We start from the raw sequence: 56,079 nt of genomic DNA, 5'->3' as shown, positions 1-56,079 counted from the left end.
CAAACTTCAGGATTATCGTGACGAGCGCGCCCAATATGACGGCATTGCCTCGATCGAGATGTTCGAGGCGGTGGGCGAAAAATACTGGCCAACCTATTTTGGCACCCTGCGCGACTGTTTGAAACCGGGGGGCAATGCGACGCTGCAAATCATCACGCTGCAAGATCGTCGGTTTGAGGTTTACCGTTCTTCCGTTGATTTCATTCAAAAATACATCTTTCCGGGCGGCATGTTGCCCAGTCCCACGGTGCTGCGCCAACAGATCGCCAAATCCGGGCTTGAGTTTGTGAAATCCAAGGAATTTGGCGAAAGCTACAGCGTCACATTGCGGCGCTGGCATGAGGTGTTTAACGCCAAATGGGATCAGATCGAAGCGCTGGGGTTTGATGATCGGTTCCGTCGGATGTGGAATTTTTATCTCGCCTCTTGCGCTGCGACCTTTCACAGTGGAAATTGCGACGTAACGCAGATTACGATGACCAAGCCCTCGTGACCTCCTTGCGCTCACAATTCCAAAGCAGGTGCCTATGCCCACAGCCGCAAAACTTGTTTCTTCGATCTGGTTTGCCCTTTTGGCATGGTTCGCGGCGGAATTGGTCAAAAACCATCTCCCCGATGGCACACAGGTGGGATTCATGTCCTATATCAGTGGCGGATTTGGGCTTTTGACCGGCTGGATATTTATGGGCAAACGGGCGGGCGACACGATGCGCGCGGCCTATGGCTATGGTCTGTCCTCGTCGATCATCCTGGCGTTTTGGAGCGTGTTCTATTTCGCTTTTGAAACCATGATACACCGCTCGATGTCGCATCGCTATCACGGTCCGGGGGATGCGCTGGTGTCAATGGTCGGCTTGATGGGCGAATATGGGCTCTATCTGATCAAACCGGATGTGTTGACCATTCTCATTGTTGGCGGTTTTTTTGGCGGTTGGATCACGGAAAAGGCGGTGCGAAAATGGGCGTGACCGATCCCCTCATGGACCCGATGCCGCCGCAGTATAACGCCCTTTCAGATCGCTACAGCCCAGAGCAAATCACCTATCTGTATGAGGTGATCCATGGCGAGGAGACCTATCTCACCGAGGCATTTTTGCGCGCAGCCGCCGAGGAGGTGGTGCTGTATATCGGGCAAAAACCGGCGGGTGAGCTGCGCGCGCTGCGTATGATGATCCTGATCCGGGCTTGGGCGCGCTTAAGGGCCCGCCGTGGCACACGACCCCGTGCCAGTGATCGCTGCGACATGACGCGCCATGATGTCACCGAAACCAACCGCCAGATCCCTTACACCTCCTTTTTTGCCGTGGATGAAACCCATCTGACCCACACACGGTTTGACGGGGGTACCTCCGGCGAAATGCGTCGTGCGGCGTTTTTGATGGCGGATGCGGTGACGGTTTTGCCCTATGATCCGCTACGAGACCGGGTTTTGGTGATCGAGCAATTCCGTTTTGGTCCCTATGCGCGCGGCGATGCGCGGCCATGGATGTTGGAACCCATTGCGGGGCGGGTGGATGCGGGAGAGACAGCGGAAAACACCGCCCGGCGCGAGGCCGAGGAAGAGGCCAGCATCACCGTCAAGGCGCTGCATAAAGTCGCCGAATATTACCCCTCAAGCGGCGCGATGACCGAATATGTGCTGTCCTATATCGGCATTGCCGATCTGCCCGATGATGTGACCGGAGTCGGTGGGCTTGAGAGCGAACATGAAGACATTGCCTCCACCCTGATCAGCTTTGATCGGTTGATGCAGATGTGCGATGCGGGTCAATTGGACGTGGGTCCGCTCTATCTGTCGGCGCTGTGGTTGGCCCGGCACCGCGATCGTCTGCGCGCCGAGGCCGGGGTTTAAAGTCCAAGCCTCACTTGGATTTCGGTTGCATCCAGAGCCAAATCAACGCCCCACCCGCCAAGGTCAGCAGCGGGATCATCGCAAGGTTGACGGCGGTCCAGCCGTCCTGCGCCGAGCCGCCGGAACAGTTCATCAACCCACCTGAGGCCAAGGAGGCCATGGTCACGCCGCCAAAGACCAAAAGGTCGTTGAGGCCCTGAATCCGGCCACGTTCAGAGGGCTCATGCGACGAGGACAGCATCGCCGTGGCACCGATGAAGCCAAAGTTCCAACCGATCCCCAAAAGCACCAAAGCGACAAAGAAATTCTCGATATCGACGCCCATCATGCCGACAATTCCGGCGGCTCCGAGGATCACAAGCCCGGTGGCCATGATCCGTTCGACGCCGAATTTCGAGATCAGAAACCCGGTGAAAAACGATGGCAAGAACATCGCCACAACATGGGCAGAGACAATATCGGCGGCGGTGTTTTGTTCAAAGCCACAGCCGACCACGGCCAGAGGTGTGGAGGTCATCACCAGGTTCATCAGGGCGTAGGACACCATGGCGACGATGATCGCCACCAAGACCCGAGGTTCGCGCAACAGTTCGCGCCGGGAGCGGCCAACGACATGACCATGGGTGGAGACGGGCGGTTTCGGGATGCGCAGGAACAGGAACAAGACGGAGCCGATGACGTTGATCGCGATCACCGCCAGATAGGTGCCAAGGAAGGGCACGACCATCGCCTGAGAGGTGAGTTTGACCAATTGCGGGCCAATGAGGGCCGAGGCCAATCCGCCGGCGAGCACATAGGAAATGGCTTTCGGTTTGAACGCGTCATCGGCGGTGTCGGTGGCGGCAAAGCGAAAAAAGCCTTGGGACGATTGATAGACCCCGGTGAACAGGCCGCCAACCACAAACAGCCAAAAGTTTTGCTGCAACAGCGCCACGGCGCCAATGGAGGCGCCAATCGCGCCGGAACCGGTGCCGATCCAAAACCCCGCACGGCGGCCATAGCGCTGCATGGCCGCTGACAAAGGCGTCGCCGCCAACATCGAACCCAAGACAATCGCGGAGATCGGTAAAGTGGCAAAGCACAGGTTTTTGGCCAAAGATTGCCCGGCCAGCCCGCCAATGATGAAGATCATCGACATCTGCGCGCCCAAAAACGCCTGTGCCATCACAAGGATGTACACGTTGCGACGGGCGCGGGCGGGATCGGAGGTCATGACGTGTTCTGGCATGGCGTGCTCGGGCATGGGGAACTCTTGCGGATCTGTGAATATGTCGGACCGGGTGTAACGGGCGCAGGCCCGGTTGGAAAGCCGCGTCTTTCAAGGGGTCGCTTTGCGATTTTTGCCTAAGCCCTGCGTGGGCTTGGTTCAGGCGTCACCGATCAGGCGCGATCAATCAGATGCAAGAAGGACCCGGCCACCGAACCGTTGATTAAACCTTGTGGCCCAAGATCGGTGTTTTCGGCGTCCCGCACTTCAAAAAGCGGCTGACCCGTGGCTTTGATCGTGCTGGCGTAGTGAAATTCATGCGCGGTCCACCCCCCCGGGAACGGCCCGGATGCGGCCACCGCGTGACGATAGCCCAAATGCAATTTTCGCGCGGCAAAGGAGGTCTCAAGCGCCAAAAGCCCGGCCATTTTATGCCGCACCCCGTCTGCGTCGATCAAGCCGTCCCCCAAAACCATATAGCCACCGCATTCTCCGTACACCTGACGCCGTGCCGCCGCTTCGCGCAGGCCTTGCAGGAACACATGCGAGGCGGCGAGGCGTCCGGCGTGCAACTCCGGGTAGCCGCCGGGCAAATACACCAGATCGCAGGGCGGCGGGGCCTCGTTGGCCAGTGGCGAAAAGAAACGAATTTCTGCGCCTTGGTCACGCCAATCGGTCAAAAGATGCGGGTAGGCAAAGGCAAAGGCTTGGTCTTGCGCCACCGCGACGCTTTGGGCGGGGGGCGGTATGCGTGGGCTGTGCTCCGCGCCTGTGATCGGAGCTGCCAATTCCAGGATCGCCTCCACATCCAAAGCCGCCTCAACCGCATCGGCGGCGGCATTCAAAAAGGCCTCCAAATCCGGGCGTTCCCCGGCCTGAACCAGACCAAGGTGGCGATCCGGGTGGGTCAAGCCCGAGGATCGGGGCAGGGCGCCGAACACCGGGAGGCCAGAGGGGGTCAAGGCGCGCAGCAGCATGGTTTTATGGCGCTCGGACCCGACCTTGTTGAGGATCACGCCCGCCACATGCACGCTTGGATCATGCGCCACGAACCCGGCCACGAGAGGTGCGATAGACCCGGCCATGCGCGACGCATCGACCACCAAGATCACCGGGATGTTGAACAGCCGGGCCAGATCGGCGCATGCGCCTTTGCCCTCGGGCGGCGCCCCATCGAACAGGCCCATTGCGCCTTCGATGATCAGGGTGTCACCGTCTCTTTCTCCACCCGCCAAGGCGCGCAACCGATCCGGTCCCATCGCCCAAGCGTCCAAATTCGGACAAGGTGCGCCACAGGCGGCCTCATGAAACCGCGGATCAATGTAATCGGGGCCAGATTTCGCACCACGCACATTCACGCCGCGCCGTTTGAGGGCGCGCAAAAGGCCAAGGGTCAGCGTGGTTTTGCCAGAACCGGAACTGGGCGCGGCGATCAACAGCCCGCGCGTCATCACCGGTCCTCGGCGGGTTTGCCACGACCCAGCGGATCAAGATTGCGCGGGGTCTCACCACGGGCCAAGGCTTGCCAATCAAGCACCTGACGCATCAACACCGAGCGCCCGATACAGATGATCGCGGGCGGTTCCATGTGGTTGGCGGCAATGTCGTCGACCATCGCGCCCAAAGTGGTTTCCAACACCTGTTGATTGGGCGTTGTGGCTTGGGACACCACGGCGACAGGTTCGTCCTTTGGGCGGCCCGCGTCCAACAGACCCTTTTGGATCGTGGGCGCGTGTTTCATTCCCATATAGATCACCAACACGCCCGACGCACGGTTCAAAGCGTCCCAATCCAGCGTGTCCGGGGTTTCACCGCGCTGATCATGGCCGGTGACAAAGGTCACCGATTGATTGACGTCGCGATGCGTCACAGGAATGCCGGCATAGGCCAACCCCCCGATCCCCGCCGAAATCCCCGGCACGATGCGCACATTGACGCCATGCTGGATGAGGGTCTGGGCCTCTTCGCCGCCGCGGCCAAAGACAAAAGGATCGCCGCCTTTGAGGCGCAACACCCGTTTGCCCGCGTGCGCCAAATCAACCAGTTGCAACGAAATATCGGCCTGTTTTGCCGACGGTTTGCCGCCGCGTTTTCCGGCGTAAATCTGTTCGGCCTCAGGGCGCGCCCACTCAAGGATCAAGGGCGACACCAGCGCGTCATAGACGATCGCATCCGCCTGTCTGAGCGCATGAATTGCATGCAAGGTCATCAGCCCCGGATCACCGGGACCGGCACCGCAAAGCCAAACCCATCCGGGTTCAAGGGTGGGCCATGTGCCACCGGGAAGCGTCAGCGTGGAGTCGGTCAAGATGGATTCGGTCATGATGGATTTATGACGGGTGAGAGGGGGTTTGACAAAGCGTTTCAACCCGTGGCTTGCGCGAAAAACACCGTGGTCAATCTGACGTGCCTCGCTTTATAGTCGCGGCAATGACGGATGTGACCAAACCTTTGCGCCGTGGCTGGACCACGGGGGCCTGTGCGACGGCGGCGACGCGTGCGGCGTTGATGGCGCTATGGGGGGAGGGATTCCCTGAGAAACTGCGGATCACCTTGCCCAAAGGCGAGCGACCGGAGTTTGCGCTCTCCTACCGCGCTGAAGGGCCGGATTGGGCCGAAGCCGGTATCATCAAGGACGCGGGCGATGACCCGGATGTCACGCACGGCGCGGAAATTCGCGCGCGCGTGTCGGTGTCAGGTGGCGGCGTGGTGTTCAAAGCGGGCGAGGGCGTCGGCATGGTGACCAAACCCGGTCTGCCGATCCCGCCCGGTGAACCCGCAATCAACCCGGTGCCGCGCCAGATGATGACGGATCAGGTCACGGAGATGGCCGCGCGACTGGGCCAATCTCCCGATGTTGAAATCACGATTGCGATCCCCGGTGGGGCAGAAATTGCGCAAAAAACATGGAACCCGCGGCTTGGCATCAAAGGCGGTTTGTCGGTCTTGGGCACCACAGGCATTGTGCGGCCGTTTTCCTGCGCGGCTTGGATTGCCTCGATCCATCGCGGCATTGATGTGGCGCGCGCCGAAGGGTTGACCCATGTGGCGGGTTGCACGGGCGCGACGTCCGAGCGGGTGGTGCGGGGGTTGTATGATTTGCCCGAAGGCGCGATGTTGGACATGGGCGATTTCGCCGGTGGGATGTTGAAATATCTGGCCAAACACCCGGTACCGCGTGTCACCATTGGTGGCGGCATTGGCAAAATCGCCAAGCTGGCGCAGGGCGAGATGGATTTACATTCCAAACGCGCGCAGGTGGATTTCGCCTTTTGGGCCAAAGAGATGAATGACCCGGAACTTGCGCAATCGAACACGGCATTGGAAATGTATGAGCGTAAAGGGGCTGACTTTGCCGTTGCTGTGGCGCAAAAGGCCTTGGCGGCGGTTGAGGCGCGGTTCGGCGGGCGTGGAACCACGTTTGACATCGTGGTGATCGACCGCACAGGCGAGATCATAGGACGGGCAGAATGATCCTTTTATTGGCGGGCACAACCGAGGCGCGCATTCTTGCGGGCTATATGGCCGAGGCGGGGATCAAAACCGTGGCCTCTTTGGCCGGGGCCACGCGCACACCTCTGGCGATGGCGGTGGAGACGCGGGTCGGCGGCTTTGGCGGGGACGCCGGGTTTGAGGCCTATTTGGACGCCACGGGCATCACCGCCGTGATTGACGCGACCCATCCATTCGCCGCCCAAATCACCGCCCGCACCGCGCGGATTTGCGCCGGGCGCGGCCTGCCGTATTTGCGCTATGAACGCCCGGGCTGGCGCTCACGTCCGGGGGATGCCTGGCATGAGGTGGCGGATTACGCGGGTTTGTCGACGATCATCCCGGTCGGCGCGCGGGTGTTTTTGGCAACAGGCCGGCAAAGCCTGACCCAGATGGCGCATTTGGCGGATCGGCAATTGATTTGCCGGGTGATCGACCCGCCAGAGGCACCGTTTCCCTATCCCAATGGGGAGTATGTCATTGGGCGCCCGCCGTTTTCCGAAGGCAAGGAATTGGAGACATTGCGCGCACTCAAACCCGATTGGATGGTGGTGAAAAATGCAGGCGGCGCGTCTGGACGCGCGAAATTGGACGCCGCGCGTCAGCTTGGGATTTCGGTGGCGATGATTGCGCGCCCTGCGGTGCCTGCGGGGATCGAGCGGCGCGAACAGATGCTTGATGCGTTGGAATGGGCGGCGGCACATGGGCGCACATAGGATCATCACCTGCGAGGCGGATGTCACCGAAGGCGCGGCGTGGCTGGCCGAGTATGATCCGCGCTTTGCCCATGCCTTGCACCTGACCGGGCCTTTGCCGCTCCGGCGCAATAAAGACGGGTTTGAACAGCTTTTCGCCGCGATTGTCAGCCAACAAATCTCTGTCGCCGCCGCCAATGGCATCTGGGCGCGGCTCAAAACCGCAAAGCTGACCGGGCCGCGTAAGATCATGTGGGCCAGCGAGGACGAATTGCGCGCCTGTGGCTTGTCACGACAAAAGGTGCGTTATGCCAAGGCGCTGGCCGAGGCACGGATTGATTTTCGCGCGCTCCGGGAGGCGCCGACGGATCAGGTGATTGCCACGCTGGTCGATGTGCCGGGCATTGGCGTGTGGACCGCTGAAATTTACGCAATGTTCTCATTGGGCCATGCCGATGTTTTTGCGCCGGGCGATTTGGCGCTGCAAGAGGCGGCGAAGATTCTGTTCGATTTGCCGGAGCGGCCAAAAGAGCGGGTCATGCGGCAGATGGCCGAAGACTGGACCCCGTGGCGCGCGGTTGCAGCGCGGCTGCTTTGGGCCTACTACCGGGTGCTGAAACAGCGCGAAGGCGTGCGGTGAGACGTGATTTGAGACAGGGGATGTGACGTGACCAATCTGACCAACCATATGAAAGACAGCCTGTCGGGCCGGGTGAATTCCATTGTCGTGTTCGTGCATGGCTACGGCGCGGATGGCAAAGACCTTTTGGGGCTGGCGGACCCTTTGGGCGAACATATGCCCGATACGGTGTTTTTCTCGCCCGACGCACCCGAGCGTTGCACCGGAAATCCGATGGGATTTCAATGGTTTCCGATTCCTTGGATTGATGGATCGTCCGAAGAGGAATCGCGCGACGGCATGATGCGCGCGGTCGATGAATTGAATGATTATCTCGACAATATCATGGTCGATTACGGCATCGAGGCCGATCAATTGGCGCTCGTCGGCTTTTCTCAGGGCACGATGATGTCGCTGCATATCGCGCCGCGCCGCGAGGATGCGATGGCCTGTGTTGTCGGCTTCTCTGGCCGCCTTTTGGAGCCGGAAATGCTTGGTGATGAGATGCGGGTGAAAATGCCGGTTTTGTTGCTGCATGGCGATGAGGACGATGTGGTGCCGCCGCAAGCCTTGCCTGAGGCGGGGCAGGCGTTGCAGGACGCGGGCTTTGAAACCTACGCCCATATCATGCGCGGCACGGGGCATGGGATTTCGCCGGATGGCCTGTCCGTGGCCTTGGCGTTTTTGCGTGAAAAACTGGGCTATGACGTGCCGACCAAGGGATAATTGCGGGATAAATCCGGCATTTACTTGTTTTGTCGGCGGAAATTAGCGCTCTTTTCATCTTTTTGCTCAAAGCTGGACCTGCATATAGGTCCAGCCCCTTGACCCCGGGCCTTTGAGTGTTACATTTCTATCATTAGCTAGGAGGGCTGAAAAATGGACCTGATCATGACCACCGCAATCGCCTTTGGTGCAACTGCTGTCATGGTGGCCTATGCCCTCATCTCGAAGTCTCAGCATCCGACTGAGCAACGTCTCCCTATCCGCATCCGCGTTGAGGACCGTCGCAAGCGTTAAGGCGCCCGCGACCGCCCACCCGACTGTCCGGCAGAGATTTGATCTGACGCTTGGCCCCGGTGTGACCGGGCTTGTCGGGCGCAATGGATCAGGGAAATCCACGCTTTTAAATTTCATCGCGGGCCGCCTTGGCGCGCCCTTGGTGGTGGGCACTTGTATCTGTTCCCATCCTGTACGGCTGTTGGATCAACAGGCCGCGCTTTCGATGCGTTTGATGGATCTCTTCGGGGTCACGGACCCGCTTTTGGACCTGTGGTGCGCGTTGCGCGGCGAGGCGACCAAGGCGGCATTCGAAACGATAGATTGGACACTCGAAGAGCGGTTTTTGGCGCAGCTTGATCGGTTCGGCCTGTCCGATGTGGACCTCAACCGCAGGCTCGGTACGCTGTCCGGCGGTCAACAGCTGCGCGCCCGTTTGGCGGCGCTGTTTTTTGATGCGCCGGAAATTGTTCTTCTCGATGAGCCGACCAATGCGTTGGACCGCGACGGGCAGGCGATGGTGGCGCAGGCGCTGCGAGATCACAGTCGCATCCATGGCGGCATCGCGTGTGTCGCCAGCCATGATCGCCACCTGTTGGATCAGATGGATCGAATCGTGTCGCTGGACCCGGACGGCGGGGTGACGGTGTTTGGTGGCGGCTGGACGGCGTTTGCGGCGGCGCGGGATGCGGATTTGGCGCGATTGGAGCAGGCGTCCACGCGCATGCAACGGCAGGAAAAACAGACCGAGGCAAAACGGCGGGAGTCTGCCGCGCGCCAAGACCGCCGGGCCCGGCAAGGGCGAAAGCTCAGAGACGGGTCACAGTCGAAACTGCTTTTGGATATGGCAAAAGAGAGCGCGCAAAGCAGTGCCTCGGCACGGATCACGGCGGAGGCGCGCAAAAAGGCGGCTCTTGAGGCCGAGCGAACAGAGATTGCCCAAAAGATCGAGGTGCGAACTCCGGTGCATATGGATTTCCCCGCGGTTCATGTGCCGCCGTCAAAGCAGATGTTGCAGCTTGATGAGGCTGTTTTTACTGTTGGAGATCAAAATATTGGACCAATTAGTTTAAGTTTGGTCGGCCCCGCACGGTTGCGCCTTTCCGGGCCGAACGGGGTGGGGAAATCGACGCTTTTGCGCGCGATTTCCGGGGAGATTGCGCCGATCTCGGGGCAGGTGAATCGCTTGGTGCCCTGTGCGATGCTGGACCAAAATGGCGGATTTTCCCATGACGCGGGGTCATTGATCGCGGCGGCGGAGCAGGCCTTTCCATCGGTTGCCGGGGCGCAATTGCGCGCGTGTCTGGCCCGCGCCGGGTTTCGCGGCGATGCGGCCCATGCGCCGGTGCAAGAGTTGTCGGGCGGCGAAAAAATGCGGGCGCGGATCGCGCTTTTGGCCGCGAGCCCGGAGGTGCCGCCGCTTTTACTGCTTGATGAGCCGACAAATCACCTTGATCTCGCGGCTCTTGAAGCGCTTGAATTGGGGCTGTCACAATGGCGCGGTGCGATGATTGTGGTGACCCATGATGACGTATTTGCCCAAAAAATGGCGTTTACCGACGTGATTTCGGGGCCTTTTGCCTAATCTGTGGGCCAGAGAGGCGCGCGCTCCGTCACAGAGGCGTCACGAACACGCGATAAAACGCAATGGAGCGGACCACATATATACAGGGGCTTGTCAGGTTTAAGCCGCGATATATAGTGGAGACATATGAGGGACGGGGTGTCCCGTCCTTGAACCCAGATGGTCGCAAGGCGGGATTGGTGCGTGAGGATGGACGGAGATTTCAGAACACATTTTGTGCGCGAACCGAATGCGGTAAAGGCCCATTCGGCCTTGGTGCTCAACGCGGATTATCGGCCCTTGTCCTATTACCCGCTGTCGCTTTGGCCATGGCAAGAGGCGGTGAAGGCGGTGTTTTTGGACCGGGTGGATATTGTCGCCGAGTATGACGACTATGTGCATAGCCCGAGTTGCAGGATCAAAATCCCGTCGGTCGTCGTCCTCAAAGATTATGTCAAACCTCAAAAGCGCGTGGCCTTCACGCGCTTTAATTTGTTTTTGCGCGATGAATTTTGTTGCCAATATTGCGGCTCGCGCGGCGATTTGACCTTTGACCATGTGATCCCGCGCGCCCGTGGTGGGATCACATCCTGGGAAAACGTGGTGGCGGCCTGTTCGCCGTGCAACCTGAAGAAAGGGTCGAAATCCCTGCGTCAGGTGGGCATGAGCTTGCGCAAACCGCCGCGCCCGCCGGTGTCTGAGGAGCTGCGCAATATGGGGCGGAAATTCCCGCCGAACCATTTGCATGAAAGCTGGATTGACTATCTCTACTGGGACAGCGAATTGGACGCCTGAGACTTTGGCGGCGACATTAAGCCGAACAGGACGCCCCACCCAGAACACAGAATTTCGCACAATGCGGATGATTGAGCGCCACCTCGCCAGAGGCCTCGCGCAAGGTCGCGCCCAGTTCAAATTCCGCCGCGTAGGGCAAGAGCGTACAGGCCACGACCGAAGGTGCTGCACCCTTGCGTTTGATCACCATCCGGCTTGAGGCGCACATCACATCGCGCGGCGATTTGTTGAGAATGCCCCAACAGGCGGTGGTGATTTCGGGCACCTCGACAGACATGTCCATTTCTGGGAAAATCACTGTCTTTCCGGGGTTATACGCGTCGATCTTATAGTCGTTTTCCGCAAAGATCCGCGCAAATCCGGTCCGCGCGTCCTGATCCGTTTCATGCCAAAGCGAGCGCGCCGCCACGGCCAAAGTCAGCCCCGCATCCCGCGCCCAATCCATGCCCGCCAAGGTCTTTTGAAAACTGCCCGCGCCGCGCATCTCATCGTGGTTGGCCTCGGACCAATGATCGAGCGACACCCGCAGCGTCAGCTTGCCGGGAAACGCGTCATTGAGCGCCACAAGCCCGGTTTTGACATGCGGGCGCTGCATCGGCTGCATGGCATTGGTCAGGATCAACACCTCATAGCCCCGGACAAGCGCCGCCCGCGCCATCGCAATCATATCCGGGTTCATAAACGGCTCGCCACCGGTAAAGGCAATCTCGCGCAGGCCCCACTTCAAACCGTCGAGCTCGTTCAAATAGCTCTCAACCTCCGCAACCGTCAGATAGGCCAGCGCATCATTGGTCGGCGAGCTGTCGATATAGCAATTGACGCAGGTGATGTTGCACAATGTACCCGTATTGAACCACAGGGTTTGCGGATCAGTAAGGGCGACGGTGGCCCGCGCGTCGCCTTTGGCGGTTCGTTTTGGGTCTTGGAATTTGCCAAGATTGGTGGCGGGCTGGGGCGTGTCCAAGTCTTTCATTATGTCTTTCATCACGTCTTTCATAAAAGTCTCTGCGGGCTTTCTGGTAAGGGCTCTGTGTTTTGAGATCAGAGTTTGATCAGGCTAAAGCCTCGGTGCCGTTGTGAAAAGAGCGCACAATCGGATGCACAGGGATGTGAATTGCCGCTTTGGAAAAACTCAGGCTTGAGAGAGGGCAAAGCGGTGCTAGACTCTGAGGTGCCATCGCGGTAAATGATCCGCGTTAGCGCTAACGCCTCATAAGCCCCAATGCTGCGGGCCGAAAGGAACAGACATATGGCTTCTCGCGTCATTCCGGTCGAGGATTTCGACCTCGTGATTTTTGGTGGTACGGGTGATTTGGCCCGGCGAAAAATTCTACCGGGGTTGTATCGCCGGTTTTGTTCTGGCCAGATGCCGGAAACCGCGCGGATCATTGGCGCCGCACGGTCCGAGCATGACACCGCAGAGTTTCGCCAGATTGTGCGCGACGCGATCCGCGAGTTTTCCAAAAAGAACGAGTGTGATGACGCGTTGATCGGTACGTTTTTAGAGCGGCTGCATTACGTTCAGGTCGACGCCAAAGGTGAGGATGGCTGGGGTGATCTGCGCGACTTGATGCGCAAGGATGTGGTGAAAGCCTATTATTTCTCGGTCGCGCCCAGCCTGTTTGGCGATCTGGCCGAGCGGCTGCAAGCCCATGGCATTGCCGACGAAGACGCCCGTATCGTGGTTGAAAAACCGTTTGGGCGTGATCTGGCCAGTGCCAAAAAGCTGAACCAGGACCTCGCCAAACATTTCGACGAAACACAGATTTACCGCATCGACCACTACCTTGGCAAAGAGACGGTGCAAAACCTGATGGCGGTGCGGTTCGGCAACATCCTGTTCGAGCCGCTGTGGAATTCGCAATATGTCGATCACATCCAAATCACCGTGGCCGAAACCGTCGGCGTGGGCGGGCGCGGTGAATATTACGACAAATCGGGCGCGATGCGCGACATGGTGCAAAACCACCTGATGCAGTTGTTGTGCCTGATCGCGATGGAGCCGCCGTCGCGGTTTGACCCGGATGCGGTGCGCGACGAAAAGCTCAAAGTCATTCGCGCGCTGGAGCCGATTGATCACCATCACATTGTGCGTGGTCAATATGATGCCACCGAAACCGAACCGTCCTACCGCGAAGACGCCGGTGATCCGCGGTCGCGCACCGAAAGTTTCATCGCGCTGCGCTGTATGATTTCCAACTGGCGGTGGGCGGGCACGCCGTTCTATCTGCGCACCGGCAAAAAGCTAAAAGCCCGCGCGTCGGAAATTGCCGTGGTGTTCAAAGACGCGCCGCATTCGATCTTTGGCGAAGAGGCCGGGCGGCACGCCAATGTGCTGTCCATTCGGTTGCAGCCCAATGAGGGCATGACGTTGAAAGTGACCATCAAGGAGCCGGGTCCGGGCGGGATGCGCCTGATTGATGTGCCGCTGGATATGAGTTTTGCCGATGCCTTGGGCGAGGAGGCGGATGACATTCCAGATGCCTATGAACGGCTGATCATGGATGTCATTCGCGGCAACCAAACCCTGTTCATGCGCGGCGATGAGGTCCAAGCCGCCTGGGCCTGGACCGATCCTTTGATCGAAAGCTGGGAAGCGCGTTCTGACGTTCCGAAACTTTATGACGCCTATTCCTCTGGCCCCGAGGACGCGGCGATGATGCTTCACCGGGAAGGGCGGCGCTGGCGGGAGATTAAGGAATGAGTTTTATCGAATACCCCGACCGCGAGGTGATGCAGCTTGATCTGGCCAATAAGATTGCCGGAGAATTGCGCAGCGCTTTGGACCATCAGGACCGGGTGAGTTTTTGCGTTTCTGGCGGCTCCACGCCGGGGCCGGTGTTTGACACGCTCTCGGACGTGAGCTTGGACTGGGACCGGGTGGACGTGTTGCTCAATGACGAACGTTGGGTGCCTGAGAGCTCTGAGCGCTCCAACACCGCCATGCTCAAACGTCGCCTTTTGGTGAACAAAGCGGCACATGCACGCCTGATCCCGCTCTATGCCGATGTGCCCACGCCTGAGGACGGTTTGGCCGGGTTGATGCCCGCGATCGAGGCGATTTTGCCGATCAATGTGCTGCTCTTGGGCATGGGCGACGATATGCACACCGCAAGCCTGTTTCCCGGTGCGGATCAATTGGGCCTGGCGCTCTCGGATGAAGCGCCAACGCTTTTGGCCATGCGCGCGCCCGGTGCGGCCGAACCCCGGATCACCCTGTCGGCGAACGCGCTCAAAACCGCGATTTCGACCCACATTCTGATCACCGGCGAAGGCAAGCGCAAAGCCTATGAGGCCGCCCGCGATCTGCCCGCACAGGATGCCCCCGTGTCGGTGTTTTTGCCACAAGCGCATGTTCATTGGGCGCCTTGATCATTCCGGGGGCCTTGGGCGCAAAAGAGACGCCTGAACGCGCCGATTTCAAGACGCCTTTAGCAAGATTGAAACAAATCCAGTATAAGCGAGGTGACGCAAGGGTTTGACGATCCGGTCAAATCGGTGCCCGCCCAAAGGAGACCAAATGTCCGTTGATTTTGCAGCACTCAAAGCGCTCCATGCCACTGCGGGAGACCGTCACATCCTTGAGCTTTTTCAACAGGATGAGGACAGGGCTTCGCGGTTTTCGGCCATAGCGGATGGTCTTTTGTTTGATTATTCCAAAACCAATATGGATGACTCTGCGCTTGCGGCTTTGATGGCGCTTTTGGAGGTTGCAGGCGTCGCAGAGAAACGCGAAGCGATGTTCTCGGGTCAAAAGATCAACGACACCGAAGGCCGCGCCGTCTTGCACACAGCCTTGCGCAATCTCGATGGCGGCGAGGTCTTGGTTGACGGCAAGGATGTGATCGCGGGCGTGCGTCACACACTGGCGCGGATGGATGATTTTGCCGACCGGGTGCGGCGTGGGTCGATCTCCGCCTATTCCGGTGCGCCGTTTGAGGATGTGGTCAATATCGGCATCGGCGGCTCGGACCTGGGTCCGGTGATGGCCTATGAGGCGCTCAAACCCTATGAGGATGGCCCGCGCTGTCATTTCGTGTCCAATGTCGATGGCGCCCATATCAACGACGTGCTCAAGGGGTTGAACCCGCAAACCACGCTGGTGATTGTCGCCTCGAAAACCTTCACCACGATCGAAACCATGACCAATGCCAAAGCGGCGCGCGATTGGTTGGTCAAAGCGGTCGGCGAAGAGGGGATTTCCAAACATTTTGCCGCCCTTTCCACCGCCAAAGACAAAACGGCCGCCTTTGGTATCGACCCGGATCTGGTCTTTGGTTTTGAGGATTGGGTCGGCGGGCGCTATTCGGTCTGGGGGCCGATTGGCCTGTCCTTGATGTTGGCGATTGGACCGCAAAAATTTGCCGAATTCCTGCGCGGTGCGCAGGCGATGGACACGCATTTCCGCACGGCCGAGTGGCAAGACAACCTTCCGGTGCTTTTGGCGCTGGTCGGGATTTGGCACAATCAGGTCTGTGGTTACGCCACCCGTGCGGTTTTGCCCTATGAGCAGCGTTTGGTGCGGCTTCCGGCCTATTTGCAACAGCTTGAGATGGAATCAAACGGCAAAGGCGTGGCGATGGATGGCACGGATTTGCCATTCAACAGCGGACCGGTTGTCTGGGGCGAACCCGGCACCAACGGGCAACATGCGTTTTACCAATTGATCCACCAAGGCACGCGGGTTGTGCCCTGTGAATTTTTGGTCGGGCGTTTTGGTCATGAGAAAGGGCTGGAGCATATGCACGAGCTCTTGGTGTCCAACTGTCTGGCGCAATCTGAGGCCTTGTTGCGCGGGCGCTCGCTGGATGAGGCGCGCGCGATCATGGCCGCCAAAGGGTTTGAGGGCGCGGAATTGGAACGGCAAGCCCGCCATCGCGTTTTCCCTGGCAATCGTCCGTCGACCACGCTGGCCTATGAAAAACTCACACCGTTCGTTTTGGGGCAAATCGTGGCGCTTTATGAGCATCGGGTGTTTGTCGAGGGCGTGATCCTTGGCATCAACTCGTTTGATCAATGGGGGGTTGAGCTGGGTAAGGAGCTGGCGCTGGCGTTGCAGCCGGTTTTGGCGGGCGAGGCGGATGGTGCGGGCAAAGATGGTTCGACGCTACAATTGGTGCAATATTTGCAGACCAAAACGGCCTGAACCCTCTAAAAATAAATGCAAAAAGGCGCCTAATGTAGCGCCTTTTCTGTGTGTTATGTGGTTATTTTAATGTGATGCCTCAACCAAACATCGCACCAAATTTCATCGCGGTTTTCGCATCCCCTGCAATCTTCAGCTTGCCAAACAGCGCCGCTTTCATCGGATTCAATGTTCCGGCGAGGATTTTCTCAAAACTCTCCTGATCGGCCATGATCGCGCAATCGGCGCGTGCGTCAGAGACCTCGACCCCTTGGCCAAAAATCACCAAATTGCCCACGTCCTTGATCCGCAGCGAGACGGATTTTTCAAAATTTTCACTCTCAAGCCGCTGCAACAACGCGGCCTTGGCGGTTTCTAAAAATGGATGTGTCATGTGGCGTCTCCCCTTTAAATCAATCCCTAGCGTGGACAGAGGCGATCGCCCAGAGAGACGCTGCGTCGAAACGCGATGTCTCCTGCAAAATTCGGGGATCAAATGGGACGTTTGGAGCGGGTAACGAGAATCGAACTCGTAACTAAAGCTTGGGAAGCTGCCGTGATACCTTTTCACCATACCCGCGCGCCGTGTGGGCCTAGGTAGTCAAACCGCGCGCGGCGGTCAAGTGGATTTGCACCAAACCGCGCGCAAGTTTTATCCTTTTACCGCCGCCGGCGTCGTCCTGTGCCGCCGCTTGAGCCGCTGTTAAACGACGGCTCGGGCAGGGACACCACGGCGCGCAGCCCGGTGAACGGATCGGTGGCGTGGGGGATGGCATTGGCGGCGACGAAATGTTCCTGAAACCGTGGTTCAATCGCGGTTTCGATCTTGGTGATCTCATGCACCAAGGCCTCCACCTCGCGGCGTGAGGCCACGTTCAAAAGCGCGATCTGTGCGCCCGTGCCCGCCGCATTGCCCGCACTTGTGACATGCTCCAACGGGCAATCCGGGATCATGCCCAAAACCATCGCGTGTTTTGGCGAAATATGTGCGCCAAAGGCCCCGGCCAAAACCACACGCTCCACTTTGTCCGAGCCAAATTCATCCATCAACAGCCGCGCCCCGGCGTAAAGCGCGGATTTGGCCAATTGGATGGCGCGAATGTCACCTTGAGTGACCGAAATCACCGGGCCGCCGTCTTCTGATCCGTCATGGATCAAATAGCTGTGGGTGCGGCCTTCGGGGCGCGCGCGCGCGGTGCCCGTGGCCTCGGCCGATCCGATCAAACCATTGGCATCGACGATCCCGGTCATGCGCATTTCCGCCACCGCCTCGATGATCCCCGATCCGCAAATGCCAGACACGCCAGTGACCGCCGTTTGTGTGGTAAACTCGGGATCATCGGACCACAGGTCACAGCCAATCACCTTAAAGCGCGGTTCTTTTGTGGTGGGGTCAATCTCCAACCGCTCAATGGCGCCGGGCGCGGCGCGTTGGCCGGATGAAATCTGTGCCCCTTCAAAGGCCGGTCCCGTCGGAGAAGAGCAAGCTAAGACACGGGTTTTATTTCCTAAAATGATCTCAGCATTGGTGCCCACGTCGACAATCAACGTCAGCGGATCACGTTTTTGCGGCGCTTCCGAGAGCGCCACGGCTGCGGCATCCGCGCCGACATGGCCCGCGATCAAGGGCAGGATATAGACTTGGGCTGCGGGGGCGAAGCTCAATCCCAACTCAGCGGCAGACAGGTCCATCGCGGAATTTGTCGCCAGCGCAAAGGGCGATTGCCCCAAAGGAGTCGGGTCCAACCCCAAAAGCAGGTGGTGCATCACCGGGTTCATCACGAACACCGCTTCAAAAATATCCGTGACCTCAATCCCGGCCTCACGCGCCAACTCCTGCGCCAGCGTGTTCATCGCTTCGCGCACCGCGGCCGTCATGTCGGCCGCCCCCGTGTCATTCATCATCGCATAGGAAACCCGCGACATCAGGTCTTCGCCAAAGCGGATTTGCGGGTTCATCACCCCGCCCGAGGCCTTGACCTCACCGGTGGTCAGATCGGTCAAATGCGCGGCGATGGTGGTGGACCCGAGATCGACCGCCAGACCGTACAGCGATGGCTCCGTAAAGCCCGGCCAGACGCCGACCAGTTTGATCACACCCGTGCGCGCCGTGTTGAGCGCCACGGTGATCTTGTAACCCCCTTTGATCAGAGCGGCTTGCATCGCGATCAGCATCGGGATCGGCAAGGTCTGGGGCAGGGTGACGGGATCAACCTGCCATTGCTCAAACAGTGCCGTTTTCAACCGTTCCCAATCGCCCGTGGGCGCGTGCATATCGGCCTCTTCGACCTCGACATAGACGGCGCGGGTGGCCGGGTCCATTTCGATCACGCGTGTGGTTGCGGCCTTGCGCACCACCTGTTTGTGGACCTGACTTTCCGGCGGCACATCCAACACCACATCGCCTTGGATACAGGCCTGACAGCCCAAACGCCGCCCGGGTTTCAGCCCGCGCACCCGGTCATAGCGCTCTTCGACGGTGTTGACATCACTCAGCGCGCCCGGGTCGGCATGGATGCCATGTTTCGCGTGTTCGCCAAAGGACGGCTGTACCTGACATTTCGAACAAATCCCGCGCCCGCCACAGACCGAATCCAGATCGACACCCAATTGCCGCGCGGCTTGCAACACCGTGGTGCCCGGCGCCACATGGCCGCGTTTGCCCGAGGGGGTGAAAATCACCAGAGGATCTGAGTTGCTCATTTCGAACCTTTCAAAGGATCATCGTCACGCCAAGCGCCGCTTTCTAAACCGTCCAAGGCCCAAGGTCCGATGGAAAGGCGGATGAGCCGCAGGGTCGGAAAGCCGACATGGGCCGTCATCCGCCGGACTTGGCGATTGCGGCCCTCGGATATGGTCAGTTCGAGCCAGGAGTCTGGCACGGATTTGCGGTAGCGCACCGGCGGGGTGCGCAGCCAAAGCCAATCGGGTGCATCGACGCGGCGGGCGCGGGCAGGGCGGGTCATGCCATCTTTGAGCATCACACCTTGGCGCAGCTCTTTCAAAGCGGCCTCGTCCAGATTGCCCTCAACCTGCGCCAGATAGGTCTTTTCCATCTTGTGACGCGGGTTGGAAATCCGCGCCTGTAGTGCTCCGTCATCGGTCAATAGCAAAAGCCCCTCACTGTCGCGATCAAGCCGCCCAGCGGGGTAGACTTTGGGCACAGGAACAAAGTCCGAGAGGGTGCGACGGGTTGTCCCTTCGGTGCCTTTGTCGGTGAACTGCGAGAGCACATCGAAGGGCTTGTTCAGGCAAATCAGCCGGGCCATGCGCGTACTCCTGTCTTTACTGTGATCCAAATACTCGATGGTTGACAGCGATTTACCGACGACGGCGCCCACCGCCGCGACGCCCACCACCAGAGCCTGCCGAGGCAGAGGCGGTTGCCGCTTCGGCAAAGGTCGCGCCTTCGGCCACGGCATCCATAATCCGGGCAAAGCTGATCCATTTGGTGCCGTCGGGGTCGTGGTTCATCAACAGGTTGGCGGCGCGGATCGCTTCCATTTCCTGAATGCGAACCGGGTTCATGATCGCGGAGGTCATGCCCGCGCCAATCGCCATCGGCAAAAACGCGGCGTTGATGCCGTGACGATGTGGCAGACCAAAGGAGACGTTCGATGCGCCGCAGGTGGTGTTGACGCCCAGCTCATCGCGCAGACGACGCACCAAGGTGAACACCTGCTGGCCCGCCGTGCGCATGGCACCGATGGGCATCACCAGCGGATCAACCACGATGTCATGGGCGGGAATGCCATAGTCGGCGGCGCGTTGGACGATGCGTTTGGCAACCTCAAAACGCACATCCGGGTCCTCGGAAATCCCGGTGTCATCATTGGCAATCGCCACGACCGGCACGTTGTATTTTTTCACCAGCGGTAGCACGCGCTCCATCCGTTCTTCTTCGCCGGTCACCGAGTTCAACAGCGGACGGCCCTCAGCGGCTTCAAGCCCCGCTTCCAAGGCATCCGGCACCGAGCTGTCAATGCACAAAGGCACATCGACGATGGCCTGAATGCGCGCAACGAGTTCGCGCATCAGCGGCGGCTCAACGAAATTATTGTCAGCATAGCGCGGGTCTTCGGCCATTTTGTTGGAAAACACGGCACCCGAATTGATGTCCAAAATGCTGGCACCACAGGCGACCTGTTCCAAAGCATCGCGTTCGACGGTGGAAAAATCGCCCAGCTCCAATTCCGCCGCAAGTTTTTTGCGGCCCGTCGGGTTGATGCGTTCGCCGATCACGCAAAACGGTTCGTCAAAGCCGATCACAACGGTTTTGGTTTTGCTCTCAATCACGGTGCGGGTCATGGTCTATCCTTTAGCGGCAGGCTCGCGCCCGTCATTGTCAATGAGGGCTTTGAGCCGCTCTTTATCATAGGCCGCATCCAATGCGGCGGCTTTTTCATCGGCGGCCTGTTGTGGCGCGCCCTCGCAACTCACGGTCTCGTCACGCCATTCGGCCATGTACGCATCGCCATCGGTCGCACCGATGCGCATCGCCACCCGGTCGATCGCCTGTTCGAACCGCTCGGGCAACACCGCGCGTGCCGCACGACGCCCGCGCCCAACACGGACCTGTGCGGGGATGTCGCGCCAATAGATGATGGTCATATCCGACATGAGAGACCCTTTGCGCCTTATAAACTCAGCATAAACTCTGCCAAACGCATAAAAGAAAGGACCGGGACACGAAAGGGTTGGATGGCGTAGGGCGTCTGAAAAATTCTCATCAAGATCATGAGGCGGGCGCGAGCCGCAGAGCCGCGATCACGATTTGCGCGGGGGGCAGGAGGCCCGTCACCGAAATCGTGAAGGCTTAGGGCCAGAAGGTGTCTTGCCCGATGTGCAAAAATCCGCTTATGGTAGGGGTAACTTGATATGGAGGGCGTGTGATATGACGCCCAAGCGTCCCACTGGTGCGGGCGCGTTCCCGAAAGCGGTCGAGACCCCCGCGCCTCTACTTGCCGACCCGGCGGAGCTTTATGCTGCGTTAGACCTCGGTACAAATTCGTGTCGCATGTTGATTGCCCAACCCAAGGGCAGTCAGTTTCATGTGGTCGACAGTTTCTCGAAATCGGTTCAACTCGGCTCCGGGTTGGAATCGTCTGGAGCTTTGTGTCGATCGTCGATTTCGCGCACGATTCAGGCCCTGCGGGTCTGTCGCAAGAAACTTGAGAAACATGATGTCAAACGGATGCGACTGGTCGCAACCGAAGCCTGTCGGCGGGCGAAAAACTCGCGCGATTTTTTGCGCCGGGTACAGCGCGAAACCGGTTTGCGGCTTGAGATCATCAAACCCGAGGAAGAGGCACGGCTGGCGGTGATTTCCTGCGCACCTCTGGTGTCGACCAAGACCGAACAGCTTTTGGTGGTGGATATCGGCGGCGGCTCGACCGAATTGGTCTGGATTGACCTCTCGACCGTGCCCCGCGCCGAACGTCCGCGCGCGATCATGCGGTTGCACACCGGGTTTAAAAACGCCGACAGCCCCTTTCCCCATGCCAAAGTTGTGGATTGGATTTCGGTGCCCTTGGGGGTTGCGACGCTGATGGAGCAATTCTCCGATGTCGAAGATGACGCGGCGCGGTTTGCCTTGATGTCGTGGTATTTCGAAGAGAAACTTGCGGATTTCACCCCCTATGCCAATGATCCGGCCCGCGAAGGGTTTCAGATCATCGGCACGTCGGGAACGGTGACGACGGTTGCCGCCTCGCATCTGGGCCTCAAGCGCTATGACCGCAATAAGGTCGATGGTTTGCGGATGACCTCGGAACAGATTGACCGGGTGATCCGGGACTACCTGTCCATGGGGCCCGCAGGGCGCAAACGTGATCCGCGCATTGGTCGGGATCGACAGGAATTGATCATGTCGGGAGCGGCGATTTTGCAGGCGCTGTTGCGGATTTGGCCGACGGATCGGCTGTCTGTTGCGGATCGGGGCCTGCGCGAAGGGCTTCTGTACGCCCAAATGTCTGCCGATGGCGTGTTGGAAGAGGCGGTGCCGTAACGCGGCTGAGATCGGATTGTCTTTACCGTGATATAAATACTCACAAAAAACGCGGGTCCAATCAGGCCCGCGTTTTGTATGTCTTCGATATTGAAAAGGCTTACGGGATGATCCGCGTGTATTTTGTGCCTTCAACAGTGGCGCCCGCGATCAAGCCCGCCTGACCAAAGACCACGGCGATCACCGGCGACAGCGAGGTCAGCGTTTCAGCGGTGATGTTTTCGCCGCGGTTGGAGATGGCGTATTCCATATCCGCGCCCGCAGACCAGCCCGGAGAATTGCGGAAGGAACTGAGCGCCTCATTGGTCATGAAGAACAAGACATGGGCGTATTGCTGTGCGCCGATTTGCAGGCCAAAGGTCGCTTGCGTCGAGGAGTAGTAATCCACCGACACGCCGCCAACCCGCAACGCACCACGGCCATAAGATCCGCCAACGCCAAAGCCCGCCTTGGTGATCAAGGGCATGACCAACATGCCGACGGATTTGTCCCGCAGCGCCGTGGTGCCGGGGTAGTTGGAATACAGATGGCTCAGCGTGGCATCGACCCGCGCGTCAATGGTGGCGGAGCCGTTGGAGCGCATCGAATTGTCACACGCGGCCAAAAGACCCGCGCTGCCCAATCCGATCATAAAGCTCCGGCGTTGAAGTCTGTTCATTGTGAATGCCCTTATACTGCTCTTTTCGGTGCTACAGGCCTTTGGCCCATTGATTTTGCCCGAGTATATGACGAAAAGCCGCGCCCTGTCATCCCGCGAAAGCCCAAAGGCCCGTGTTTTGGCGGGTTTCGCCCATGCTTTGCCTCTTGAACGCGCCTCAGCCGCGCAAAAGCCGCGCCGCTGCCGGGGCGAAATAGGTCAAAATCCCGTTGCATCCGGCGCGTTTGAAACACATCAGGCTTTCCAAAACCACCTTGTCATGATCGAGCCAGCCGTTCTGAATCGCGGCCATTGCCATCGCGTATTCGCCCGACACCTGATAGGCAAAGGTCGGCACGCCAAAGCGGTCTTTCACCCGGCGACAAATGTCGAGATAGGGCATCCCCGGTTTGACCATGACCATATCCGCCCCCTCAGACAGATCGCGTTCGATCAGGCGCAGCGCTTCATCTGAGTTGGCCGGGTCCATTTGATAGGTCTTTTTGTCGCCCTTGAGCGCGCCAGAGGCCCCAACCGCATCCCGAAACGGGCCGTAATAGGCGGAGGCATATTTGGCCGCATAGGACATGATCGTGACGTTCGAATGCCCGTCGGTTTCCAACGCTCGGCGGATCGCGCCGATGCGTCCGTCCATCATATCGGACGGCCCGATGATGTCCGCGCCCGCTTCCGCCTGCGCCACCGACATTTTGACCAGGGCTTCGACCGTCATGTCATTGACGATCTCGCCATCCACGACATAGCCGTCATGGCCGTTGATGTTATAGGGATCAAGCGCCACGTCGGTCATGATCGCCAATTCCGGCACCGCCGCTTTGAGCGCGCGAATGGCACGGTTGACCAGATTGTCCGGGTCCCACGCGCCAGCGCAATCTTCGGTTTTCAGCTCGGGTTCGATATAGGGAAACAGGCAAATCGCCGGGATGCCCAACTCATAGGCCTCGCGCGCCGCCGTGACCAAACGGTCAATTGTCAGCCGCTCAACGCCGGGCATCGACACGATCGGCGTGGCCTCATCCACCCCTTCGCGCACAAACACCGGCCAGATCAGATCCTCAGCCGAAAGGCTGTTTTCACGCACAAGACCGCGCAGCGCTTCCATTTTACGGGGGCGGCGCAGGCGGGTCAGCGGGTAAGGGGCGATGGTGCGGGTCATGGGGATAGCCTCGGTTTTGCGATGGGTGTCTTTGGGTGACATGGTTTTTGGGACGCTTCAAGGGTAGGAATTGCCGCGTGGGGGCACTAATCTGTGCACAGCCTGACGTTGCATCCCGACACAGAGGCGTTAGAAGACGGATAGGTCGTCTCTTTTGGGGCGGCACCATGCCCCTAAAGACCAAACCATAAGAAAAGAGCAGAGCCTTGGATATTTACGCAACCCTTTTCGAAGTGCTCGACACGCGGTCCTTTTCGAACATGTGGTATTGGATCGGATTGGCGATCCTGTGGTCCACCGCCTCGCATTTTGTCTTGGGTGTGCCGTTTGATTTGGCGCTCAAGGCCAAGCGTCAGGGCGGCGAGCGGATGCAGGACCTTGAAGACATGGTGCGGATCAACACCGGGCGGCTTTTGAACATCGCTGAGGTCTCCGGTCTGATGCTCACGGCGCTGGCGGCCACCGTGATCACCCTTTTGGGCGTGACCGGGTTTTTCTACGGCGTTGAGTTTTCTCAGGCGGTGTTTCTGATGCTGTTTCCGATGAGTTTTGTCGGCGCGCTCAACATTCGCACCGCGCAAAACATCGCGAGCCATGCGCCGACAGGCGAGGCGCTGATCTCTGTGCTGCGCCGTCATCGGTTTTTCGTACAACTCATCGGCATGGTGTCGATCTTTGTCACGGCGATGTGGGGCATGTACCAAAACATCGTCACGGGTCCGCTGGGAGGCTGATTGGCATGAAACCATCCACCCATCTCACCCTTGGGGGCGCACCTGAGGGGTTTGACGCCTTTCTCCTGGCCCGCGAGGTCAGCCGTTCAAACGGTCCGGTGATCCATGTCGCGCGCGATGACAAACGCCTTGCCGCCCTGCGTGCCGCTTTGCGATTTTTCGCACCCGATCTGCCGGTGATCGACTTTCCGGCCTGGGATTGTTTGCCCTATGACCGGATGTCGCCCAATTCCGATGTCGCCGCCGCGCGCATGGCAACGTTGGCCGCGCTGGCGCATGGGGCGATGCCGAAACGGTTCGTGTTGTTGACCACGCTCTCCGCCGCCACTCAGCGCGTGCCGACCCGTGACACACTCGCACAGGCGGCCTTTGTCATGCGCAAAGGCCAGCGCGTTAACGAGGCCGAACTGCGCAGTTTTTTCGTGCGCATGGGCTTTACCCAAGCGCCGACCGTGGTCGAACATGGCGATTACGCAATCCGTGGCGGCATCATTGATGTGTTTCCTCCGGGGCAGGAATTGCCGGTGCGGCTTGATTTCTTTGGCGATGAATTAGACGGGCTGCGCCGTTTCGATCCGGCCAGCCAAAAGACCATCGACAGCTTGGAAGAAATCACCTTTACCCCGGTGTCTGAAGTCATCTTGGACGAGGAATCCATCACCCGGTTTCGACAAAATTACCGCGTTGAATTTGGCGCGGCGGGCACCGATGATCCGCTCTACGAGGCGGTCTCTGCGGGCAAGAAACACGCGGGTCTTGAGCATTGGTTGCCGTATTTCCACGCCCGGCTCGACACGCTGTTTGACTATATGCCAGATGCGTCCATTTCCCTTGATGATCAATCGACTGCGGCGCGCCTTTCACGTTGGGCTTCAATCGCCGATCAATATGATGCCCGGCGCGAGGCGCTCACGGCCAAGGGGCGGATGGACAGCGTCTATAAACCCTGTCCGCCGGCGCTTTTGTATCTGGACGATGCGGCCTGGGAAGCGGCAATTGCGGGCCGTCGGGTGATCCATTTTCATCCGCTGCCACAGGCGTCGGGTCCCGGAGTTTTGGACGCAGGCGGGCGCGTGGGTCGCAATTTTTCGCCTGAACGGCAAATGGAAAACGTCAATCTTTTCGAAGAGTTGGCAGAGCATGTTGAGAAACGCCGCAAACAGGGGGCGGTGGTGCTTGCCTCCTGGTCGGAGGGCGCGCGGGATCGGTTGAAAACCCTGCTTGAAGACCAGGACATGACCGGGCTCATCGAGATCGACGATTGGCGCGATGTGCCCGACGGTCAGGGCCAGAGTCTGGGTCGGGTGTTCCTGTCGGTCTGGGCGCTCGAAGAAGGGTTTGAGGCTCCGACTGGCGAGGGCCAATCGGTCACGGTGATCTCGGAACAAGACGTGTTGGGCGACCGTTTGGTGCGCCGTCCGGGCCGTAAAAAGCGCGCCGAGAATTTCCTCACCGAACATTCGTCGCTCAGTGCGGGCGATTTGATCGTTCATGTCGATCATGGCGTCGGGATTTTCCGTGGGCTTGAGGTGGTCACCGCTTTAGGGGCGGCGCATGAATGTCTTTTGCTCGAATATGCGGGCGGGGATCGACTTTACCTCCCTGTTGAAAACATTGAGCTTTTAAGTCGATATGGCCATGACGAGGGCTTGCTCGACAAGCTCGGCGGCGGCGCATGGCAGGCCAAAAAAGCCAAAATGAAAGACCGCATTCGCGAGATCGCCGAAAAGCTGATCCGCATTGCCGCCGAACGTCATATTCGCAAAGCCCCGATCATGATCCCACCACAAGATATGTGGGAGGCATTTTGCGCGCGCTTTCCCTATTCTGAGACCGAGGATCAACTCAAAGCCATCGAAGATGTGTTGGAGGATTTCGAAGCCGGGCGGCCGATGGATCGTTTGGTCTGTGGCGATGTCGGATTTGGCAAAACCGAAGTGGCGATGCGCGCGGCCTTTATCGCGGCGCTGTCTGGCGCGCAGGTGGCGGTGATTGCACCGACCACGCTGTTGGCGCGGCAACATTTCCGCTCCTTCGCCGAACGGTTCCGGGGCTTGCCGGTCAATGTGCGTCCGATGTCGCGCTTTGTCAGTCAAAAAGACATGGCCGCGACCCGCGACGGGTTGGCCTCAGGCGAGATCGACATTGTTGTCGGCACCCATGCGCTTTTGGCGAAAAATGTGCGGTTTCAAAACCTTGGCTTGCTGATCGTTGATGAAGAACAGCGCTTTGGCGTAACCCATAAAGAGCGGTTGAAATCGCTCAAATCCGACATTCACGTGCTGACACTTTCGGCCACGCCGATCCCGCGGACCTTGCAAATGTCGATGACCGGGGTGCGTGATTTGTCCATTATTGGCACGCCGCCGGTCGACCGCCTCTCGATCCGCACCTATGTCTCGGAATTCGATACGGTGACCGTGCGCGAGGCCTTGCTGCGCGAACATTATCGCGGCGGACAGAGCTTTTTCGTCGTGCCGCGGGTCAAAGACATCCCGGAGATCGAGGCCTTCCTCAAGGACCAAGTGCCCGAGGTCACCCATGTTGTCGCCCATGGCCAGATGGCCGCAGGCGAGTTGGACGATCGGATGAACGCCTTTTATGACGGGAAATATGATGTGCTTTTGGCGACGACCATTGTCGAAAGTGGCATCGACATTCCGACCGCCAACACGATGATCATCCATCGCGCCGATATGTTCGGTCTGGCGCAGCTTTACCAAATTCGGGGCCGGGTGGGCCGCGCCAAAACCCGCGCTTATGCCTATCTGACCACCAAACCACGCGCACCTTTGACGCCTCAGGCGCAAAAGCGGCTGCGGGTGCTGGGGTCTCTCGATATGTTGGGCGCCGGATTTACCCTTGCATCTCAAGATCTTGACATTCGAGGTGCAGGTAATCTTGTGGGTGAGGAACAGTCCGGCCATGTCAAAGAGGTCGGGTTTGAGCTGTATCAAGCGATGTTGGAAGAGGCGATTGCCAAAATCAAATCCGGGCAAGAGGCGATCACTCTGGACGATGACGGGCAATGGGCGCCGCAGATCAATCTGGGCGTTCCTGTTTTGATTCCAGAGACTTATGTGCCCGATCTTGATGTGCGCTTGGGGCTGTATCGCCGCCTGTCTGGCCTACACACCAAAGTGGAGCTTGAAGGTTTTGCCGCCGAACTGATCGACCGGTTTGGCAAATTGCCCAAAGAGGTCAATACCTTGTTGCTTGTTGTTCGGATCAAAGAGAAATGCCGCGCCGCAGGCATTGCGCGTCTGGACGGCGGGCCAAAAGGTGCGACGATCCAGTTCCACAATGACAAATTCGCCAATCCGGCCGGGCTTGTGGATTTCATTCAGGCGCAAAAGGGCCATGCCAAGGTCAAGGACAACAAGATCATCGTGCGCCGCGACTGGCCGCGGGAGTCAGACAAGATCAAGGGCGCGTTTTCCATCGCCCAAGACCTAGCCAATCACGCGAAGTCTGCCGCGCAAGCCCCTAAAAAATAAAGATCAGGCCTCTTTTCGTTCCAGACGGAACAGCACCAGGGCCAGTCCAGAACAGATCACCCCTGCGACCATCACCGGCACAGGGGTGCCGTTGAACGCAAGACCGACAGGGGCGGCGATGACAACGGAGCCCATGGTGAACAGCGCGCCGATCACCGAATTGCCCATGCCCGCCATGCGACCCAATGGCACCATGGCCAGAGCATTCAGATTGCCAAAGGTGAAGGCGTTGATAAAGAACATCGCCACGGTCCAGACAAAGAACACCGCAAAGCCAAAGGGGGTGGCCCCGGCGAGGCCTGTCAGGTTCAAGATCAGCGCGATGAGGGAGGCGGTGACCGCAATGCGGTAGCCCAGGCGGATCATCACATGCATGCCCAAGCGGGTGACCAAAGTGCCGTTGATGATGGCCCCGGCGGCGCTGAGAATGGCGGTGGCGCCGAACCAATAGGGGAAACTTGCGCCAAGATTGAAGCCTTGGTCATAAATCTGTTGAACCGAGGAAAGGATGGAAAACATCTGAGCAAATCCAAGGGTCAGGATCAGGATGTAGAGCCGGACATTGTAGATGCCAAGCACATGACGGACGCCTTGAACCAGATCGCGCGGATTGAGTTTGCGATGATTTTCCGGGGCTAGGGTTTCGCTTTGGCGCAGACCAAACCACGAGGCGCTGATTGCGGCCAGAACCACGAAAGACGCGAAAATCCCGTGCCAGCCAAAGCTGCCAATGATCAAAGCCCCGACAGAGGGGGCGACGGCCGGGGCCAGCATGAAAATCGTCATCACGAAGGAGATGATTTTGGCCATATCGCGCCCCTCATAGAGGTCGCGCACCATGGCCACACCGACGGTGCGCGGGAAGGCGGCACCAAAGCCCTGAAGGGCGCGGCCCACAAGCATCATCTCCATGGAATGCGATAGACCGGCAAAGATCGCGCCCAAAGCGTAGAGCAAAAGTCCAAACAAGATCAAAGGCTTGCGTCCGAAATGATCGGAAATCGGTCCGCTGACCAACGTGCCAAATCCCATGCCAAAGACAAAGGCCGCGAGCACCAGCTGCGCCCGGTTTGGGTCGCTGGGAGTCAGGTCAGCGGCGATGTCGGGAAGCCCCGGCAGCATGGCGTCAATGGAGAAGGCGACGATGGCAAAAAGCAGGGCTAAAAGAGCCGTGAATTCGAGTTGCGGCAAACGGCGAGGCATGGAAAATCCTGTCGATAAAAGTCGCGGCACCTTATGAGGTGGGCTTCGATTTGACCAGTCAGCCTACTGCTTGGGGGGCTGTGCGTAGATGCGCAGACTCTCGGTTTGGCTCGGGTGGTTTTGAGGTCTGGCGGTGCTTTGGCGGCCAAATCCGAGCTGCGGGGAACATCAAGGCATGGGGCGGGATCTGGGTCCCAGCGAGGTCACCAAACTCCGATCCAAAGCCCGGATGGGATCATACCAAGGCCTGTGACGGGTCATCATCCTGATCATCTGCGGCGATCTGAGCGTTCAATTCGTCGATCACCCGCATCCAAAGCTCGGGCGGCTGCGCGCCTTCGACCGCATGTTGGTTGGCGACGATATAAAGCGGCACGGCATTGACGCCACGCTCACGCGCATGGGTGTCGCGGGTTTGAATCTCCTCGACATCGGCGTCCGAGAGCAACAGGCGACGCACCGCGTCCGCGTCCATCTCAACGCGTTCGGCCAGCGCGACCAGAGTCTCCACATCGCCAATGTCGCGACCCTCCTGAAAATAGGCGCGATAGAGGGCGGAGACCATCGGCGTTTGACGGCCTTCGATCCCGGCCCAATGGATCAGCCGATGCGCGTCCAAGGTGTTGGGTGTGGTCTGGATTGCCAAGAGATCGACCTTGGGCATTTCCTTTAGCATCACCTCGATGATCGGCAGGTAGGCTTTGCGTGCGCCCTCCGCGCCGCCGAATTTCGCATTCAAATAGGCCTGCCGCTCCATGCCGCCCTTGGGCATCGTCGGGTTCAATTGAAACGGATGCCATTGCAGCGCGAAAGGGTGATCGGGGCGGGCCTCTAAGGCGCGGTCGAGCCGGGCTTTGCCGATGGCGCACCAGGGGCAGATCGGATCGTGGAAAATATCAAGGGGGATCACAGGCGAGATCATGGGCGGGCTCCGAAAGGCTGAGGCGTCAATTTGGTCTGGCGTACATAGCCCATGACGCTTTGAGGCGGGAGGGGTGAGAAAAGGAAAATATTCCGATAGCTCACATTTTCCAGTCCAGCAGGTGTTCTCATTGACCTATATCTTGTGTTTGGGGTGGGTTTGCAACTTTGCAAACCGTGTGAATTCCTGGTTTGTTCTTGATGTGTTCTGTTGAAAATTGTGGTCAGTGGGGGCGGGGATGTTACCGATTGGCGCGCGTGACGCGGCGCGCGACTCATGATTAACTCACTGCAACGACTGATTTTTAGTGTTCAACAAGGTTCATCATCATGGCGTATATCTCCGGCAAGCAGTTCAGTACCTTTCAAGGTCGCGGCCCCAACGGGTCTTATGATGCGCTTTCTTTCCGTCGCCGGATGCGTATGCCTGTTGCGACCCTTGCACTGGGGCTTTTGGCGGCTTTGGCGATTGCCGGTGGGGCGCTCGACACATTGGTGGCGCGGGTTCAATCGGACGGGTTGAGCCAGATCGAATTTTTGACCGGCGAATTGCCAAGCGGCAAATAGAGCCAAAGGTCCTCACGTTTAGGGTCGGCGGAAACCTCACGAGCATTCCCCCAAGCTACCGCCCGTCCCAAGAACCCCCGAAGATGCGTGCAACAGCATCCGGGGGTTTTCTTTTTTGTCTCACAGGCGCTACAAGACGGCATGAGCGATACACCGACACCAGACACAGCCCCGACCACAGGCCCGGACACACGCACCCCGAGCCTGATCCGATTGGCCCGCGAAAGCGGCGAAGGCACGCCCGATGAGGCGCGGCCTTTGGATTTGGGTCTCAGGGTGCGCGATCTGCGCAAGGCGCGGGGCTGGACATTGGAGCAGGCGGCGGGACAGGCGGGACTGGCGCGGTCCACCCTGTCCAAGATCGAAAACGGCCAGATGTCACCGACCTATGATGCGCTCAAAAAGCTTGCGGTGGGGCTTGAGATTTCGGTGCCGCAGTTGTTCACCCCGCCGCAACGGGCGCAGATTTCTGGCCGCATGGCGGTGACGAAATCGGGCGAAGGGGTGGCGCATCCGACGGCGACCTATGAACATGAAATGTTGGCGACGGCTCTGACCAAAAAATCCATGCTGCCGTATCGCGCCACAATCCGGGCGCGGGATTTCGAAGAGTTCGATGGCTGGGTGCGCCATGATGGCGAAGAGTTTCTTTACGTGCTCACCGGGGTGATCAAATTGATCACCGAGTTCTATGAGCCGGTCGAAATGCGTCGGGGCGACAGCGCCTATTATGACGCGTCGATGGGGCATAATGTGATCTCAGTCAGCCCGGAAGATGCAACGATCCTTTGGGTGACGTCGCTGACATAAGCGGCTCAGAACACGACCTTAGAGGTGGTTTTGACCACGCCTTTGGTGGCTTTCGCCCCCACGCGCGCCACGGTACAGCCGGACAATGCCAGACTCAGACAGAGGATAAGCGCGGTGCCTTTCAAAAGCACCGCTTAGAACCACCCCTGAACCGTACGCGAGGCGCCGGTGATGTCTTCGCCCACGCCGGCAACAGTGCCGCAAGAGGCGAGCGCGAGGGTGAGGAGGATAAGGGCTACTTTTCTCATGTTTGTCTTCCCAAAATGCAGAGGGGTATCGGATCAGGTTTGGCGGGTAATACGCGGCGGATCACTCCTGCCAATACCACGTCATTTCCCGCCACATAATCCAGTCGCCATAGAGCGGCAAGGTGTCATGATATTTTAGCTCTTTCACATGCGCGTCAAAACTTTCGTTCCAGGCATAAAGCGGAATGGCATAGCGGCCCGCCGTCAGCACCCGGTCGAGTGCACGGGTGGCCGCCAAGCTGTCTTCGCGGTTCTCCGCATCTAACATTTTGTCGATCATCGCATCGACCACCGGATCACTGATCCCGGCAATGTTGCGCGACCCGGGGGTGTCGGCGGCGGCTTGGCCGAAATAGGCGTATTGCTCGTTGCCAGGGCTGAGCGAGAGGCCATAGCGCACCGGGGTCATGCCGAAATCAAAGCTTTCCATCCGCTGTGTGTACTGCGGGGAATCGACGACGGAGATTTTCGGCGTGATCCCGAGATGCAGCAGCATTTGCGTATAGGTGTCGATGATCGACTGGTTCTCATCATCCCCAACCTTGAGAACGATCTCAAAGGCAAAGGGCTGTCCGGCCGCGTTTTTCATCTGGCCGTTTTGGATCGTCCATCCGGCCTGTTCCATCAACCCGATCGCACGACGCATCGCACCTCGGTCCAATTCCCGCCCAGAGGTCTCGGGCAAGTCATAGCCCTCAAGCGTGCCGGGCAAAAGCTGGTCTTTATAGGGGGCCAAAAGCTCGGCCACGCGACCCTCGGCGGGACCGGGGCGCATGCCAAGCGGCGAATTGGAAAAATAGGAGGTGATCCGGGTCTGTTGGCTCTCGGTCTGGGCCTCGTTGATGTAATCGAAATTGAACGCTTCAATCATCGCCTGACGCACGCGCCAATCGGCAAACTGCGGCAGGCGGGTGTTCATCGCAAAGCCGGTCATGCCGGTGGGGCGTTGATGTGGGATCACCGATTTGATCACGTCGCCACGTGCAACGGCGGGGAAATCATATTGGTCTTTCCAGGTCTGGATGTTGAATTCGCGGTGTGCATTGAGCGTTCCGGCCTTAAACGCCTCGATCACCAAAGAGGCGTCGGCGAAATATTCCAACCGGATTGTGTCCAAATTGGCCTGACCGCGCATGAACGGCACGTCCTTGCCCCAATACTCGGGGTTGCGGGTCAGTTCGACAAACATGCCGGGCTGCACATCGGTGATCACATAGGGGGCGGACGAAACGGGGATGTTGTCAAAGCCGGATTGGGTGAAATCCTTGTCGTCCCAATAGGCTTTTTTCAAAATGGGCCGGATCGCCGTCAACAGCGCCAATTCGCGATTGGGCGTGTTAAAGGTGAATTTGACCGAGCGCTCTCCGGTCTGCTCCATGCGCGCGATCTGACCCCACAACGTGGCGTAACGGCCATGGCCTTGGGTGCCGAGCGTTTCATAGGACCACATTACGTCTTCGACGGTGACCGGGCTGCCGTCAGAGAATTTGGCCGTGTCACGCAGGGTGAATTCAACCCAGGTGCGATCTGCGTCGGTCTCGACGGTTTCGCAGAGCAGGCAATAGAGCGTGAAAGGTTCGGAATACGCCTGTCCCATGAGGCTTTCGGCCATAAGGTAGCGCAATTGCCACGGCGCTTTGCCTTTTCGGATAAAGGGATTGAGGCTGTCAAAACTGCCACCTTCGCCGGTGATGATCGCCCCGCCTTTGGGCGCATCGGCATTGACATAGGGCAGGGCGGTGAAATCGGCGGGCAAGTCAGGGTCGCCATACATCGCCAGCCCGGTTTGCGGTGCGGCCAAAATCGAGCTGGCCAAAAGGCAAAGGGTGACCGCCGCAGAGCCTGTGCGAAGGGTTTGGAAAAACTGCTGTGCCATATCGCGAACAATGCCTTCGTTTTGTGTTATTATTGAGGGTGAAACTACGACGGCTTGGACATGAATTCAAACTTTTAGCTTGGAGTGCGGCGGAGAAACGCGTATAAAGACCTCACTGCTCGATAGGTTTCTTGCCTGTATGAAACCTGCCTCAATAACTCAGCGCCCGCCTTGTGCGGGCGTTTTTTTTGCCCTCACTCTGGGTAAACCCCAAGCAGGCTTGGCTGATCGGTGGATGTGCATCGGTTCAAACGCCGCCACTTCACGCACAATCACGGTTTGCCTCGCCACAGTGTGACCCCGATTCTTTGCCGTAAATGTGATTCTCCCCTTTGCTTTGCACCCGCAGCACGTAAGTTATGAGGGAACAGATAAAGGAGACCTGCCATGAGCACGCACACACCGCTTTCAGGCAAAACTGCCATCATCACCGGATCGAATTCCGGCATCGGGCTTGGCGTCGCCCATGAATTGGCCAAAGCAGGGGCGAACATCGTCCTCAATTCTTTCACAGACCGCGATGAGGATCACCAATTGGCCAAAGACATGGCCAAAGAGCACGGCGTTGAGGTCCGTTATATCAAGGCCGATATGTCCAAATCCGACGACTGCCGCGCCCTGATCGAGACTGCGGGGGCGTGCGATATTCTGGTGAACAACGCCGGTATTCAACATGTTGCCCCGATTGATGATTTCCCGGTCGAAAAATGGAACGCCATCCTCGCGATCAACCTCAGTTCCGCCTTTCACACCACCGCAGCCGCCCTACCGATGATGCGCAAAGCCGGGTGGGGCCGAGTGATCAACATCGCTTCGGCACATGGTCTGACCGCATCGCCCTATAAATCCGCCTATGTTGCCGCCAAACACGGTATCGTCGGCCTGACCAAAGTCACCGCATTGGAGACCGCCGAAGAGCCAATCACCTGTAATGCGGTCTGTCCGGGCTATGTGTTGACGCCGCTGGTGGAGGCGCAAATCCCCGACACGATGAAGCAATACAATATGGACCGCGACACCGTGATCCGTGAGGTGTTGTTGGACCGTCAGCCGTCGAAACAATTTGCCACCGTTGAAGAATTGGGCGGCACTTGCGTGTTCCTGGCCTCTGATTATGCCAAGCAAATCACCGGCACGACGATTTCTGTCGATGGTGGCTGGACCGCCCTGTAAGCGCGACGTGATGCGATGTTGATCCCGCTGCGAGGCCGCGCTTTGGCCGCCATGACATCTAAAGGCGCACCCAACGCGGCGCGCCTTTGCCAATAACAGTCCCGGAAAGGGCTTCAGATGACGCGCAAACCCAAAATCAGACCAAAGCAGATCAACCTCGCGTTGCAAGGCGGGGGGGCGCATGGGGCCTTTACCTGGGGGGTTTTGGATCGGTTGCTGGAGCATGACGAGATCGAAATCGCCGCCATTTCGGGCACCTCGGCGGGGGCACTCAACGGGGTGGCGCTGAAAGCCGGGATGGTGCGCAATGGTCGCGCGGGCGCTAAAGCGGCGCTCGATGATCTTTGGGGCGAAATGGGGGCGATCACCGATGTGCGCCTGTCCGCATGGTTGCGGCAATTCGGGCCAACCACGGAAATCATGACCAAGATGATGGAAGCGGCAATGCCGTTTAATTTCTTTGAATCCGTGACGACGATGGTCAGCCCCTATGCCTATGGTATGTTTTATCAAAACCCGCTCAGGCCCATTGTCGATGCGATGGAATGCGACATTCTGCATACGGGCACGGGACCCGCGCTGTTTATCTCCACCACCAATGTGCGCACCGGAAAAATCCGGGTCTTTTCGCATGAGGAGGTGACAACGGATGTGGTTTTGGCCTCGGCCTGTTTGCCGGAATTGTTTCAGGCGGTCGATCTGACCGACCCGATCACGGGCATCACGGACCCCTATTGGGACGGTGGCTACACCGGCAATCCGGCGCTGTTTCCACTGTTTGAACCGGAATTTCCGCAAGACGTGGTGATCGTCAATATCAACCCGCTGGAGCGTCCGGGCACGCCGACCACGCCGGAAGAGATTCAAAACCGCATCAACGAGATTTCGTTCAACACGTCTTTGTTGCGCGAATTGCGCGCGGTGCAATTTGTCCGCGAACTGATCGCCGAAAATCGTTTGCCTGAGGGCAGTATGAAAGACGTTTTGATCCATATGATCGCCGATGACGATCTGATGCAGGATTTGTCCTCACGTACCAAAATGTCACCGTCACCGATGCTTTTGATGCGGATGAAAGAGGCCGGGCGCGTGGCCTGTGATCGGTTTCTGGACGCGCATTTTGATGATTTGGGCAAACGCGCCAGTGTCGATCTCAAACAGATGTTTGGCTGACACAATAGCCCGCCTGACCTCGAATTCAGTGCGATACGGGCTGGGTCGGATCTTTGGAATTGGGATAGACCAGCCCGGCGGAGATCACCAGTTTGGCGGCATCTTCGACCGACATGTCCAAAATCACCACGTCATGTTCCGGGAAAAACAGCAAAAATCCTGAGGTGGGGTTGGGTGTCGTGGGCACAAACACCGACAACATCACTTCATCGCTTGGCGTGCGTTTGGCGATTTCGCCTTTGGCGTTGGTCGAGACAAATCCAATCGCCCAGATGCCCCGACGCGGGTATTCGACCAAACAGGCTTTGTCAAAGGACGTGTCGGATTGCGAAAACACCGTTTCGGCGATCTGTTTGAGGCCATTGTAAATCGACCGCACAATCGGGGTGCGATCGACAAGCCGCTCGGCCCAACGGATCAGAGAGCGCCCAACAAGGCCCTTGGCAATCCAGCCGACGACGACGGTGAACAGCAGGAAAATGATCACGCCTGCGCCACGCAGGTTGATGTGAATTTGGTCCAAAGGATCGGTATAGCCCAACAAACGGTTGATCAACGCGTCGGGATGATAGGCCTGCGGCACAAAGGTCAGCACCCAGCCATCGACCCAGCCAATCACGGTCCAGATCACATAGGCGGTTAGGCCGATAGGGGCGACAACGACGAGGCCGGTCAAAAAGGCCGCGCGCAGCCGTGCCCCAAGGCTTGGTTTGCGTGGAGGGAGGTGGGGGCCATCTTCAAATGGATTGGTCATCGCGATTTGTCACTGCATTAGGGGCGAAACCGCCAGTTTCCCAGAACTTAGGGTGGCACTGGCCCCGACACAACATGGCAGGACCCTGAAAAGCGCGGGTCCCGCCATAATTCTTATGATTTTTACAAGCTGTCGCCGATCTGCTTACTTTGCGCACAGCGCGGCAGCGATCCTGGCCGCCAATCGCGCATTGTTGCGCACCAAGGCGATGTTGGAGGTGAGCGATCGGCCCTCGGTCAGCTCAAAAATCCGTTGCAACAAGAATGGCGTGACCTCTTTGGCGGAAATGCCTTGGGCGTCGGCTTCTTTCAATGCGGTGTCCACGAAGGGCATGATCACCTCTTGCGGGATTTCATCCGCCTCTGGGATCGGGTTGGCGATCAACTGACCGCCCTTAAGGCCCATCGCCGCGCGCACCTGCATCGCCCGCGCTATGTCTTCGGGACTGTCCAAACGCAACGGCGCTTTGAGGCCCGAGGCGCGCGACCAAAAGGCCGGAATCTCATCTTGGCCATAGGCAATCACCGGCACACCGTGGGTTTCCAACACTTCGAGCGTTTTCGGAATGTCGAGAATGGCTTTGGGCCCGGCCGCGACCACGGTCACAGCGGTTTCGCCCAGTTCCAACAGATCGGCGGAGATGTCAAAGGTCTCTTCGGCCCCGCGATGCACACCGCCAATGCCACCCGTTGCAAAGACTTTGATCCCGGCAATCTCGGCGGCGATCATCGTGGCGGCCACGGTGGTAGCACCCGTCGCGCCAAGGGCGATACAGACGGGCATATCGGCGCGTGAGACTTTCATCACATTGGTGGCCTGTGCCAGAGCTTCCAGTTGAGTGTCGGTCAAGCCGATGTGCAACACGCCATCAAGCACGGCGATGGTGGCAGGCACAGCCCCGGCGGCACGCACATCCGCCTCGACCATCCGTGCGGTCTCGACATTTTGCGGGTAGGGCATGCCATGGGTGATGATCGTCGATTCAAGCGCCACGATCGGCGCGCCCGTGTCCAAGGCGGCCACAACTTCGGGGGCGTACATCATCGGCAGGCCAGATTTCAGATCGGTCATAGGGGGGTATCTCCAGAAACATATTGGGCGGCGGCGTTCAAGGCCTCGGTGAGCGCATCTGCCTCATCCACGCCTTGCATTTCGGCCGCAACATGTGCGGCCATAAATGTATCGCCTGCGCCAGTGACCCGCGCGACAAGCACGGGCGGCGGGGTTTGGGTGAGGACCATATCGTGACGGGCCATGGAGGCATCTTCGCCGCCATTGGTGACCAACACGCGATGCGCGCCCTTGGCGACCAGCGCCTGCGCGGCCTGCGCCGAACTGTCAAAAGTGGTGTGGGCCAAAAGCCCGGCTTCCTCCAAGTTGACATATAAGGTGGCGCGCGGGTGATCGAGCAGCGGCAAAAGCCGTTCGGCCTTGCCGGGGCTGGCGGGCGCGATGCGCAGATCGGCACGGGCAAAGAGCGGTGAAACGGCGATCTCGCGCAAAAGCTGCGTGGTGAGATTGCCGTCGAGCGCGATCGGCCCCTTATAAGGGGTCTCACGGCTGCCCAGGCGCCCATCTGCGAGCGGTCGCAGAATTTTGTCGCCCGCCGCCTCCAGGGAATGCGCATCGGCAATGGCGGCGATCAAACCGTTCGCACCTTCGACCGCCATATAGGTGTCGGTCGGCAGGTCTTCGGAGCGGTAGACATGACCGGTGCCAATGCCGCGCACAGTGGCGGCCAAGATCAATTCATCGCCCGCCGGGTCGCGACCGATGGCGGTCAACAGATCGGGCGACAGGCCAAACCGCGCCAAGGCCATGGCAATGTTCATCGCCACGCCGCCGGGAACGCGAATGATCCGTCCGGGCACATCGGAGCCCAACCGCATGGCGCGATCCGAGCGTCCGATGACGTCCCACAACACGGACCCGATACAAAGGATATCATGTGGTGTACTCATGGCTTTATCCATGACCGCAAATTTGACCGAATGGCAAGGATTGCCGGCACAGATGGGCGCACATGGGTGCAAATTTACGGTCCGAATGCCGCCTCAAGCACGCCTGCGGGCAAAACACCGGTGTTTGGGCGGGCAGGGGCTTGCACTTTGGAAAAGACACCTCTATATGCGCGATCACTTCACAGGCGGAGGCGGGCCTTCGGGGGAGACATCCTCGATAGGTCCACCGGTTGAGACATCAGTCTCGGAACCTCTGCTCAGGCGTTAAACCGGAAAAGGATTATGGACATGACGCTTCCTGATTTCTCGATGCGTCAGCTTTTGGAAGCTGGCGTACACTTTGGTCACCAAACCCAGCGTTGGAATCCGCGTATGCAGGAATTCATCTATGGGGAACGCAATGGCATCCACATTTTCGATCTGACACAGACCTTGCCCATGTTGGAGCAGGCGCTGCAGGTTGTGCGTGATACCGCTGCGAAAGGTGGCCGCATTCTCTTCGTCGGCACCAAACGTCAGGCCGCTGGCCCCGTTGCCGAAGCCGCTGAAAAATGCGCACAGTATTACATGAACCACCGCTGGCTCGGTGGCACGTTGACCAACTGGAAAACCGTGTCCCAGTCCATTCAGCGTTTGAACATGATTGATGAGTCGTTGGCAAACGGCGCAGAAGGCCTCACCAAGAAAGAGCGCCTGAACATGGAACGCGACCAAGCCAAACTTCAGGCCTCCCTCGGCGGGATCCGTGAAATGGGCGGCGTGCCGGATCTTCTCTTCGTCATCGACGTGAAAAAAGAAGACCTGGCCATTCTCGAAGCCAAAAAACTCGGCATCCCGGTTGTGGCTGTTGTTGACTCCAACTGTTCCCCGAACGGTGTGGATTACATCATCCCGGGCAACGATGACGCATCGCGCGCTATTTCGCTCTATTGCGATCTCGTCGCGCGTGCTGCTTTGGCCGGTATGACCGATCAGATGGGTGCCGCTGGCGTTGATATCGGTGCGTTCGAAGAAGCAATGGCTGAAGAAGCTGTTGCTGAAGCCGCAGCCGCTGAGGCCTAATTTAACGACCCGCTGTGCGATTTGCGCGCGGGCGTTACAAAAGTGATACGGGGGCAGGGTAAGCCCGCCCCCGAGACTGATCAAAGACATTCGAGGAGAGCCGATATGGCAATCACTGCTGCAATGGTGAAAGAACTGCGCGAAGCAACGGCTGCGGGCATGATGGACGCGAAAAAAGCGCTCACCGAAACCGATGGCGATTTCGAAGCCGCTGTGGATTGGCTGCGCACCAAAGGTTTGGCGAAAGCCGCCAAGAAAGCTGGCCGTACGGCGGCTGAAGGTCTCGTGGGTGTGGCTGTTGATGGTGGCGTTGGTGTTGCTGTCGAAGTGAACTCTGAAACCGACTTCGTTGGTAAAAACGCTGAATTCCAAGCGATGGTCAAAGACATCGCGTCTGCGGCTCTGGCGGCTGACGATCTTGAGGCGCTCAACGCGGCTGAAGTGAACGGCAAAGCTGTGTCCGAGATCATCACCGACAAGATCGCGACCATCGGCGAAAACATGGGCCTGCGTCGTATGGCCAAAATCGAAGCCGCATCCGTTGTGACCTATGTCCACAACGCAGCGGCAGACGGCATGGGCAAAATCGGCGTTCTCGTCGGCCTCAATGGCGCAAACGATGCGTTCGGCAAACAGGTTGCCATGCACATTGCGGCGGCCAACCCGGCGGCTTTGGGCGAAGCGGATCTCGATCCGGCCATCGTCGAGAAAGAAAAGCAAGTACAGATCGACATCGCGCGTGAATCTGGCAAGCCGGAAAACATCATTGAAAACATGATCAAAGGCCGGATGGCGAAATTCATCGCTGAATCCACACTTTTGGGTCAGGCTTTCGTGGTGAACCCCGATTTGACCGTTGAAGCGGCCGCAAAAGAAGCTGGTGTTGAAATCACCGGTTTTGTGCGTCTCGAAGTCGGCGAAGGCATTGAAAAAGTGGCAGAAGATTTTGCCGCTGAAGTTGCGAAAGCGGCTCAAGGCTAAGTCACAGTTGCTTAGACTGTGAGACGAATGGGGTCGGCCTTCGGGTCGGCCCTTTTTTATGGCGCGTGTTTTCGCGTGTTTTGTGGTGCGTGAAGCCACCAAATCTTGCGGACGTCGAGCAGGGTTCCGATGTAAAAGGGAATGTAAAAAGGGGGCACTAAGCCGATCAATAGGCCCGCACCCCCTGTAGGACGTCGGTAAGCGAAATGACGTGAGCGATCCCAACCCCCCCGTTCCAAAGGCCAAGCCCCGAAAGCAGGAACACATTCAGTTTCCCATAAGAACGGCCAAGGTGAAACTACGGCAATCCTTACCTTTTGATCAAAACGTGAACATTTGGTTGTGAAAGGATGCCTTGAGCACCGCCTGCGCGGTGGTGTCGACCCCCAGAGATTCACGCGCCAAACGCAGGTGCTTTTCCACGGTGGCCTTGTTCAGTCCTAAAATTTGCGCCGTATCCGCCACGGTTTTTCCATCGCCGATCCACTCAAGCACCTCGCGTTGGCGCGACGTCAAGACCCGTTGTGGCATCGGCATGGCGATGATTTTCAAATGGGCCACACCGCAGACCAATTCAATATCGCGCCCTTTTTCGGCCCAAATCGCATCGGCATCGGCTTGGGTCCCCACAAAGGGCTGAACCGATATGCCAACCGCGCCCTTGGCCCGTTTGAGCGCATTTTGAAACGCGATTGTATATCCGGAAGTGACGCCAAGTGACCGATTGTAAAGGGAAACTTCACGTTCTTGAGCGGTGAAATTGTCAAAGTTTTCATTGATCCAATTCCAGGAACACGTGCCAACATTGTTCAGCGCCCAATGCACCATTGGCCCGTTGCGATAGCGCCCTTCAAGGAAATATCCCTTCATATAGTCGGCACCGAAATTGGTCAAAAACAAGTGGTCGTTGTCGTCACCAAAGCCCGAGTCACTATGGAACCGGGTGAAACCGTACAACATATGGGTAAAGCCAGCCTCAAGCACAAATTCCAGCATCCGCTCCCACACGTCTTGCACTGTGGTCGCGTCAAGAATGCTGTGCAGTTTTTCTTCGGTCGTTCCATCACCCATGCCTGAAGTGTAATGATCAACATAGAGCACAGACAAGGGGCGTCTTGCATCAGCTTTGACAACTGTACAAAACGCGGCATGTTTGCCGCATATGCACCCGCCGGTTTACGACGTCACATGTGCAAGCAAGAGGCAACTTTCCGAATTGAGCACGCCGGGCACCTCGCGGATTTCACGCAAAACCCGGTCGAAATTCACCAAACTGTCGGTTTTGATCTCGACCACCAAATCCCATGATCCGTTGGTGGCATAGACGGTTGAGACCTCTGGAATGCGGGTCAGGGTGCGGATCACGGTGCGGGACATTTTGCCCTGAAGTTCGACCAATGTGATGGCTTTCACCTCGCCTTCGACATCGACATCGGTTTCGATGGTAAAGCGCCGAATACGGCCCTCCGCCACCAGCGCGTCCAAGCGCGTGCGCGTCGTGGTGCGGGACAATCCGGCCACCTGCGCCAGTTCGGTGATCGACATACGCGCATTCATCCGCAAAGCTGCGATCAGGGCTTGGTCAGAGGCGGAAAGAGGCGTCATGTTCATTTTGTCCAAATATCTGGTCACTTTGATCAATAATATATTCGATATGATCAATAAGTCAGTACATTTCGTCACGACCCTCGTGCATCTTTATCAAAACCAAAGGAAAAGCCATGACACGCACCTGTTCGATTCTCGGCGCACCGGTTGAAACCGGGGCCTCTCAGCCCGGTTGCTTGATGGGTCCGGCCAGCCTGCGCACCGCCGGATTGGCCCGCACGATCCGTTCTTTGGGCTGGGAGGTCTTTGACCTTGGCGACGTACACGTCGCGCCACAGCCGCCCGTGCCCCATGCCAACCCATCCGTGCACAACCTCTCGGACACGATCGCTTGGATCGAAGCGTTGGAACCGGCTGCTTATGCGGCCGCCAAGGCCTATGACCTACCGATTTTCATGGGCGGCGATCATTCGATGGCGGCGGGTACAGTACCAGGTCTCGCACGCTATGCCGCGGAGCAGGGACGGCCTTTGTTTGTGCTCTGGCTCGACGCGCACCCGGATTTGCACACATTGGACAGCACCGAGAGCGGCAATTTGCACGGCACGCCGATGGCCTATTACACCGGACAAGCGGGGTTTGACGCCTACCCAAATCTGGCCGCCTCAGTGCCGGTTGAAAACCTGTGCCTGATGGGCATTCGCTCGGTCGATGAGGCAGAACGCAATATTATCAGTACCTTAGGCATTGAAGTTCATGATATGCGTGCGATTGATGAGACCGGGGTCTTGGCGCCTTTGCGCGGATTCTTGGACCGTGTTGCGGCGGCCAACGGTCTGTTACACGTCAGCTTTGATGTCGATTTTCTCGACCCCGCCATTGCCCCCGCTGTCGGCACCACCGTACCGGGCGGTGCGACCTTTCGTGAGGCGCATTTGATCATGGAAACGCTCTGTGACAGTGGGCTTGTGAGTTCGCTCGACCTTGTGGAATTGAATCCGTTTTTGGACGAACGCGGGCGCACGGCGAAGCTGATGTGCGATTTGACGGCCAGCCTGTTTGGCCGTCGCGTTTTGGACCGTATGACCCGGAGTTTTGGATGATGAATACGCCGCAACCCTCTGAATTAGCTTATGTTCCCTTTGTCTCCGTCGCCAATATGATGCGCCTTGTGCACAGTCTTGGCGTCGATCGGTTTTTGTCGGACTTGGCCGCCTATATCGAAGAGGATTTCAAACGCTGGCCGGAGTTCGACAAAACCCCGCGCGTTGCCTCGCATTCGCTTGAGGGCGTAATCGAATTGATGCCGACGGCGGATGCGGAGCTTTATGGTTTCAAATACGTCAATGGCCACCCTAAGAACATGAAAGAGGGGTTTCAGACCGTCACGGCCTTTGGTGTTTTGTCTTCAGTTTCAAATGGCTATCCGGTGCTGCTTACGGAAATGACGCTGCTCACCGCGCTGCGCACGGCGGCGACCTCGGCACTGGTTGGGCGCTATTTGGCCCCGAAAGGCGCGTCGGTGATGGCGATGATCGGCAATGGCGCGCAATGCGAATTTCAGGCGCTGGCGTTTCGTGCGCTTTGTGGCATCACCCGCTTGCGGCTGTATGACATCGACCCGGCGGCCACGGCCAAGGCCAAGCGCAACTTAGAGGGGCAGGGGTTTGATGTCATGGCCTGTTCTTCCGCCCAAGAGGCTGTCGAAGGCGCGGATGTGATCACCACCTGCACCGCTGACAAACAATGCGCGACGATCCTGACCGACAATATGGTCGGGCGCGGCCAGCACATCAACGCGATCGGTGGCGATTGTCCGGGCAAAACCGAGCTTCACAAAGACATCCTGACGCGGGCGCAGATTTTCGTCGAATACCCGGAGCAAACCCGGATCGAGGGTGAGATTCAGCAACTTGCGGCAGATCATCCGGTCACAGAGCTGTGGCAGGTGATGCGTGGCGAGGTGCCGGGACGCACAGATGCCAATCAATTGACGCTGTTTGACAGTGTTGGCTTTGCGATTGAGGATTTTTCCGCCCTGCGGTTCGTGCGCGATAAAGTGGCGGGGACCGCATTTTCCGAACCTCTTGATCTTTTGGCCGACCCGGACGATCCGCGCGATCTGTTCGGGATGCTCACCCGCGCCGGATAAAGAGGCGGATAAAGAAAACCTCCCGCAGAGACTGCGGGAGGTTATGTGTTTAAGAGCTTCGGGGCTGTTTAGGACAAGCCGCCAAAGCACAGGTTCTTGATTTCGAGATAGTCGTCACAGCCGTATTTCGAACCTTCGCGGCCCATGCCGGACTGTTTGACGCCGCCAAACGGGGCCATTTCGGTTGAAATCACCCCGGTGTTGATGCCGACCATCCCGGTTTCAAGCGCTTCGCCCACGCGCCACGCACGGTTCAAATCGCGGGTATAGAAATACCCGGCCAAACCGAATTCGGAGGCATTGGCAAAGCTGACCGCCTCGTCTTCGGTGTCGAATTTCACCAAGGGCGCGAGCGGGCCAAAGGTCTCTTCGGTCGCGACCTTCATCTGTTGTGTCACGCCCTTGATCAATGTCGGTTCAAAGAAGGTCCGACCCAAGTTGGAGCGCGTGCCACCGATGACAACTTCCGCGCCTTTGGCGACCGCATCGGCAATGTGATCTTCGACCTTCGCCACGGCTGCAGCGTTGATCAGCGGCCCGGTGTTGACGCCCTCGGCAAAACCATCGCCCAACGACAGGGCACCCAAAGCCGCACTGAGTTTCTCGGCAAAAGCGTCATAGACGCCTGCCTGAACATAGATGCGGTTGGCACAGACGCAGGTCTGACCGTTGTTGCGGAATTTCGCCAACATCGCACCTTCGACAGCCGCATCAATATCGGCGTCATCAAAGACGATGAACGGCGCGTTGCCACCCAATTCCATCGACAGTTTCTTGATCGTCTCAGCGCCCTGACGCATCAGGATTTTGCCGACGCGGGTGGACCCCGTGAAGGTGATCTTGGCGACTTTGGTGTTGGCACAGAGCTCGGCACCCATGCCCGACGCGTCCAGACCCGGCAACACGTTGAACACACCCGCAGGCACGCCGGCGCGTTCGGCCAATACAGCCAAAGCGATGGCGGAGAGCGGGGTGAATTCGGACGGGCGCGCCACCATGGTACAGCCCACGGCGAGGGCCGGGGCCATCTTGCGCGCCAGCATCGCGTTGGGGAAATTCCACGGTGTGATCGCGCCGACAACGCCCACGGGTTGCTTGATGATCACCATGCGTTTGTCGGCTTGCGCGCCGGGGATGAGATCGCCGTAGACGCGTTTGGCCTCTTCGGCGAACCATTCGATATAGGAGGCACCATACAGGATTTCACCGCGCGCTTCGGCCCAGGGCTTGCCCATTTCCATGGTCAGGATCGTGGCCAGATCGTCGGCGTTTTCCACCATGAGATCAAAGAGCTTGCGCAGGATCGCGGACCGCTCTTTGCCGGTTTTGGCCGCCCAGGCGCGTTTGGCGGCGTAAGCGGCGTCAATCGCCATGCTGACGTCTTCGGCGGACATGTCGGTGACATGGGCGATGATGTCGCCGGTGGAGGGGTTCTCCACCGGGAATGTCGCTTTGCCTTCGATCCAGACGCCATTCACATAGGCACGGGTTTCAAACAGACTTGGATCTTTCAGTTCGCGCATCTTAGGCCTTTCTGGCGGCAGCGACCGCCTCAGTCAAAAGGGTCATGGCTTCGTCAAACACGGTCTCTTCGATGGTGAGCGGTGCGAGGAAGCGGATGACGTTTCCATAGACGCCACAGGTGAGCAAAAGCAACCCGCGCTTCAAGGCTTCCAGACGGATTTTGCCGGTCAGCTCCGGGTTTGGCTTGCCATCGGCGGTGAGGAATTCGGCAGCGACCATAAAGCCCGGACCACGAATATCCGCCAATTCCGGCGTGGTCTTTTGGATCTCGGCCAAAACGGCTTTGAGTTTGCCACCGAGCATTTCGGCACGATCACAGAGGCCTTCGCTCTCGATCACATCCAACACCGCGTTGCCCGCCGCAATCCCCAACGGGTTGCCGCCGTAGGTGCCGCCCAAACCGCCGGGGGCAGCCGCATCCATCATCTCGGCGCGGCCGGTGACCGCAGAGATCGGGAAACCGCCGCCCAAGCCTTTGGCCATGGTCGTCAAATCGGCGGCCACGCCATAGTGCTCCATCGCGAACAGTTTGCCGGTGCGGGCAAAGCCGGTTTGCACTTCGTCGGCGATCATCACGATGCCATGGGCGTCGCAAAGCGCGCGCAGGCGGGTGACAAATTCTGCCGGGGCCGGATAAAAACCGCCTTCACCTTGGACCGGTTCGAAAATCGCGGCGGCAACGCGGGCCGGGTCAAGATCGGCTTTGAACAGGGCCTCGATTGCGGCAAATGTGTCATCGACCGACACGCCATGCAGAGCGCAGGGGTAGGGGACGTGGAACACGTCGGACATCATCGCACCAAAGCCGACCTTATAAGGCACAACTTTGCCGGTCAGGGACATGCCCATAAAAGTGCGGCCATGAAAGCCGCCGCCAAAGGCGATCACGGCGTCGCGTTTGGTATAGGCACGCGCGACTTTGATAGCGTTTTCAACGGCTTCTGCGCCAGTTGTGACAAAAATGGACTTTTTGACGAAGTCACCCGGTACTTTTTCATTCAACCGTTCGGCCAGGCGCACATAGGGCGCATAGGGCAAAACTTGGTGACAGGTGTGGGTGAAGGCGCCGAGCTGTGCGGTGACCGCTTCGATCACTTTCGGGTGGCGGTGACCGGTGTTGACCACGGCGATACCTGCGGCGAAGTCGATCAAACGATTGCCATCTTCGTCCCAGACTTCGGCATTGAGCGCGCGGGCAGCGAAATGGTCGGTCATAACGCCGACGCCACGGGCAAGGGCGTTGACGCGGCGGGTGGCAAGCTCGGAATTGGTCATGGGAACAGCCTTTCACATCTGTGTTTAAAGAAACGCTATGCGGGATTTGAATATCACAATAGTCTGTTTCTTTCTGTTTTTAAGCCCTTATAATCATAGGGTCTTGAAACAGAAGTTTAGATATAATGAACACTTCCAACACCCAAGTCTCCACGACTCACCATCAACCGCATTCCGGCGTTCAGGACGATCTGGCGCTTGGGCATCGACTGCGCGTGTTGCGCGATCGTGCCGGGCTGTCACAGCGGGCCTTGGCCAAAAAGGTCGGCGTGCCCAATTCGACGATCTCCTTGATTGAGTCCGGCAAGATGAATCCCTCTGTCGGGGCGCTGCGCAAAATCTTGGATGGTATTCCGGTGCGGATGTCGGAGTTCTTTGCCTTTGAGCCGGATCCTGAACGGCAGATTTTCTATGCGGCTGAGGATCTTGTGGAGATCGGCAAAGGCAAGCTGTCGCTCAAACAGGTGGGATCGACGTTGTTTGGGCGCGCGATGATGTTGTTGAAGGAAACCTATCAACCGGGCGCGGATACGGGGCGTGTGATGTATGGCCATGAGGCGGAGGAAGGTGGCATTGTGATCTCTGGCCGCATTGAGATCACTGTCGGCGAAGAGCGAAAAATTCTTGGGCCCGGTGATGCGTATTATTTTGACAGCCGCACACCGCATCGGTTTCGTCAGGTTGGGCCGGAGCCCTGTGTGATGTTCAGCGCCTGCACGCCACCGACGTTTTAACAGTGTGGCGAGCTGTGGGAGTTAGGATATAATACCTATATTACAAAGCATTATTACACGTAGTTCCGGTGGCACAGTATCTAATTAATATACATAATACCAATTATAGGACTTTTTGATCTTACAAAAAACTATGGCGCTCCCGACCATCGGTTCGACTTTGCTGGATCACCGCGCGGCGCACAGATCACCTCCGTCTCATACCGCCGTATAGCCGCCGTCGATCGGCAAGGCCACGCCGGAAATCATCGACGCGCCCTCACTCAACAGAAAGGCGATTGGCGCCGCGATGTCCGCCTCGGTGGCCCAACGGCCCAATGGCATCTGGCTTAAAAACGGCCCCTCGATCTCGGGTCGTCCCCAGTACCACGCGGACATCGGCGTCATCACCACAGTCGGATGCACCCCGTTCACCCGGATGTCGTGGCGGCCCAGTTCCAGGGCGGACACGCGGGTGATATTGTCGAGGGCCGCCTTTGACGAGCCGTAGGAGATATGCCCTTTCAGTCCGACCAAAGAAGCCTGACTCGACACATTCACGATCGCGCCACCACGGCCCAGACGGATCATCGTGCGCGACGTGTATTTCGTCACAAGCAGCGCGCCGCGCGCATTGATCGAGATGACCTTGTCAAAAACCGAGATGTCAGTCTCCATCGGCGTTGCGATCTCACCGCCGAACCCACCGCAATTCACCACTCCCCACAGATCCAGATCGCCAAGTGCCGCCGCAACGCTGTCTTCCGAGGTCAGGTCGAAAACCAAGGTCCGGCAGCCGGTTTCATGCGCCAGTGCTGCAAGTTTTTCCTCGTTCTGGCCAGCAGCGATCACATCCGCCCCTTTGTGACACAGCAAACGCACGGTTGCGCCGCCGATGCCGCCGCTGGCACCGGTTACAAGAAGTGCTCCCTTGTCATAATCCGCCATCTGTCTTCCTCCCATGGTGTTTCTCAGGGTTGAATGAGCACCGCATCATCGTAATGAAACCCATCCATCGGCAAGGCGGATGCAGAGCGACCCAACCGTACGAGCCTCTCGCAAAGCTGGTCGGTTGTGATGGGCCTGCCCGTCACGTTGCCCGTCACCTTGTCCCTCTGACGTCACCGCCCTCCCCGTTCAGCGCCGCCAGAACCCGCGCACCAAGATCGTCCGGTATCGGCGCATCCCCATCGACCTCTATCACCGGGCTCAATGTGCGCGGTCGGGCCACGCTTGCGAGCTCGTAAAGTTCATCGGCATAGGAGGCGGGCAAATGCCCGGCATGTCGCCCGCTTGAACGCGCACGGTATCGCTCCGCCGCCAAATCGGGCGGTATGGCCACCCAGATCTCAACCAGCCGCTCAATCCCGGCCCGCCTGATATGCGCGCGCAGAACCTCTTCGGGTTGAAATCCGTGCCACGCGTCGATCACCGGGATCAGGCGCTGCGGAAAGGCAGAAATGGAGTTGAAAATGGCGTGGTAACTCGCACGACCCAGCATCCGGTTATGGTCCCGGTCGCCGGTGCCGATATGCGCAAAAAGGCCTTCTTTGACCGTATCAAGGCTCAGCGGCACCGCCGCAATACCTGCTGCGTCAAGCTGAGCCACCAGCGCTGTCGCGACGGTGGATTTGCCGCTTGCCGGCACCCCGTTGACCAACACCGCGCCTCTCATCGGAATTGCCCCGTCATCTCCGAGGCGATATCGAACGCGGCGAGACCCGCACCGATCACCCCCGCAGTGTCGCCCAAACGCGCCGGTTCGACCAGCACCGTGAACCAACGCGACTCGTCCGCCAGATGCGCCAGAGCCGCAGACATTTCCTGCCCAAGCCCCCCGCCCACCAGGATCAGCTTTGGATCCGCCATCGACACCAGAGATTGCAAAGCCCGCTGAAGCGGCGCCGCCCAAACATCGAGCAGAACCTGCGCTTGACCGTCCCCGGCTTCGGCGCGGGACAGCACCTCCTCTGCGCGCATGTCCTCGGGCATACCGGCCTCGGCCATCAATCGCCCAAGGGCCGTGCCGGAACTGAATGTCTCGACACACCCGCGGCGTCCGCATTTGCACAGAGGCCCGTCAGAAGAGACGACGATATGACCAAACTGACCCGACAGGCCCCCGCCGTACCACGGCTGACCATCAAGGAGCGCAGCGCCGCCAATGCCCGTGCCGATCGTCACCATAAAGACCAACCCGTCACGCCCACCCGTACGGCTGAACCCCTCGGCAATCAGCGCCATGGTCGCATCATTTTCAACCCGGACGGGTAGCCCTGTCGCCTGTCGCACCTCTGCCGCAAGATCAAGCCCGGCGATATCCAGATATCCCGCAGAAAGAATTTTCTTTGTGCGGCCATCAACACGGCCTGGAATGCCAATGCCAACAGCCGTGGCCCCATGGCGCATCCTGTCCACCAAGCGCAAAAGTTGCGCCAAAAACCCGCCAGCGTCCTGACAGACAGGTTCGATCACCCGGTCCAGAAGCGCCCCTTCTGCCGTGATCCGCGCGACGCGGATGCGGGTTCCCCCGACATCCACGCCGATCGTTGTGTTAGCGCTTGTCCGCATGGCGTTCCAAGATGTCCTGGATTTGCTTGAGCCGTTCACTGGCAATCTTTTCCAGATTGTCCGCGTTGACCTCCGGGGTCAACGAAATGCAATCTTTCCATAGGGCGCGCCCGGCGATGACGCCTGAGGCCCCGTTTTGCATCGCGGTTTCGACCTGACCGATGAAAGTGTCGTGGTCGACACCGGCAGACAACACGGCCCAAGGCACATCCCCACAAAGCGCAGAGATTTCGGCACAGGCCTCCGCCGTCCCCGGATAGGGCAGCTTGAGAACTTTGGAACCAAGCTCCAACGAAATCCGCGCGCTCTCGACGATAAGGCTTGGGAAGGCCGCGCGATAGGCCTCATCGCTTTCACCGTCGAGTTGGTAGGTCAGGATTTCGACAACCAGAAGAAGGTCTTCGGCGGCGAAATCCGCGATGCAATCCTTGATGATCCCGATGTTGATCACGTTGGCGTCCGGCCGATCGGGCCGCAGGTAAACCATGAGCTTCGCACCCGTCCCGCCCAGCTCACGCACTCGGCGCGCCGTGATGCCCGGCACGAGTTTCGATATTTGATAGCCGTTCTCGTCCGTGTCCCAGCCCGAGGCATCCAGACCGATCAACAGACCCGTGTCGCGGGACAGCGTCCCATCGTCCACAACCCCCGGCACGGCGCATACCGCATCGAGCAGCACGCAGGAGGCTTTGTTCGCCAAATGACGCACTATGCCGGATTTCACCACACCCAGCATGGCTTCGTCGATGGCCGATTGGCCCTCTGGGGTGTCGGCCAAGACCTTGCGCATCCCGCCGCGTTGGTCACAGGCAACAACCATCATCAAGCCGTTGTCCCCGCAAATCTGCCGGTACCCACGGCGTTCGGCTGTCGTCATCAATTTGGTCATTCGGGTTGATCCTTGTCTCGTATCATCTCGCCATCCGGCATGTGCCGGTCACTCAGGCTGCGGACACCGCAGACAGGGGCACGACAGGCGAACCCGTCGTGGCATCCCGCATTTCTGCTGAGACCCCTCCCCCTGCCATCGGTGCAGATGATGCGATTCTCATTCGGAATCCCTCCAGCCCCCGCAGCTTGACTAAGCAGTAGCGGTCGCGGAGTTCATTCTCAACAATTTTTTTCAGAAATAAATTTCTATATTAGGTACTAGGTAGTTTCGCTGCTTTCCAGCAGATCAAGCACCTGGCTTGCCGCCCGGGTATCTGTCACCAGAGCGTTGATCATCCCCGAACGTGCGGCACCGATGATGGACGCCGCCTTTTCGCGCCCCATGGCAACGCCGATAGACAGCGGAATGCGTTCGAGTTGCGCCCGGCCAATCGACATCTGGTTCTCCTGCCCCGGCCAACGAATTTCACACCCTTCCCTGTCAAAATAGTGCCGCACGACGTCGCCTGACACCCGCGTTGCCTCCGCCGCGCTGAATCCCATGCTGGTATTCGTCCCATCACGCAAATAGGCCCCAAGGCCCACGATTGCCACGTCGACCCGCGCCCAAAGGTCAATCAGCTGAGCCGTGCGCGGATCGCGCAGGAGAACGGAATGCAACTCAGGTGACACCATCGAAGGAGCATAGAGAAACCGTGGTTCCCCCCCCATCTGTTCCGCCGCCATGCGCACGAATTCATTGATCTGAAAGTGAGACGCGGTCTCATGCATCCCGCCAGTTATAGGCACGACCACCACCTCGGGAACCTTAGGCAGACCGGCGGAGATGACGCTCTGAATCGTGCGGCCCCAGCCAATGGCCACGACAGCTCCGGGGGCAAGGTTTGCCTCAATGAGCAAAGCGCCCACCTGTGTGCTGAGCGCCACGGCCTTGTCACTTTCCGTCACCCGGACGGATTTCAGGCCCAGAGCCGCCGCAAGTTTGTTTCCCAGCCCGTCGGCCTCGTCGAGGTCCAACACCTGAATGCGGACAATCCCCTCGTCCCGGGCAAGACCCAGCAGGCGAGAGATCGTCGCGGTCGACACCTCCATGCGACGGGAGACCTCAACCTGCGACAATCCTTCCAGATAGTGCAGCTTGGCCGCCGTATGCATCATATGACGATTGAGAAGTTTGTGGGGTTTCACGCGCTTGGTCATCGGCTCTCACTGGAAATATGTTTCAGACATAAACCTCCTGCACCAAGCGACGACAAATGGCAATCGGTCTCAGGCGGACTCGCGGATAACCTGCGGATCAAGAGGCAGATTGGAATGCGGCAACCATTTGGGTTTCCACAGTTGCGGAGTTTGGAAATATATTTCTGATATTTACTTCTTGCTAGGCCAGGAGAACCCCGGCAAGCTGCCGTCACCGAATTTCGGTTCTTTGATTCGCCCTGAGGAGGAAGGGGCAGATCAAGAGATGCGGCTCAATGGAGCCGTGCGAACAAGGGAGGAAACCTATATGAAAAATCTTATCAAAACCGCTGTCTTCGCAGCGGTACTCGGCTCCGCCGGAGCCGTACAAGCACAGGACGATCTCAGGATCACCCTTATTCCCGGCCTCACCACTGACGCCTTTTATATCACCATGAATCGTGGTGCGCAGGCGGCCGCGGACGCCCTTGGAATCACCGTCGACTTTCAGGGGGCCGAAGAATTTGATCCGGTCCTGCAAACCCCGGTCCTTGACGCCGTCATTGGTCGCGGCCCGGATGCGATCCTGATTGCTCCGACCGACAGCGTCCAGATGATCGAGCCGCTGCGCCGCGCGTCGGAAGCGGGAATCCCGGTCATCACCGTCGACACGTTCATCGACGACGGCAAGTATCAGGACGGTGCCGGAGACGGGGATTTCCCATTCTCCTACATCGCCTCGGACAACACCGCAGGCGGCCGCATGGCAGCCCGCTACATGGCAAATCAGATGGGGGGCGAAGGCAAGGTCTATGTCTCGAATGTCCGTCCCGGCATTTCGACCACGGACCAGCGTGAAGAGGGTTTCAAGGCAGAGATGGCCGAGAGCTTTCCAAACGTTGAAGTGCTTGAAACCCAGTATAACGAAAACGACGCCTCGTTGGCGGCCTCACAGTTTCAGGCCGTTCTGGCGCGCAACCCAGACATCTCGGGCGTCTTTGGCGCCAACCTCTTTTCGGCTCTCGGTGCTGCCAACGGTGTCGAAAGCGCCAACAAAGCGGATGAGGTGACCGTGATCGCCTTTGATGCTCCCACCTCGATTGTGAACAACATCTCCTCGGGCCTCGTTGATGCGGCTATCGCCCAGCACCCGGCGGAGATTGGCTATTACGGTGTGATGACGGCCTATGCCGTTCTCACCGGCAACTCCGTTCCGGTCTCAATCGGCACCGGCTTTACCGTGATTGACGCCAACAATGTCAATGACGACGCAACTGCCAAATTCATCTACTCAGAATGACGGACAATACGGTGAACGGGAGTAACACCAATACTAAACCCGGAGGGACCTCATTCGTGAGGTCCCTGCTCAACGCATGGTCGTGGCTGTTCCTGATCCTCATCCTCGGCTTTTTCGAAATCTATGCACAAACCCAAACCGGAAGCACCCTACTTTTCCGGATCTATAACCTGCAAGCCATCTCGATTGCCGCCTCGCAGATCCTTTTGCTCGGTCTTGGACTGACGTTGGTCATCGTGGCCGGTCACATCGACCTCTCGATCGCCTTCAGTACCGGTTTCGCGGCGGTTGTCATGGCCCTGATCGTTCGGACGGCGGGCGCCGACGCTGGCTGGGTCACCGTGATCCTCGCCATGCTGGCAGGCCTCGGCGCTGCCGCGTTGGTCGGCGCGGTCAACGGCTGGCTTGTTGCCATCCTGAATGTGCCGAGTTTCATCGGTACGCTCGGCACCTATGGCATCGCCCGTGGCGCGGCCTTGATTGTGGCTGGCGGTGCGACGGTGTCGATCCGCAACGACCATACCCGCGCTTTCGGCAATGGTGACATCCTCGGTCTTCCGGTTCCACTGGTCGTGGCCGCCGTTCTGACGCTCGTCTGTCACTACCTGCTCAAGCACACGCGATTTGGCGCCCACACCTATGCGCTCGGGGCCAACCGTGCCTCGGTGGAACGGGCTGGCGTGAATGTCAAAAAGCACCTGATCCTGCTCTTTATCCTTTCGGCCTTCACGGCGGGGATTGGTGGGCTGATCTACACCAGCCGTTTTTCGGCCGGAGCCGCCAATGCGGGGGAACCGATCCTGCTTTACGCCGTCGCTGCGGTGTTCATCGGAGGTGCGTCACTCACCGGCGGTCAGGGCACCATCACCGGCACCGTCATCGGCGCCTTCATCATCGCCGTGATCCAGTTTGGTCTCGTCTTCTGTGGCTTGCCGCCCTATTGGCAATTCGTTGCGGTGGGCCTCGTGATCATTGTTGCTGTCCTTGTGGACCAGTCAAAAGACCGGCTTATGGGAGGTAAATCATGACTACGCTTTTGAAGATCGACGGTCTCAAGAAACGGTTCGGCGGCAACGAGGCGGTCAAGAACGTCAGCTTTGAGGTCAATCCCGGCGAATGCGTCGTCCTTGCAGGCGACAACGGCGCGGGCAAGTCGACCGTGATCAAAATGATCTCGGGCGTCTATCAACCCACCGACGGCAAAGTCTACATGAACGGCGCATTGTTGACGGGGAAAACCCCCGAAGCGGTGCGCACGGCGGGGATTGAGACGATCTATCAAGATCTTGCGCTGGCCGACAATCTTGATCCGGGGCTGAACCTTTACCTCGGGCGCGAGGCGGTCAAGCATGTGCTCGGGGTCCCCTACCTCGACCGCAAGAAGATGCGGGAAGATGCGGCGAAAGTGATGCTCAGCCTCGGAATCGTGGTGCCGGACCCAACCGCCCCGGTGCGCGAAATGTCTGGCGGTCAGCGTCAGGCGATTGCCATCGCCCGTGCGATCCATTGGCAGGCGGGCATTGTCATCATGGATGAACCGACCGCGGCGCTTGGTGTCCCCGAACAACGTGAGGTCATGGCCCTCATCGAACGCCTGAAAAAGCAGGGGGTGGGGATCATTCTGATTTCTCACAACCTGCCCGATATCTTCGCCGCTGCGGACAGGATCATCGTCCTCGCCCGCGGGGTGGTGGCCGGCGAACGTCGACCTGCCGAGACCAATGACGAGGAAATCGTCCGGATGATGATGGGCGCCACGCTCTGATCCGGGCCCCGCGCGCCCACACGGCTTGTTCG

General features: G+C 58.6%; 56 protein-coding genes and 1 tRNA gene (1 of these 57 only partly in view). 28 read left to right on the top strand and 29 right to left on the bottom strand.

Translation table 11 applies throughout. The features are described 5' to 3' along the window. The 3 genes in view from B30_RS06130 to B30_RS06120 are tightly spaced (at most 34 nt apart) and all read left to right on the top strand, a layout consistent with a single transcriptional unit that may run on beyond the window. A protein-coding gene (locus B30_RS06130; protein ID WP_009571169.1) for an SAM-dependent methyltransferase crosses the window boundary here: on the top strand, positions 1–493 show its 3' portion. Its footprint begins 752 nt before the window's first position; only the last 493 of its 1,245 coding nucleotides appear in the window; its start codon lies beyond the left edge, outside the window; it ends in the stop codon at positions 491–493. A gap of 34 nt (positions 494–527) precedes the next feature. Beyond that, positions 528–968 (top strand): TrgA family protein, encoded by a 441-nt coding sequence (locus B30_RS06125; protein WP_009571168.1) that lies wholly within the window; start codon positions 528–530, stop codon positions 966–968. Next, entirely contained in the window at positions 965–1,852 is an 888-nt protein-coding gene (locus B30_RS06120; protein WP_157789790.1) for an NUDIX domain-containing protein, read from the top strand. Before B30_RS06125 ends, B30_RS06120 begins: the two co-directional genes overlap by 4 nt. 10 nt (positions 1,853–1,862) lie before the next feature. Here the strand turns inward: B30_RS06120 and B30_RS06115 are convergent, their stop codons facing one another. From B30_RS06115 to cobA, 3 genes are all read right to left on the bottom strand, one after another. Next, entirely contained in the window at positions 1,863–3,095 is a 1,233-nt protein-coding gene (locus B30_RS06115) for an MFS transporter (protein WP_009571164.1), read from the bottom strand. Positions 3,096–3,232: 137 nt separating this feature from the next. Next, positions 3,233–4,510, bottom strand: coding sequence for a cobyrinate a,c-diamide synthase (locus B30_RS06110; protein WP_009571162.1), 1,278 nt, complete (start codon positions 4,508–4,510; stop codon positions 3,233–3,235). Continuing rightward, on the bottom strand, positions 4,510–5,382 hold the full coding sequence (gene cobA, locus B30_RS06105) for a uroporphyrinogen-III C-methyltransferase (protein WP_040402019.1): 873 nt from the start codon (positions 5,380–5,382) through the stop codon (positions 4,510–4,512). The genes B30_RS06110 and cobA overlap by 1 nt, the downstream gene beginning before the upstream one ends. A 107-nt stretch (positions 5,383–5,489) precedes the next feature. Here cobA and B30_RS06100 point away from each other — a divergent pair, with 107 nt between their 5' ends. The 7 genes from B30_RS06100 (at position 5,490) to B30_RS06075 (ending at position 11,223) form a co-directional block, all read left to right on the top strand. Further along, positions 5,490–6,533: a cobalt-precorrin-5B (C(1))-methyltransferase gene (locus tag B30_RS06100; protein ID WP_009571158.1), complete on the top strand. Its 1,044-nt coding sequence runs from the start codon at positions 5,490–5,492 to the stop codon at positions 6,531–6,533. Continuing rightward, positions 6,530–7,267, top strand: a complete 738-nt coding sequence (locus B30_RS06095) for a cobalt-precorrin-6A reductase (protein WP_009571157.1) — start codon at positions 6,530–6,532, stop codon at positions 7,265–7,267. Before B30_RS06100 ends, B30_RS06095 begins: the two co-directional genes overlap by 4 nt. Next, positions 7,254–7,886 (top strand): DNA-3-methyladenine glycosylase family protein, encoded by a 633-nt coding sequence (locus B30_RS06090; RefSeq protein ID WP_009571156.1) that lies wholly within the window; start codon positions 7,254–7,256, stop codon positions 7,884–7,886. The genes B30_RS06095 and B30_RS06090 overlap by 14 nt, the downstream gene beginning before the upstream one ends. Positions 7,887–7,934: 48 nt before the next feature. After that, the gene (locus B30_RS06085; RefSeq protein WP_085952021.1) at positions 7,935–8,591 is read left to right on the top strand and encodes an alpha/beta hydrolase; all 657 of its coding nucleotides are present in this window, start codon (positions 7,935–7,937) and stop codon (positions 8,589–8,591) included. Between the two features lie 153 nt (positions 8,592–8,744). Beyond that, positions 8,745–8,885 carry a hypothetical protein gene (locus B30_RS22320; protein WP_193217640.1) on the top strand — a complete coding sequence of 47 codons (141 nt, stop codon included), beginning with the start codon at positions 8,745–8,747 and terminating at the stop codon, positions 8,883–8,885. Further along, the gene (locus B30_RS06080; RefSeq protein ID WP_420042214.1) at positions 8,863–10,449 is read left to right on the top strand and encodes an ATP-binding cassette domain-containing protein; all 1,587 of its coding nucleotides are present in this window, start codon (positions 8,863–8,865) and stop codon (positions 10,447–10,449) included. The genes B30_RS22320 and B30_RS06080 overlap by 23 nt, the downstream gene beginning before the upstream one ends. 189 nt (positions 10,450–10,638) lie before the next feature. Continuing rightward, a complete protein-coding gene (locus B30_RS06075; RefSeq protein WP_009571153.1) occupies positions 10,639–11,223 on the top strand; it encodes an HNH endonuclease in 585 nt (194 codons plus the stop codon). Positions 11,224–11,239: 16 nt separating this feature from the next. On the opposite strand, the gene B30_RS06070 is transcribed toward B30_RS06075, so the two are convergent. Beyond that, the gene (locus B30_RS06070) at positions 11,240–12,196 is read right to left on the bottom strand and encodes a radical SAM protein (RefSeq protein ID WP_040402017.1); all 957 of its coding nucleotides are present in this window, start codon (positions 12,194–12,196) and stop codon (positions 11,240–11,242) included. Positions 12,197–12,472: 276 nt separating this feature from the next. Between B30_RS06070 and zwf the strand changes: the two genes are divergently transcribed. The 3 genes from zwf (at position 12,473) to pgi (ending at position 16,369) form a co-directional block, all read left to right on the top strand. Next, positions 12,473–13,927, top strand: a complete 1,455-nt coding sequence (zwf, locus tag B30_RS06065) for a glucose-6-phosphate dehydrogenase (protein WP_009571151.1) — start codon at positions 12,473–12,475, stop codon at positions 13,925–13,927. Then, positions 13,924–14,595, top strand: a complete 672-nt coding sequence (gene pgl / locus B30_RS06060; RefSeq protein ID WP_009571150.1) for a 6-phosphogluconolactonase — start codon at positions 13,924–13,926, stop codon at positions 14,593–14,595. The genes zwf and pgl overlap by 4 nt, the downstream gene beginning before the upstream one ends. 148 nt (positions 14,596–14,743) lie before the next feature. Beyond that, complete coding sequence (pgi, locus tag B30_RS06055; protein WP_009571149.1) at positions 14,744–16,369, top strand: glucose-6-phosphate isomerase; 1,626 nt, start codon at positions 14,744–14,746, stop codon at positions 16,367–16,369. A 79-nt stretch (positions 16,370–16,448) separates the two neighbouring features. Here the strand turns inward: pgi and B30_RS06050 are convergent, their stop codons facing one another. From B30_RS06050 to B30_RS06025, 6 genes are all read right to left on the bottom strand, one after another. Then, positions 16,449–16,742: an SCP2 sterol-binding domain-containing protein gene (locus B30_RS06050; protein WP_009571148.1), complete on the bottom strand. Its 294-nt coding sequence runs from the start codon at positions 16,740–16,742 to the stop codon at positions 16,449–16,451. 112 nt (positions 16,743–16,854) lie between these two features. After that, positions 16,855–16,928 (bottom strand) — tRNA-Gly (locus B30_RS06045). 80 nt (positions 16,929–17,008) lie between these two features. Beyond that, positions 17,009–19,051, bottom strand: coding sequence for an ASKHA domain-containing protein (locus tag B30_RS06040; RefSeq protein WP_009571147.1), 2,043 nt, complete (start codon positions 19,049–19,051; stop codon positions 17,009–17,011). Beyond that, complete coding sequence (locus tag B30_RS06035) at positions 19,048–19,617, bottom strand: pseudouridine synthase (protein WP_009571146.1); 570 nt, start codon at positions 19,615–19,617, stop codon at positions 19,048–19,050. The genes B30_RS06040 and B30_RS06035 overlap by 4 nt, the downstream gene beginning before the upstream one ends. A 52-nt stretch (positions 19,618–19,669) precedes the next feature. Next, positions 19,670–20,656, bottom strand: coding sequence for a methyltetrahydrofolate cobalamin methyltransferase (locus tag B30_RS06030; RefSeq protein WP_009571145.1), 987 nt, complete (start codon positions 20,654–20,656; stop codon positions 19,670–19,672). Between the two features lie 3 nt (positions 20,657–20,659). Next, complete coding sequence (locus B30_RS06025) at positions 20,660–20,968, bottom strand: virulence factor (RefSeq protein WP_009571144.1); 309 nt, start codon at positions 20,966–20,968, stop codon at positions 20,660–20,662. Positions 20,969–21,242: 274 nt separating this feature from the next. Between B30_RS06025 and B30_RS06020 the strand changes: the two genes are divergently transcribed. Continuing rightward, a complete protein-coding gene (locus tag B30_RS06020; RefSeq protein WP_009571141.1) occupies positions 21,243–22,355 on the top strand; it encodes a Ppx/GppA phosphatase family protein in 1,113 nt (370 codons plus the stop codon). 100 nt (positions 22,356–22,455) lie between these two features. Here the strand turns inward: B30_RS06020 and B30_RS06015 are convergent, their stop codons facing one another. Further along, positions 22,456–23,013 (bottom strand): YSC84-related protein, encoded by a 558-nt coding sequence (locus tag B30_RS06015; RefSeq protein WP_009571140.1) that lies wholly within the window; start codon positions 23,011–23,013, stop codon positions 22,456–22,458. Positions 23,014–23,170: 157 nt separating this feature from the next. Continuing rightward, a complete protein-coding gene (gene hemB / locus B30_RS06010) occupies positions 23,171–24,169 on the bottom strand; it encodes a porphobilinogen synthase (protein ID WP_009571139.1) in 999 nt (332 codons plus the stop codon). A 206-nt stretch (positions 24,170–24,375) separates the two neighbouring features. Between hemB and B30_RS06005 the strand changes: the two genes are divergently transcribed. Further along, on the top strand, positions 24,376–24,903 hold the full coding sequence (locus tag B30_RS06005; RefSeq protein ID WP_009571138.1) for a hypothetical protein: 528 nt from the start codon (positions 24,376–24,378) through the stop codon (positions 24,901–24,903). Between the two features lie 5 nt (positions 24,904–24,908). Further along, entirely contained in the window at positions 24,909–28,400 is a 3,492-nt protein-coding gene (gene mfd / locus B30_RS06000) for a transcription-repair coupling factor (protein ID WP_009571137.1), read from the top strand. 3 nt (positions 28,401–28,403) lie between these two features. Here mfd and B30_RS05995 read toward each other — a convergent pair whose 3' ends face one another. Together B30_RS05995 and B30_RS05990 are read right to left on the bottom strand one after the other, a co-directional pair. Further along, positions 28,404–29,603 carry a multidrug effflux MFS transporter gene (locus tag B30_RS05995; RefSeq protein ID WP_009571136.1) on the bottom strand — a complete coding sequence of 400 codons (1,200 nt, stop codon included), beginning with the start codon at positions 29,601–29,603 and terminating at the stop codon, positions 28,404–28,406. Positions 29,604–29,838: 235 nt separating this feature from the next. Further along, the gene (locus tag B30_RS05990) at positions 29,839–30,525 is read right to left on the bottom strand and encodes a DsbA family oxidoreductase (protein WP_009571135.1); all 687 of its coding nucleotides are present in this window, start codon (positions 30,523–30,525) and stop codon (positions 29,839–29,841) included. 329 nt (positions 30,526–30,854) lie between these two features. Here B30_RS05990 and B30_RS05985 point away from each other — a divergent pair, with 329 nt between their 5' ends. Beyond that, positions 30,855–31,091: a hypothetical protein gene (locus tag B30_RS05985; protein WP_009571134.1), complete on the top strand. Its 237-nt coding sequence runs from the start codon at positions 30,855–30,857 to the stop codon at positions 31,089–31,091. Between the two features lie 141 nt (positions 31,092–31,232). After that, the gene (locus tag B30_RS05980) at positions 31,233–31,901 is read left to right on the top strand and encodes a helix-turn-helix domain-containing protein (protein ID WP_051130593.1); all 669 of its coding nucleotides are present in this window, start codon (positions 31,233–31,235) and stop codon (positions 31,899–31,901) included. Positions 31,902–31,906: 5 nt separating this feature from the next. Here the strand turns inward: B30_RS05980 and B30_RS22635 are convergent, their stop codons facing one another. The 3 genes from B30_RS22635 to B30_RS05970 form a co-directional block, all read right to left on the bottom strand. Further along, complete coding sequence (locus B30_RS22635) at positions 31,907–32,032, bottom strand: hypothetical protein (protein ID WP_269771039.1); 126 nt, start codon at positions 32,030–32,032, stop codon at positions 31,907–31,909. Positions 32,033–32,035: 3 nt separating this feature from the next. Next, positions 32,036–32,149, bottom strand: coding sequence for a hypothetical protein (locus tag B30_RS05975; protein WP_040401984.1), 114 nt, complete (start codon positions 32,147–32,149; stop codon positions 32,036–32,038). Between the two features lie 61 nt (positions 32,150–32,210). Continuing rightward, on the bottom strand, positions 32,211–34,025 hold the full coding sequence (locus B30_RS05970; RefSeq protein WP_009571132.1) for an extracellular solute-binding protein: 1,815 nt from the start codon (positions 34,023–34,025) through the stop codon (positions 32,211–32,213). A gap of 387 nt (positions 34,026–34,412) precedes the next feature. Here B30_RS05970 and B30_RS05965 point away from each other — a divergent pair, with 387 nt between their 5' ends. Further along, the gene (locus B30_RS05965) at positions 34,413–35,198 is read left to right on the top strand and encodes a 3-hydroxybutyrate dehydrogenase (protein ID WP_009571131.1); all 786 of its coding nucleotides are present in this window, start codon (positions 34,413–34,415) and stop codon (positions 35,196–35,198) included. A gap of 117 nt (positions 35,199–35,315) precedes the next feature. Beyond that, positions 35,316–36,371, top strand: a complete 1,056-nt coding sequence (locus B30_RS05960) for a patatin-like phospholipase family protein (RefSeq protein ID WP_009571130.1) — start codon at positions 35,316–35,318, stop codon at positions 36,369–36,371. 25 nt (positions 36,372–36,396) lie between these two features. Here the strand turns inward: B30_RS05960 and B30_RS05955 are convergent, their stop codons facing one another. The 3 genes from B30_RS05955 to B30_RS05945 all read right to left on the bottom strand — a co-directional run bounded on the left by B30_RS05955 (position 36,397) and on the right by B30_RS05945 (position 39,086). After that, positions 36,397–37,125: a DUF502 domain-containing protein gene (locus B30_RS05955; protein WP_009571129.1), complete on the bottom strand. Its 729-nt coding sequence runs from the start codon at positions 37,123–37,125 to the stop codon at positions 36,397–36,399. Positions 37,126–37,269: 144 nt separating this feature from the next. Then, complete coding sequence (locus B30_RS05950; protein WP_009571128.1) at positions 37,270–38,196, bottom strand: pseudouridine-5'-phosphate glycosidase; 927 nt, start codon at positions 38,194–38,196, stop codon at positions 37,270–37,272. After that, positions 38,193–39,086, bottom strand: coding sequence for a PfkB family carbohydrate kinase (locus B30_RS05945; protein ID WP_009571127.1), 894 nt, complete (start codon positions 39,084–39,086; stop codon positions 38,193–38,195). The genes B30_RS05950 and B30_RS05945 overlap by 4 nt, the downstream gene beginning before the upstream one ends. Positions 39,087–39,374: 288 nt before the next feature. Here B30_RS05945 and rpsB point away from each other — a divergent pair, with 288 nt between their 5' ends. Further along, positions 39,375–40,148 (top strand): 30S ribosomal protein S2, encoded by a 774-nt coding sequence (gene rpsB, locus B30_RS05940; protein ID WP_009571126.1) that lies wholly within the window; start codon positions 39,375–39,377, stop codon positions 40,146–40,148. 105 nt (positions 40,149–40,253) lie between these two features. Beyond that, on the top strand, positions 40,254–41,129 hold the full coding sequence (gene tsf, locus B30_RS05935; protein WP_009571125.1) for a translation elongation factor Ts: 876 nt from the start codon (positions 40,254–40,256) through the stop codon (positions 41,127–41,129). Between the two features lie 321 nt (positions 41,130–41,450). Here the strand turns inward: tsf and B30_RS05930 are convergent, their stop codons facing one another. Next, positions 41,451–42,230, bottom strand: a complete 780-nt coding sequence (locus B30_RS05930; RefSeq protein WP_226946356.1) for a helix-turn-helix transcriptional regulator — start codon at positions 42,228–42,230, stop codon at positions 41,451–41,453. A 75-nt stretch (positions 42,231–42,305) separates the two neighbouring features. Beyond that, the gene (locus B30_RS05925; protein ID WP_009571123.1) at positions 42,306–42,734 is read right to left on the bottom strand and encodes an Lrp/AsnC family transcriptional regulator; all 429 of its coding nucleotides are present in this window, start codon (positions 42,732–42,734) and stop codon (positions 42,306–42,308) included. Between the two features lie 116 nt (positions 42,735–42,850). On the opposite strand from B30_RS05925, the gene rocF reads away from it, so the two are divergent. After that, positions 42,851–43,780: an arginase gene (gene rocF / locus B30_RS05920; RefSeq protein ID WP_009571122.1), complete on the top strand. Its 930-nt coding sequence runs from the start codon at positions 42,851–42,853 to the stop codon at positions 43,778–43,780. Next, on the top strand, positions 43,780–44,829 hold the full coding sequence (locus B30_RS05915; RefSeq protein WP_009571121.1) for an ornithine cyclodeaminase: 1,050 nt from the start codon (positions 43,780–43,782) through the stop codon (positions 44,827–44,829). Before rocF ends, B30_RS05915 begins: the two co-directional genes overlap by 1 nt. Before the next feature lie 68 nt (positions 44,830–44,897). Here B30_RS05915 and B30_RS05910 read toward each other — a convergent pair whose 3' ends face one another. Further along, a complete protein-coding gene (locus B30_RS05910; protein ID WP_009571120.1) occupies positions 44,898–46,352 on the bottom strand; it encodes an NAD-dependent succinate-semialdehyde dehydrogenase in 1,455 nt (484 codons plus the stop codon). Position 46,353: 1 nt separating this feature from the next. Then, positions 46,354–47,628 (bottom strand): 4-aminobutyrate--2-oxoglutarate transaminase, encoded by a 1,275-nt coding sequence (locus B30_RS05905; RefSeq protein ID WP_009571119.1) that lies wholly within the window; start codon positions 47,626–47,628, stop codon positions 46,354–46,356. A 125-nt stretch (positions 47,629–47,753) separates the two neighbouring features. Between B30_RS05905 and B30_RS05900 the strand changes: the two genes are divergently transcribed. Then, entirely contained in the window at positions 47,754–48,362 is a 609-nt protein-coding gene (locus B30_RS05900) for a cupin domain-containing protein (protein WP_009571118.1), read from the top strand. A gap of 198 nt (positions 48,363–48,560) precedes the next feature. Here the strand turns inward: B30_RS05900 and B30_RS05895 are convergent, their stop codons facing one another. From B30_RS05895 to B30_RS05875, 5 genes are all read right to left on the bottom strand, one after another. Next, entirely contained in the window at positions 48,561–49,289 is a 729-nt protein-coding gene (locus tag B30_RS05895) for an SDR family oxidoreductase (protein WP_009571115.1), read from the bottom strand. A gap of 154 nt (positions 49,290–49,443) precedes the next feature. After that, on the bottom strand, positions 49,444–50,016 hold the full coding sequence (locus tag B30_RS05890; RefSeq protein WP_040401983.1) for an AAA family ATPase: 573 nt from the start codon (positions 50,014–50,016) through the stop codon (positions 49,444–49,446). Continuing rightward, positions 50,013–50,912 carry an ROK family protein gene (locus tag B30_RS05885; RefSeq protein ID WP_040401982.1) on the bottom strand — a complete coding sequence of 300 codons (900 nt, stop codon included), beginning with the start codon at positions 50,910–50,912 and terminating at the stop codon, positions 50,013–50,015. Before B30_RS05885 ends, B30_RS05890 begins: the two co-directional genes overlap by 4 nt. Further along, a complete protein-coding gene (locus B30_RS05880) occupies positions 50,896–51,801 on the bottom strand; it encodes a tagatose-bisphosphate aldolase (RefSeq protein ID WP_009571114.1) in 906 nt (301 codons plus the stop codon). Before B30_RS05880 ends, B30_RS05885 begins: the two co-directional genes overlap by 17 nt. 260 nt (positions 51,802–52,061) lie before the next feature. Further along, positions 52,062–53,003, bottom strand: coding sequence for a sugar-binding transcriptional regulator (locus B30_RS05875; RefSeq protein WP_009571113.1), 942 nt, complete (start codon positions 53,001–53,003; stop codon positions 52,062–52,064). A 307-nt stretch (positions 53,004–53,310) separates the two neighbouring features. Between B30_RS05875 and B30_RS05870 the strand changes: the two genes are divergently transcribed. Genes B30_RS05870 through B30_RS05860 form a run of 3 tightly spaced genes read left to right on the top strand, consistent with a single transcriptional unit; the run spans position 53,311 to position 56,047 of the window. Beyond that, complete coding sequence (locus B30_RS05870) at positions 53,311–54,282, top strand: ABC transporter substrate-binding protein (protein ID WP_009571112.1); 972 nt, start codon at positions 53,311–53,313, stop codon at positions 54,280–54,282. Between the two features lie 56 nt (positions 54,283–54,338). Then, positions 54,339–55,310: an ABC transporter permease gene (locus tag B30_RS05865; RefSeq protein ID WP_009571111.1), complete on the top strand. Its 972-nt coding sequence runs from the start codon at positions 54,339–54,341 to the stop codon at positions 55,308–55,310. Next, positions 55,307–56,047 carry an ATP-binding cassette domain-containing protein gene (locus B30_RS05860; RefSeq protein WP_009571110.1) on the top strand — a complete coding sequence of 247 codons (741 nt, stop codon included), beginning with the start codon at positions 55,307–55,309 and terminating at the stop codon, positions 56,045–56,047. The genes B30_RS05865 and B30_RS05860 overlap by 4 nt, the downstream gene beginning before the upstream one ends. The last annotated feature ends 32 nt before the right edge of the window (positions 56,048–56,079 follow it).

Source organism: Celeribacter baekdonensis B30 (genome assembly GCF_000299875.1).
In the GTDB taxonomy this organism is placed as follows: domain Bacteria; phylum Pseudomonadota; class Alphaproteobacteria; order Rhodobacterales; family Rhodobacteraceae; genus Celeribacter; species Celeribacter baekdonensis_A.
This window is presented reverse-complemented; position numbering and strand designations above follow the sequence as displayed.

What these genes read in the sequence shown, in the direction of transcription:
- B30_RS06025 (WP_009571144.1), bottom strand. Translation starts at nt 20,968, where the DNA reads ATGTCGGATATGACCATCATCTATTGGCGCGACATCCCCGCACAGGTC.
- B30_RS06020 (WP_009571141.1), top strand. Translation starts at nt 21,243, where the DNA reads ATGACGCCCAAGCGTCCCACTGGTGCGGGCGCGTTCCCGAAAGCGGTC.
- B30_RS06125 (WP_009571168.1), top strand. Translation starts at nt 528, where the DNA reads ATGCCCACAGCCGCAAAACTTGTTTCTTCGATCTGGTTTGCCCTTTTG.
- B30_RS05895 (WP_009571115.1), bottom strand. Translation starts at nt 49,289, where the DNA reads ATGGCGGATTATGACAAGGGAGCACTTCTTGTAACCGGTGCCAGCGGC.
- B30_RS05990 (WP_009571135.1), bottom strand. Translation starts at nt 30,525, where the DNA reads ATGATCTCGCCTGTGATCCCCCTTGATATTTTCCACGATCCGATCTGC.
- mfd (WP_009571137.1), top strand. Translation starts at nt 24,909, where the DNA reads ATGAAACCATCCACCCATCTCACCCTTGGGGGCGCACCTGAGGGGTTT.
- B30_RS05945 (WP_009571127.1), bottom strand. Translation starts at nt 39,086, where the DNA reads ATGAGTACACCACATGATATCCTTTGTATCGGGTCCGTGTTGTGGGAC.
- B30_RS05960 (WP_009571130.1), top strand. Translation starts at nt 35,316, where the DNA reads ATGACGCGCAAACCCAAAATCAGACCAAAGCAGATCAACCTCGCGTTG.
- cobA (WP_040402019.1), bottom strand. Translation starts at nt 5,382, where the DNA reads ATGACCGAATCCATCTTGACCGACTCCACGCTGACGCTTCCCGGTGGC.
- B30_RS05870 (WP_009571112.1), top strand. Translation starts at nt 53,311, where the DNA reads ATGAAAAATCTTATCAAAACCGCTGTCTTCGCAGCGGTACTCGGCTCC.
- pgi (WP_009571149.1), top strand. Translation starts at nt 14,744, where the DNA reads ATGTCCGTTGATTTTGCAGCACTCAAAGCGCTCCATGCCACTGCGGGA.
- B30_RS06070 (WP_040402017.1), bottom strand. Translation starts at nt 12,196, where the DNA reads ATGAAAGACTTGGACACGCCCCAGCCCGCCACCAATCTTGGCAAATTC.
- B30_RS05965 (WP_009571131.1), top strand. Translation starts at nt 34,413, where the DNA reads ATGAGCACGCACACACCGCTTTCAGGCAAAACTGCCATCATCACCGGA.
- tsf (WP_009571125.1), top strand. Translation starts at nt 40,254, where the DNA reads ATGGCAATCACTGCTGCAATGGTGAAAGAACTGCGCGAAGCAACGGCT.
- B30_RS05950 (WP_009571128.1), bottom strand. Translation starts at nt 38,196, where the DNA reads ATGACCGATCTGAAATCTGGCCTGCCGATGATGTACGCCCCCGAAGTT.
- B30_RS06050 (WP_009571148.1), bottom strand. Translation starts at nt 16,742, where the DNA reads ATGACACATCCATTTTTAGAAACCGCCAAGGCCGCGTTGTTGCAGCGG.
- B30_RS05975 (WP_040401984.1), bottom strand. Translation starts at nt 32,149, where the DNA reads ATGAGAAAAGTAGCCCTTATCCTCCTCACCCTCGCGCTCGCCTCTTGC.
- rpsB (WP_009571126.1), top strand. Translation starts at nt 39,375, where the DNA reads ATGACGCTTCCTGATTTCTCGATGCGTCAGCTTTTGGAAGCTGGCGTA.
- B30_RS06015 (WP_009571140.1), bottom strand. Translation starts at nt 23,013, where the DNA reads ATGAACAGACTTCAACGCCGGAGCTTTATGATCGGATTGGGCAGCGCG.
- B30_RS06090 (WP_009571156.1), top strand. Translation starts at nt 7,254, where the DNA reads ATGGGCGCACATAGGATCATCACCTGCGAGGCGGATGTCACCGAAGGC.
- B30_RS05905 (WP_009571119.1), bottom strand. Translation starts at nt 47,628, where the DNA reads ATGACCAATTCCGAGCTTGCCACCCGCCGCGTCAACGCCCTTGCCCGT.
- B30_RS05980 (WP_051130593.1), top strand. Translation starts at nt 31,233, where the DNA reads ATGAGCGATACACCGACACCAGACACAGCCCCGACCACAGGCCCGGAC.
- B30_RS05910 (WP_009571120.1), bottom strand. Translation starts at nt 46,352, where the DNA reads ATGCGCGAACTGAAAGATCCAAGTCTGTTTGAAACCCGTGCCTATGTG.
- B30_RS05970 (WP_009571132.1), bottom strand. Translation starts at nt 34,025, where the DNA reads ATGGCACAGCAGTTTTTCCAAACCCTTCGCACAGGCTCTGCGGCGGTC.
- B30_RS05985 (WP_009571134.1), top strand. Translation starts at nt 30,855, where the DNA reads ATGGCGTATATCTCCGGCAAGCAGTTCAGTACCTTTCAAGGTCGCGGC.
- pgl (WP_009571150.1), top strand. Translation starts at nt 13,924, where the DNA reads ATGAGTTTTATCGAATACCCCGACCGCGAGGTGATGCAGCTTGATCTG.
- B30_RS05890 (WP_040401983.1), bottom strand. Translation starts at nt 50,016, where the DNA reads ATGAGAGGCGCGGTGTTGGTCAACGGGGTGCCGGCAAGCGGCAAATCC.
- B30_RS22320 (WP_193217640.1), top strand. Translation starts at nt 8,745, where the DNA reads ATGGACCTGATCATGACCACCGCAATCGCCTTTGGTGCAACTGCTGTC.
- B30_RS06100 (WP_009571158.1), top strand. Translation starts at nt 5,490, where the DNA reads ATGACGGATGTGACCAAACCTTTGCGCCGTGGCTGGACCACGGGGGCC.
- B30_RS05955 (WP_009571129.1), bottom strand. Translation starts at nt 37,125, where the DNA reads ATGACCAATCCATTTGAAGATGGCCCCCACCTCCCTCCACGCAAACCA.
- zwf (WP_009571151.1), top strand. Translation starts at nt 12,473, where the DNA reads ATGGCTTCTCGCGTCATTCCGGTCGAGGATTTCGACCTCGTGATTTTT.
- B30_RS06075 (WP_009571153.1), top strand. Translation starts at nt 10,639, where the DNA reads ATGGACGGAGATTTCAGAACACATTTTGTGCGCGAACCGAATGCGGTA.
- B30_RS06110 (WP_009571162.1), bottom strand. Translation starts at nt 4,510, where the DNA reads ATGACGCGCGGGCTGTTGATCGCCGCGCCCAGTTCCGGTTCTGGCAAA.
- B30_RS05880 (WP_009571114.1), bottom strand. Translation starts at nt 51,801, where the DNA reads ATGACCAAATTGATGACGACAGCCGAACGCCGTGGGTACCGGCAGATT.
- B30_RS05915 (WP_009571121.1), top strand. Translation starts at nt 43,780, where the DNA reads ATGAATACGCCGCAACCCTCTGAATTAGCTTATGTTCCCTTTGTCTCC.
- B30_RS05900 (WP_009571118.1), top strand. Translation starts at nt 47,754, where the DNA reads ATGAACACTTCCAACACCCAAGTCTCCACGACTCACCATCAACCGCAT.
- B30_RS06115 (WP_009571164.1), bottom strand. Translation starts at nt 3,095, where the DNA reads ATGCCCGAGCACGCCATGCCAGAACACGTCATGACCTCCGATCCCGCC.
- B30_RS05875 (WP_009571113.1), bottom strand. Translation starts at nt 53,003, where the DNA reads ATGACCAAGCGCGTGAAACCCCACAAACTTCTCAATCGTCATATGATG.
- B30_RS06035 (WP_009571146.1), bottom strand. Translation starts at nt 19,617, where the DNA reads ATGGCCCGGCTGATTTGCCTGAACAAGCCCTTCGATGTGCTCTCGCAG.
- B30_RS05885 (WP_040401982.1), bottom strand. Translation starts at nt 50,912, where the DNA reads ATGCGGACAAGCGCTAACACAACGATCGGCGTGGATGTCGGGGGAACC.
- rocF (WP_009571122.1), top strand. Translation starts at nt 42,851, where the DNA reads ATGACACGCACCTGTTCGATTCTCGGCGCACCGGTTGAAACCGGGGCC.
- B30_RS05860 (WP_009571110.1), top strand. Translation starts at nt 55,307, where the DNA reads ATGACTACGCTTTTGAAGATCGACGGTCTCAAGAAACGGTTCGGCGGC.
- B30_RS06040 (WP_009571147.1), bottom strand. Translation starts at nt 19,051, where the DNA reads ATGAGCAACTCAGATCCTCTGGTGATTTTCACCCCCTCGGGCAAACGC.
- B30_RS06085 (WP_085952021.1), top strand. Translation starts at nt 7,935, where the DNA reads ATGAAAGACAGCCTGTCGGGCCGGGTGAATTCCATTGTCGTGTTCGTG.
- B30_RS06030 (WP_009571145.1), bottom strand. Translation starts at nt 20,656, where the DNA reads ATGACCCGCACCGTGATTGAGAGCAAAACCAAAACCGTTGTGATCGGC.
- hemB (WP_009571139.1), bottom strand. Translation starts at nt 24,169, where the DNA reads ATGACCCGCACCATCGCCCCTTACCCGCTGACCCGCCTGCGCCGCCCC.
- B30_RS05995 (WP_009571136.1), bottom strand. Translation starts at nt 29,603, where the DNA reads ATGCCTCGCCGTTTGCCGCAACTCGAATTCACGGCTCTTTTAGCCCTG.
- B30_RS06095 (WP_009571157.1), top strand. Translation starts at nt 6,530, where the DNA reads ATGATCCTTTTATTGGCGGGCACAACCGAGGCGCGCATTCTTGCGGGC.
- B30_RS05925 (WP_009571123.1), bottom strand. Translation starts at nt 42,734, where the DNA reads ATGACGCCTCTTTCCGCCTCTGACCAAGCCCTGATCGCAGCTTTGCGG.